The organism is Xanthomonas hawaiiensis (assembly GCF_031834635.1).
In the GTDB taxonomy this organism is placed as follows: Bacteria; Pseudomonadota; Gammaproteobacteria; order Xanthomonadales; family Xanthomonadaceae; genus Xanthomonas_A; species Xanthomonas_A sacchari.
Window position 1 is genome coordinate 1,346,511 of the sequence record NZ_CP115873.1, and the last position, 57,671, is coordinate 1,404,181.

Here is a 57,671-nt window from a genome sequence, read left to right on the forward strand (position 1 = left end):
TCGCTGAGCACGAGCGCGTGGATGCGGTCGGCGCGCTCGCGCCAGTACAGCACGCGGTCTTCCAGGCCCAGTCGCGCGGCGATCTTGGCCAGGCGGTCGCAGGCGGCCCAGCACATCGCGCTGGTGTAGGTGTGCACCTCGGCGCGGCCGCGGAATTCCCACAGTCCGGCGTCGGGCACGTCGTGCAGTTCGAACGCGCGCTCGCCCAGCGGTTCCAGGCGCAGGAAGGTGTGGGTGTCGCCGGGATCCTTCAGGCGCAGGTCGAAGAACAACTGGGTGGAGGCCAGCACCACGCTGCCGTACACGTCGTGCTGCTTCTGGATCCAGGCCAGGTTGCCGCGCCGCACCGGGCCCATGCCGCGGTAGCCGGCCAGCGACTCGACCTCGTGTTCCTCCAGCGCCGCCTCGAAGCCGATGCCGTACAGCGGCTGCAGACTGCCGTCGGTGGTGGCGATGTTGAAGATGTAGCCCAGGAACTGCTCCATGGTGCGGGTGGCGCCGAGCCGGTTCAGCGCGCGCACCACGAAGGCGGCGTCGCGCAGCCAGCAGTAGCGGTAGTCCCAGTTGCGCGGGGTGTCCGGCGCCTCCGGGATGGAGGTGGTCATCGCCGCGATGATCGCGCCGCTGTCCTCGTACTGGCACAGCTTCAGGGTGATCGCGCTGCGGATCACCGCCTCCTGCCAGTCCAGCGGCACCGACAGATAGCGCACCCACTCGCGCCAGTATTCCTCGGTGCGTTCCTGCGCTTCCTGGATGTAGCCGGTGAGCGAACGGGTCAGCGATTCGTCCACGCCCAGCATCAGGTTGACCGGGTGGTTGAGCACGAACGGCAACTCGTCGCGGATGAAGCGCACCGGCACGTCGGTGGTCAGGCGCAGGGTGAAATCCGGCAGCAGCCAGCGCACGTGGTTGCTGCCCCAGGTGCTTTCCGGCTGGCGCGCGCCCCAGTCGGCCAGCGGCCTGGCCAGCACGCGGATGCGCGGGTTGCCGGCCAGCGGCCGCACCTGGCGGATGATGCTCACCGGGCGATAGAAGCGGCCGTGGTTGCGCCAGCGCGGCGCGAAGTCGATCACCTCCACCGCGCCGCCATGGGCATCGCGCAGCACGGTGCGCAGGATCGCGGTGTTGGCCAGATAGTGCTGGTCGCTGTCGACGAAGTCTTCCAGCTCGATGCTGAAATCGCCGCCGGGATGCGCGCGCGGGGAGAGCAGGGCGCAGAACGCCGGATCGCCGTCGAAGGCCGGCAGGCAGCTCCACACCACGCTGGCCCGTTTGTCGATCAGCGCGCCGAAGCTGCCGTTGCCGATGACGCCGAGATCGAGATTGGGGGAACTCATGGAGCGGACGGGTCCTTGTGCGGAAGCAGTGGGGGAAGCGGCCACGGGGCGCGGACGGAGGAGCGTTGCGGCGGCCTCATCCGGCGTTATCGCGCAGCCAGGCGTGTACGCCGCGTGGATCGGGCAGCGCATAGGTGGCGACGCTGTCGGCGCGGGTGCCGACCAGCACGCTCCAGCCGCCGGCCTGGTTGGCCGCGGCGAAGCCGAATTCGTCGGTGAGATCGTCGCCGACGAACACCGGGCGGCGCCCGCGGAACGGCGGCTGCTGCAGCAGCGTGGTCAGCGCCACGCCCTTGTCGCTGCCTTCGGGCACGAACTCGACCACGTGGTCGCCGGGCTGCAGGCGGTAGCCGGGCAGGTCGGCGAGCTGTTCGCGCGCGAACGCCAGCACCGCCTCGGCCGCGCTCGGCGCCGCGCGCCAGTGCAGGGCCATGCTGGCGCCCTTGTCTTCGACCAACACGCCCGGATGCGCCTGGCGCAGGTGCGCGGCGCGCGCATGCAGCGCATGGAGAAAGTCGGAGGTCTCGGCGGGCATCGCCGCCTGCGCGTCGGCGTCGCTGCGCAGTTCGTGGCCGTGCAAGCCGGCGGCGGGCAGCCGTAGCGGCGCGAACAACGCGTCGAGCTGCGTCAGCGGACGTCCGCTGACCAGCGCCACCGCGCCACCGAGGCGCTGGTGCAGGCGGCCGATCGCCTCACGCACCTCGGGCAGCAACTGCACCTGGTCGGGGCGTTCGGCAAAGGCGATGAGGGTGCCGTCCACGTCCAGGAACAATGCGCAGGCATCGTCCAGACGCGGCGGCGGCGGTCGGAGGGGGAGCGCGTCTGCCATTCCGACATGATGAACGGGATGGCGTTAGCGTCAGGTGGATTGGGGGCGGGGAATGGGGAATGGGGAATGGGGAATGGGGAAACGGGAATGGGGAAACGGGAATGGGGAAACGGGAATGGGGAAACGGGAATGGGAAGAGCAAAAGCGGGGCCTGCGCGCGGCTGTCGCTTTTCCCATTTCCGATTCCCGTCTCCCCATTCCCAACACCTTCGTCAGAAGGTGTTTGGGGCCGGGAAATGGGAATGAGGAACGGGAATGGGAGGAGCAAAGGCGGGCCTGCGCGCGCGGCTGTCGCTTTTCCCCATTCCCGATTCCCGTCTCCCCATTCCCCACACCTTCGTCAGAAGGTGTACCTCACTCGCCCATAGTAGTAAGCGCCATTGCTGCCGATCGGCGAGAGCACGTCGTAGGGCAGGTTGCCGAAGTAGGCGATGTCGGGCTTGGAGCGGTCGGCGTAGGCGTCGGTGAGGTTCTGGCCGCCCACCGCCAGGCTCCACTGCGGAGTGAGGTGGTATTCGACCTCGGCGTCGAGTTGCCACTTGGCGCGGTAGGTCTGCTCCGGGGCGAAGCCGCCGCCGAAGTCGAACACGCGGGTGGCGCTGCCGTAGCGGGTGACACGGGTCTGCAACGACCAGCGCGCGTCGCTCCAGTTCGCCGCCAGTTGCGCGCGGGTGCGCGGGGTCGCCTCGGTCAGGGTGTTGCGCTCTTCCACGCCGAACAGCACGTAGTCCGGATTCAGCGCCAGCAGCTGCGCCGGCGTGGCCACCACGTTCTCCAGCTCGGTCTTGGCGTAGCTCCAGGTGCCGGTCAACTGCAGTTGGCCCTGGCCCAGCGCCTGCCGCCAGTTGCTGACCAGCTCCGCGCCGCGGGTGCGGGTGTCGGCGGCGTTGACGAAGAAGCTGGCGCTCTGCAGGCCGGTGATGCCGAAGCGCTGCGCGACGAAGTCGGTCAGGGCGTCGCCGTCGATGCTTTCCGACAGCGCGATGCGCTTGTCGATGTCGATCTGGAACAGATCCAGCGACAGGTCGAAGTGGCTGCCGACGCGGCTGGTGAAGCCCAGGCTGTAGTTGCGCGACTTTTCGGGCTGCAGCGAACGGGCGCCCAGCGCCTGCGCGATCGGGTTGTCGACCGAGAGCAGGCGGCCCTGCAGCAGCTGGCCGTTGGCGTTGTAGCCGGTGGAGCTGGCCTCGTAGCCGATCTGGCTCAGCGACGGCGCGCGGAAGTTGTTAGAGATCGCGCCGCGCAGGGCGAACGCCGGGACGAACTCGTAGCGCGCGGCCAGCTTGCCGGTCAGTTCGCCGCCGAAGTCCTGGTAATGCTCGTAGCGCGCGGCCAGGTCGGTGGAGAGCTTGTCGCCGAACTGGCTGGACATGCTGGCGTAGACGCTGGCGACGTTGCGCGACAGGTCGGCCGCATCCTGCGGGGTCAGGCCGCCGCCGGCCTGGGCGCCGGTGGGACGGTCGGTGTAGGGACCGGCGGCGTAGCTGGCCGGGTCGCCCGGACGGGTGCGGTAGTGCTCGCGGCGCAGTTCCACGCCGGTGCCCACGGTGTGGGTGGCGCCGGCGGCGTCGAAGCTGCGGCTCAGGTCGAGGTTGGCCACACCTTGCGCGAAGGCGTAGTCGCCGGTCTTGAAGCGGGTCGGGCTGCCCGGACCCAGCGAGGCGTTGAGCGAGTGCTTGAGCCGGTAGGTGAAGTCGTTGCGGCCGTAGTCGAGGCTGGCGTCGTAGGCCCATTCGCCCCACTGCCCGCGCGCGCCGAGCACGGCCTGCAGGTCGCGGTTCTCGCCCAGCGACACCGGGCGGTAGCCCTGCGGATACACCTGCGTCCAGTTGGCGGCGCCGTCGGGATAACGGAAGTAGTTGTCGCCCTGGGTGTCGCGCTGGTTGTAGGTGCCGAAGGCATAGACCTCGCTGCCCTGGCCGAACGGCAGCTTGCCGTTGATCCAGGCGTTGAGATCCTTGCTGGCGCCATCGCCCAGTGCGTAGTTGCGCTTGCCGGCCAGCGCCAGGTTGGCCGGGGTCTGCTCCTCGAACGGCGGAATCTGGTCGAAGCCGGCGCGGTTGGTGGCCTCGTGGTTCTTCAGTTCCAGGCCGACCTTGAAGAAGCCGCCGTCCTCGCCCAGGCGCGTGCCGACCTTGCCGCTGGCATAGCCGGTCTGGCCGTCGGTGAGGGTGCGGTGGATCGGCTTGACGTCGGTGTGGTTGGCGCCATAGCTGGCCTCCAGCGCGCCGCTGTCCGGGTCGTCGTCGAGGATCACATTGATCACCCCGGCCACCGCGTCGGAACCGTACTGCGCGCCGGCACCGTCGCGCAGCACTTCGATGCGCTTGATCGCGCTGATCGGGATGGCATTGAAGTCCACCGGCGTGGTGCCCTTGCCGATCTTGCTGTCGGTGTTGACCAGCGCCGAGGTGTGGCGGCGCTTGCCGTTGACCAGCACCAGCACCTGGTCGGGCGAGAGTCCGCGCAACTGTGCGGCGCGCACGTGGTCGGCGCCGCCGGAGTTGGACTGGCGCGGGAAGTTGAAGGAGGGCAGCAGCGCCTGCAGCGCGCTGCCCAGTTCGCCGTTGACCACGCCGGCCTTGCGGATGTCCTCGGCACTGAGCACGTCCACCGGCGCGGTGGACTCGAGCACGGTGCGGCCGCTGGCGCGGGTGCCGGTGACGATCACCGTGTCCAGATTGGTCGTGGTGGCCGGGGCGGCGTCCTGGGCGAAGGCGGGGGCCGCCAGGGCCAGGGCGATGGCCAGGCTCAACGGCCTGACGAACGGGGACGACATGGGGGCTCTCTCCTGAAACGATGACCATCAAGACCGGCCGCGCCGGCCATGGCGGCGACTGGGGTCGGCAAAGGTTGCTGCATCCATCCGGATGAAGCGATATATTAGCCCGACGTTAAGGCGATGTGCGAGCCGCGTGTTCGGTGCGTCGGGCATGAGCTCATGCCCGGCGGTTATCCGACCCGGTCCGCGCCTGGCCTACGATCGTGTGTTGCCTGCCTCTTCCGACCGAGACCTTGCCGATGCTGCTGCGTGCCCCGTTGATCGCCGTCCTCCTGGCCCTGAGCGCCTGCGCCAGCGTCGCCCCGTCCTCGCCCACCGCACCGAGCAAGGTCAGCGCGACCATGCAGGGCGATGCGGCGCGGCCGGCGCAGGCCAGCGGCTGGGTGCGCAGCGAGCTGTACTTCGGCGTGGGCGAGGAGAGCGGCCCGGCCGACCGCCCGCAGGCCGAGCCGATCAGCGAGGCGCGCTGGCGCGCGTTCCTGGACAAGGAGGTCACCCCGCGCTTCCCCGACGGGCTGACCGTGTTCGACGCCTACGGCCAGTGGCTGTTCCGCGGCGCCAAGGAGCCGAACCGGCTCAACACCAAGGTGCTGGTGATCCTGCACGAGGACACCCCGCAGCGTCGCGCCGACATCGAGGCGATCCGGTTGGCGTGGAAGCAGGCCACCGGGCACCAGTCGGTGCTGTGGGCGCGGCAGGCGGTGGACGTGTCGTTTTGACTGCCGGGATTCGGGAGTGGGGATGGCCAGCCGTTCGGCTGTGGAAAGCGCGGATTCGCAAAGGCGGAGCGCTGCGGTGACGGTGGGGGTGTTCGTGATCCGGCCGGGGGAGTTGGACGATCCGGCCGTGCGCGCGTTGCTGGAGTACCACCTGCAGCAGATGCACGCGCAATCGCCGCCGGGCAGCGTGTATGCGCTGGATCTGTCCGGTCTGCGGCGCGCCGACGTGCGCCTGTGGAGCGTGTGGCGCGACGATGCGCTGGCCGCGGTCGGTGCGCTGCGCGTGCTGGACGCCGGCGGCGGCGAACTGAAGTCGATGCGCACGCATCCGGCATTCCTGCGCCAGGGCGCGGCCGCGGCCCTGCTCGACCATCTGATCGCGGTCGCCCGCGCCGAAGGCCTGCCGCGCCTGAGCCTGGAAACCGGCATTGGCGAGGCGTTCGAGCCGGCGCTCGCGTTGTACCGCCGGCGAGGCTTCCGTAACGGGCCGGCGTTCGGCGGCTACGTGCCGAGTGCGTTCAACCAGTTCCTGCATCTGCCGCTGTAGCCGCCGCGGCGCGCCGTCGCCGGAAAACGGCATCCTGCGCGTGCAGCGTTCTGGCGGCACCGCTTGCCCTTACCATCCCTCGACCCCCAACGCCGCCACTGCCCGCATGTCCACTCCTTCTCCTGTCTCGCCGCATCCGCGTTGGTTCGTCGCCGGCGACCTCAACGGCTTCTTCGGCCTGGTGGTCGACAACCTGTCGATCCTCGGTTTCATCACCCTGGCGCTGGTCGGCCTGTTCCAGTTTCCCGCCGAGGTCATCTACACCCGGATGATTCCCGGCACCGCGTTCGGTGTGCTGGTCGGCAACTTGCTCTACACCTGGATGGCGCGGCGGCTGGCCGCGCGCAGCGGCCGCAGCGACGTCACCGCGATGCCGCTGGGCCTGGATGCGCCGACCAGCATCGGCATGGCCCTGCTGGTGCTCGGCCCGGCGTTCGTGCGCTACAAGCAGCAGGGCCTGGACCCGCAGGCCGCGGCGCTGGCCACCTGGCATCTGGGCATGGCGTCGCTGGTGGTGATGGGCGCGCTGAAGACGGTGTTGTCGTTCTTCGGCGATGCGGTCACCCGCGCCTTGCCGCGCGCCGCGCTGCTCGGCTCCATCGCCGGCATCGCGATCGTGCTGATGGGCTTTCTGCCGCTGCTGGAGACGCTGCGCACGCCGCTGGTCGGGCTGGTGGTGCTGGGCCTGCTGCTGTACGTGCTGATCGCCAAGGGCCGGCTGCCGTGGCGCCTGCCCGGGGTGCCGGTGGCGCTGGCGCTGGGCACCGGCCTGTACTACTGGGCCAATGCGGCCGGTTTCGGCATTCCCGGCCACCAGGCGCCGCAGTGGATCGCACCGCAGCTGGTGCTGCCGTGGCCGAGCCTGGGCTTCGTCGCCGGCCTGGCCGACACGGTGCCGCTGCTGCCGCTGCTGCTGCCGTTCGGCCTGCTGATGGTGGTGGGCGGCATCAACGTCAGCGAAAGCGCGCGCGCCGCCGGCGACGACTACCGCACCCGCGACATCCTGCTGGTCGAGGCCGGCGCGACCCTGATCGCCGGCGTCTGCGGCGGCGTCGCCCAGACCACGCCCTACATCGGCCAGCCGGCCTACAAGCACATGGGCGCGCGCAGCGGCTACACCCTGCTCACCGGGCTGTTCATCGGCCTGGGCGGCATGCTCGGGCTGGTCGCCGGCCTGGTGCAGTGGCTGCCGATGGCGGTGCTGGCGCCCATCATCGTCTACGTCGCCATCGACATCACCACCCAGGCGTTCCAGGCCACGCCCAAGCGCCACGCCGGGGCGATGGTGCTGGGCTTCCTGCCGTCGGTGGCCTACCTGCTGGCGATCAAGGCGCCGGGCTGGATCGCCCCGGAGCAACTGGCCAAACTCACCACCACCCTCGACGGCCACGGCCTGCCGGAACTGGCGGTGATCCTGACCCTGGGCAACGGCTTCATCATCACCGCGATGCTGTGGATCGCCGCGGTGGCGGCGATGGTGGACGGGCGCCTGCGTCGCGCCGCGGCGTTCCTGCTGGTGGCGGCCGGGCTGACCCTGTTCGGGCTGATCCATTCGGTGGACCCGCGCGGCGGGCTGTACCTGCCGTGGACGCTGAGCGGCGTGCCCAAGCTGATCGCCTGGCAGTTCGTCGGCGGCTACGTGGTGCTGGCCGCCTTGCTCGGCCTGCTGTCGTTGCAGAAGCCGCGCGCGGTGCTGGTGGAGTGAGCGGCGCGGCGATGCGCCCACCTTGGCGATAGAGCGTCGAGGCTGAACGCCGGCCGTCGCGCGCTGGAACCGGTGCGCATCGCGGCGGTCACACCTCCATTGTCCGATGGAGATGTGCCTCCCATGCAGCCGCGTCATTCGTTCTGGCCGTGGATCCTGGTCGCCGTGCTGGTGGCCGCCGCCGCGGCATGGTTGTTCCGCGACAACATCGCCGCGTTGTGGCCGGCCGCCGCGCCGGCGCCGGCCGCAGTCGCGCCGGCGCCCGCCGCGGCTCCGCCTGTGGCGCCGACCGCGCCGGCGGCAGTGGCAACGCCTCCGCCGATCCAGCACCCGATCGATGCCGCGGCCGCCGCCGATGCGGCGATTCCGGCGCTGGCCGCCAGCGACGACGCGGCCTGGTCGGCACTGAGCGCGCTGGCCGGCGGCGACGCACCGCTGGCGCTGCTGCTGCGCGATCACCTGATCCAGCGCCTGGTGACCATGGTCGACAACCTGACCCAGCGCCGCGTCAGCTCGCGTGCGCTGGCGCTCAAGCAGGTGCCCGGCGACCTGCAGGTGAGCGCCGATGCCAGCGGTGCCAGCGTCATCGCCGATGCCAATGCGCAGCGTTATGCGCCCTACGTGGAGGCGTTCACCCGCGCCGATCCGGGCACGGCGGTGGCGGCCTACCGGCGCTTCTATCCGCTGTTCCAGCAAGCCTACGTGGAGCTGGGCTATCCGCAGGGCTACTTCAACGATCGGCTGGTGCAGGTGATCGACCACCTGCTGCAGACCCCCACGCCGAGCGCGCCGCTCGCTGTGGAGATGGATCCGGTGCGCGGCAAGTACCGCTTCGTGGATCCGGCGCTGGAGTCGCTGTCGATCGGCCAGAAGGCGCTGCTGCGCATGGGCCCGACCCAGGCCGCGGCGGTCAAGGCGCAATTGCGTGCGGTGCGCGAGGCGTTGACGCGGACCTGAGCACGGGCGTGCCATGAAAGGCGCGTGCCGCGTAGTACGGCCGCGTCTGCGGAGTTTTGTTTTTGTAGGAGCGGCTTCAGCCGCGATGGGCATGACCGGTAACGCCTGTCGCGGCTGAAGCCGCTCCTACGAAAGGGTGCGCACCCACGCCTGAAGCGCCCTTGTGGGAGGGACTTCAGTCCCGACGCGCTACACCATCCCTGTCATGGCCAAGCGGGAGATCACCACGGCATGACGGCTGTTTTTCAACGGACGCGGCAGGCCGCTGCCGGACGCGCAGCCCCACTCAACCATCCAGCTCCGGGTAATGCCGGAAGATGCCGTTCTGGTTGAACGGCAGGCGCCGCGGCGAGGCCAGGTAGGCCGCGATGCCCGGGCGCTCGCAGACGCGTTGCTGCAGGGCGCGCAGCCGCGGCAGCTTCGGCGACAGTTTCTTCATCGCCTGCGGAAACGCATAGTCCAGCCCGCTCATCAACTGGAACAGCGACAGGTCCACATAGGAGTGTTCGCGCAGCACGTGGCGGCCGCCGCCCTGGTCCAATACCTGTTCGAAATAGCCAAGGAACTTCGGCAACCGCTGCTTGCGCAGGTCTTCGGCGCGCCGCAGCGCTTCCGCCTTCTGGTCCTCGTAGTACAGCCCACTGGCGATGGGATGGTGGCTGTCGTGGACCTCGGCGACCAGATCGGCGATGGTCAACTGCAATTGCAGCGCCTGCAGCCGCCGCGAGTCGCTGTCCGGCACCAGGCCCAGCGGCGGGCCGAGGTAGTGCAGGATGTTGGCGACCTGGGCGATCACCAGCCGGCCGGCCTTGAGGAACGGCGGTGCGAACGGCCGCGCCCCGGCATGGGCGCCGTCGAGGAAGGGCTGCATCGCCGCGTCGCCCTGCTCGCGGGCCACGTCGCGGTAGCCGGCGCCGGCATCCTCCAGCGCCAGCCGCACGAACTCGCCGCGGCCCTGGATGCCGGTCCAGTAGTACAGCTCGTAGTGCATGGCAGGTCCTGCGCGTGGGGACGGAAGTGCCGAGGGTAGCGGCGATTCCGGTAGCGGCGTGTGACCGCCAAGCGACGCAGCACACGGCGACCACCGGCTGCGCCGTATACAGGCAGCGCGGCCGGCCTTGAAACAGGGGCGGGCAGCCGCATTTTGCTGGCATGCCGGCACGGCCGGCCCTTTCTTTCAGAGGACTTCCCGATGCGGATGGACAAGCTCACCTCGCGCTTCCAGCAGGCCCTGGCCGACGCGCAGTCGCTGGCCGTGGGCCGCGACCACACCATCATCGAGCCGGTGCACGTGTTCGTGGCGCTGCTCGACCAGGCCGGCGGCAGCACCCGGCCGTTGCTGGCGCAGGCCGGCGTCAACGTGCCGGTGCTGCGCGAACGCCTGGGCGAGGCGCTGGACAAGCTGCCCAAGGTCAGCGGCCAGCCCGGCAACCTGTCGATGGGCAACGACCTCAGCCGCCTGCTCAACCAGACCGACAAGCTGGCGCAGCAGCACAACGACCAGTTCATCGCCAGCGAGTGGTTCGTGCTGGCCGCCGCCGACGATGCGGGTGCGCTGGGCCTGGCGCTGCGCGCGGCCGGCGCCGACAAGAAGAAGCTCGAGGCCGCCATCGACAAGCTGCGCGGCGGCGAGACCGTGCAGTCGGAGAACGCCGAGGAACAACGCCAGGCGCTGGAGAAGTACACCATCGACCTCACCGCGCGCGCCGAGAGCGGCAAGCTCGACCCGGTGATCGGCCGCGACGAGGAGATCCGCCGCACCGTGCAGGTGCTGCAGCGGCGCACCAAGAACAACCCGGTGCTGATCGGCGAGCCCGGCGTCGGCAAGACTGCGATCGTCGAAGGCCTGGCCCAGCGCATCGTCAATGGCGAAGTGCCGGAAGGCCTGCGCGGCAAGCGCGTGCTGTCGCTGGACATGGGCGCGCTGATCGCCGGCGCCAAGTTCCGCGGCGAGTTCGAGGAGCGGCTCAAGGGCGTGCTCAACGACCTGTCCAAGAACGAAGGCCAGATCATCCTGTTCATCGACGAACTGCACACCATGGTCGGTGCCGGCAAGGCCGATGGCGCCATGGACGCGGGCAACATGCTCAAGCCGGCGCTGGCGCGCGGCGAACTGCACTGCATCGGTGCCACCACCCTGGACGAGTACCGCAAGTACATCGAGAAGGACGCGGCGCTGGAGCGGCGCTTCCAGAAGGTGTTCGTCGGCGAACCGACGGTGGAGGACACCATCGCCATCCTGCGCGGGCTCAAGGAGCGCTACGCGGTGCACCACGGCGTGGAGATCACCGACCCGGCGATCGTCGCCGCGGCCACGCTGTCCAACCGCTACATCACCGACCGCCAGTTGCCGGACAAGGCCATCGACCTGATGGACGAGGCCGCCAGCCGCATCCGCATGGAGATCGACTCCAAGCCGGAGGAACTGGATCGCCTGGAGCGGCGCCTGATCCAGCTCAAGATCCAGCGCGAGATGCTGAAGAAGGAGAAGGACGAGGCCTCGCGGCAGCGCCTGGCCGATCTGGAAAGCGACATCGACAAGCTCGAGCGCGAGTTCTCCGATCTGGACGAGGTGTGGAAGTCGGAGAAGGCGGCGCTGCAGGGCGCGACCAAGATCAAGGAGCAGATCGAGCAGGCGCGCGTGGAACTGGAAGCGGCGCAGCGGCGCCAGGACTACGCCAAGATGAGCGAGATCCAGTATGGCCTGCTGCCGAACCTGGAGAAGCAGCTGGCCGCGGCCAACGAGGCCGAGCAGCACGACTTCAAATTGGTGCAGGACCGCGTCACCGCCGAGGAGATCGCCGAGGTGGTGTCGCGCTGGACCGGCATCCCGGTCAACAAGATGCTCGAGGGCGAGCGCGACAAGCTGCTGCGCATGGAGGACGAGCTGCATCAGCGCGTGGTCGGCCAGGAAGAGGCGATCAAGGTGGTGTCCGATGCGGTGCGCCGCTCGCGCGCCGGCCTGTCCGATCCGAACCGGCCGAGCGGCTCGTTCCTGTTCCTGGGCCCCACCGGCGTCGGCAAGACCGAGTTGTGCAAGGCGCTGGCCGAGTTCCTGTTCGACAGCAGCGACGCGATGATCCGCATCGACATGAGCGAGTTCATGGAGAAGCATTCGGTGGCGCGGCTGATCGGTGCGCCTCCGGGCTACGTGGGCTACGAAGAAGGCGGCTACCTCACCGAGGCGGTGCGGCGCCGGCCGTATTCGCTGATCCTGCTCGACGAGGTCGAGAAGGCGCACAGCGACGTGTTCAACATCCTGCTGCAGGTGCTCGACGACGGCCGCCTCACCGACGGCCAGGGCCGCACCGTGGACTTCCGCAACACCGTCATCGTGATGACCTCCAACCTGGGCTCGCACCAGATCCAGGAACTGAGCGGCGACGGCAGCGCCGAGGCCTACACGCAGATGAAGGCGGCGGTGATGGGCGTGGTGCAGGCGCACTTCCGCCCGGAGTTCATCAACCGCCTGGACGACATCGTGGTGTTCCATCCGCTGGACAAGGCGCAGATCAAGTCGATCGCGCGCATCCAGTTGCACGGCCTGGAGAAGCGCCTGGCCGAGCGCGGGTTGAAGATCGAACTGGGCGAGCGCGCGCTGGAACTGCTCGGCAACGTCGGCTTCGATCCGGTGTACGGGGCGCGGCCGCTCAAGCGCGCGATCCAGGCGCAACTGGAGAACCCGCTGGCGCAGCAGATCCTGTCCGGCCAGTTCGTCAGCGGCGACACCATCAAGGTCGAGGCCGAGGGCGGCAAGCTGGTGTTCGAGAAGGCCTGATGGCTCCTGTCGGGCAGGCGCCGCAGGCGCGCACCGCCGCGCCTGCGGCGCGCGCGCTGCTGATCGACATGGACGGCGTGCTGCGGCTGTGGCCCGTCGACGACGCGGAACTGGAACGCACGCACGGCGTGCCCGCGGGCAGTCTGCGCGCGGTGGCGTTCGCGCCGGCGCTGCTGGAGCCGGCGATTCGCGGTGCGACGCGCGATGCGCAATGGCGGGCCGAGGTGACCGCGCGCATCGCCGCGCTGGCACCCGAGGCGGACGCCAGCGCGTTGGTCGCGGCATGGTCCGCGCCGACGGCGGCGCGGCTCAACCAGCCGGTGCTGGCGCTGCTGCGGCAGGTGCGCCAGCGCATGCCGGTGGTGCTGCTGAGCAACGCCACCTCGCGCCTGTCGCACGACCTGCAGGCGCTCGGCATCGCCGATGCGTTCGATGCGGTGGTGAATTCGAGCGAAGTCGGCGCGATCAAGCCGGAGCCGGCGATCTTCCTGCATGCGCTGACGCAGCTGGGGATGGCCGCGGACGAGGTGTTGTTCGTGGACGACACGGCGGTCCATGTCGAGGCCGCGCGTGCCCTGGGCCTGCGCGCCGAGCGCTACGTGGACGCCGAGGCATTGCGCGCCTGGCTGCTCGCTCAGGGTGCGCTCGGCGAGGGCTAAGACCCGCATGCGGCCACGGTATCGGTCGCGGCGCTGACAACTCCGCGGCATGGCCTCATAACCGCAGGTTTGCATGTGCCGTCGCGCGCGGCGCTATCGTCTGCGCTCCCTCGTTGCCGAGACGCGCGCCATGTCCGACCCGAACTGGAAGCTGGAAACCATCGCCGTGCAAGGCGGCTATCGTCCCGACCCGACCACCCGCGCGGTGGCGGTGCCGATCTACCAGACCGTGGCCTACGCCTTCGACGACACCCAGCACGGTGCCGACCTGTTCGACCTGAAGGTGCAGGGCAACATCTACAGCCGCATCATGAACCCCACCACCGACGTGCTGGAGCAGCGCGTCGCCGCGCTGGAAGGCGGCATCGGCGCGCTGGCGGTGGCCTCCGGGCAGGCCGCGGTGACCTACGCCATCCAGACCATCGCCGAGGCCGGCGACAACATCGTCTCCTCCAGCGCGCTGTACGGCGGCACCTACAACCTGTTCGCGCATACGCTGCCGCTGTCCGGCATCCAGACCCGCTTCGCCGACTACCGCGATCCCGGCGCGTTCGCCGGGCTGATCGACGAGCGCACCAAGGCGGTCTTCGTCGAGTCGATCGGCAATCCGCGCGGCAATGTCACCGATCTGGAAGCGGTGGCCGCCATCGCCCACGCGCACGGCGTGCCGCTGATCGTCGACAACACCGTGCCCACGCCGTACCTGCTGCGGCCGTTCGACTTCGGCGCCGACATCGTGGTGCATTCGTTGACCAAGTACCTGGGCGGCCACGGCACCAGCCTGGGCGGGGCGATCGTCGATTCCGGGCGCTTCCCGTGGGCGGCGCACGCGCAGCGCTTCCGCCGCCTCAACGAGCCGGACGTGAGCTATCACGGTGTGGTCTACACCGAGGCGCTGGGCGAGGCCGCCTACATCGGCCGCGCGCGGGTGGTGCCGCTGCGCAACACCGGCGCGGCGCTGTCGCCGTTCAATGCCTTCCAGATTTTGCAGGGCATCGAGACGCTGCCGCTGCGCATGGACCGGATCAACCAGAACGCGCTGGCGCTGGCGCAGCACCTGCAGGGCGAAGCCAAGGTGGAATGGGTGAACTATGCCGGCCTGCCGGACCATCCCGAACACGCCCTGGCGCAGAAGTACCTGCGCGGCCACGGCTCCGGCGTGCTGACCTTCGGCCTGCGCGGCGGCCGCGCCGCCGGCGCGCGCTTCCTCGACGCGCTGCAGTTGTTCACCCGCCTGGTCAACATCGGCGACGCCAAGTCGCTGGCCACGCATCCGGCGTCCACCACGCATCGCCAGCTCTCGCCCGAGGAGTTGCAGCGCAGCGGGGTCAGCGAGGACACGGTGCGCCTGTCGGTCGGCATCGAACACATCGACGACCTGCTCGCCGATCTGCGGCAGGCGGTGGCGCAGGCCTGAGCGGTTCGCCGTCGGCGGCGTACCAGCGCCCCGGCACCGCGCAGTCGCGGCGCCGGGGCGGCCGCAGCGGGGTCAGACCTGCGCGAACCCGCCGTCCACGAACACTTCGCTGCCGGTCATGAAGCTGCTTTCGTCCGAGGCCAGGAACAGCGCCGTCGCCGCGACTTCGTCCGCATGCCCGATGCGGCCCAGCGGCACCTGCGCGGTCATGCCCGCGACGATCGCCTCCTGCTGGCCCGTGCCGGCCAGCACCGAGTCCAGCCCCGGCGTGGCGATCGGCCCGGGCGAGAGCACATTGACGCGGATGCCGGTGCCCTTCAGATCCAGCGCCCAACTGCGCGCGAAGTTGCGCAGCGCCGCCTTGGTGGCGCTGTAGACGCTGAACGCTGCGGTGCCCATGGTGCCGGTGGTGGAGCCGGTCAGGATCACCGAGCCGCCGGCGCACATCAGCGGCAGGGCCTTCTGCACGGTGAACAGCGTGCCTTTGACGTTGACGCCGAAGGTGCGGTCGAAGGACTCCTCGGTGATCGATCCCAGCGGCTGGAAATCGCCGAGTCCGGCATTGGCGAACAGCACATCGATGCGGCCCTTGCTGGCTTCGACCTGGGCGAAGACGCGGTCCAGATCGTCCAGCTTCGCAATGTCGCCCTGAATGGCGATGGCGTCGGCACCGATCAGGCGCAGCGCCTTGTCCAGTTCCTCCTGCCGACGCCCGACGATGACCACCTGTGCGCCTTCGGCGGCGAAGCGCATCGCGCTTGCCAGACCGATGCCGCTGTTGCCGCCGGTCACCACTGCAATCTTGCCGTCGAGCCTGCCCATGATGCGCTCCAGAGAATGAGGAGGCGCCACTGTAGAACTGCGCTATTTCTTTGAATAGTATTTACCTTCTGGTAAGTACCTCGGAGTGGCAGACCCTCATGGCACACAACGGCACGTTCGGTTGCGGGCTCGAAGCCGCGCTCGCTTTGGTCGGCGGCAAGTGGAAGCCGTTGGTGATCTACCACCTGGCCAAGGACGTGCACCGCTACGGCGCGTTGCGGCGCGCGATCGGCGGGGTCACCGACAAGGTGCTGATCCAGCAGCTGAAGGAACTGGAGCGCGACCAGGTCGTTGCGCGCCTCGACTTCCAGGAGATCCCGCCCAGGGTCGAATACTCGCTGACGCCGTTCGGGCAATCGCTGGCGGCGGCTTTGGCAGGGCTGTGCGAGTGGGGCACGCAACACATGCAGGCGGTCGAGCGCATCAGTGCGCGCCGCGCGGCGCCCGCCGCCAGTGCCAGCGCCGGGCGTCGTGCCAGCGAGGTCGGCCGCGGATAACGGGCACGCACCGCAGGCGCAAGACGGTCCGTGCCTGCCAGGCCGTACGCACGCCGGTACGCAGCGTCGCACGCATAGCGCGTGCGCCCCTGCGACACCTTCGTTGCTGCCGCGACCACGACCGCGAATGCGCGGCGGCACGTCGATCGCGGCGCCGCTAGCGAAAGAACTGGCTCGGCGGCTGTCCGAACTGGCGCTTGAACATGGCGGTGAACGCGCTGGGGCTGTCGTAGCCCAGCTCCACCGCCACGTCGATGATGCGGTCGCCGGCGGCCAGCCGTTCGAGCCCGCGCAGCAGGCGCAGTTGCTGTCGCCACTGGCCGAAGCGCATCCGCAACTCGCGCTGGCACAGGCGCTGGATGGTCTTGACGTCCACGCCAAGTTCCGTGGCCCAGGCGTGCAGGGTGGTGGGGTCGGCCGGGTCGGCGTCGAGTGCGGCGGCGATGCGCAGCAGGCGCGGATGGCGCGGTTGCGGCAGGTACAGCGGCAGCGCCGGCAGCGCGTGCAGTTCGTCCAGGATCAGCCGCATCAACCGCCCGTCGCGCGAGTCGGCGGCGTGGTCCCAGGCGATGTCCGCGGCGCTGCGGATCAGCGCTTCCAGCAGCGGCTCCACCGCCATCACTGCCGGCGTGTCGGGCATGCCGGCGATCGCGGCGGGGCGGATGTACAGGCTGCGCATGTGCAAGCTGCCGATCCAGCGCACGCTGTGTTCGGTGCCGGCGGGAATCCACAGCGCGCGCGTGCTCGGCACCACCCAGTGGCCCTGGCCCGAACGCACCACCATCAGGCCGGACACCGCGTAGATCAACTGATGACGCGCATGCCGGTGCGGGGCGATGGCGCTGTCGGGTGGGTAGTCGACGGCCTTGCACACCACGTCGGCGGGCGCGTCGTCCGCATTGCGGCCGGAGCGCGGCACCAGGGTGTCCTTTTTGCGATGGTTGCTGGGCATGTCGCGCAAGAAGGTCGGGACGGGGCAGCCTACCATGCACGCACCTCCGGCAATGCCCGTCCCGCCATGTCCACGCTGCGTCCTGCCGCCCCCGTCGTGTCTTCCCCCACCGGCACCGCCGCCCCGCGCAAGGTCGCCTCCGGCGTGCTCGCCGCGATCACCTCCTCGCACCTGATCAACGACATGATGCAGTCGCTGATCCTGGCGCTTTATCCGGTGCTCAAGGGCCAGTTCCAGCTCAGTTTCGCCCAGGTCGGCCTGATCACCCTCACGTACCAGATCACCGCCTCGCTGTTCCAGCCGCTGATCGGGCTGCGCACCGACCGGCGGCCGGCGCCGTACTCGCTGCCGCTGGGCATGAGTTCCACCTTGTGCGGACTGCTGCTGCTGGCCTATGCGCCAAGCTTCGGCATGGTGCTGCTGGCAGCGGCCCTGGTCGGGATCGGCTCGGCGATCTTCCATCCCGAATCCTCGCGCATCGCGCGGCTGGCCTCGGGCGGCCGCCATGGTCTGGCCCAGTCGGTGTTCCAGGTCGGCGGCAATACCGGCACCGCGCTGGGGCCGCTGATCGCCGCGGCGGTGATCGTGCCCAACGGCCGCCACAGCGTGGCCTGGTTCGGCGGCGCGGCGCTGCTCGGCATCGCCCTGCTGTCCTACGTCGGGCGCTGGTATGCGCTGCACCTGCAGGCCGCACGCGCGGCGCCACGGCCGGTCGCCGCGGTGCCGGCGCTGCCGCGCGCGATGGTGGTGCGGATCGTCGGCATCCTGCTGCTGCTGATCTTCTCCAAGTACTTCTACATCGCCGGGCTGAGCAGCTACTACACCTTCTACCTGATCCAGCGCTTCGGCATCTCGGTGCAGAGCGCGCAGTTGCACCTGTTCGCGTTCCTGCTGGCTTCGGCGCTGGGCACGCTGATCGGCGGCCCGGTCGGCGACCGCATCGGCCGCAAGCCGGTGATCTGGGTGTCGATCCTGGGCGTGGCGCCGTTCGCGCTGGCGCTGCCGCACGTGGGCCTGCATGCGGCCACTGCGTTGACCGTGCTGATCGGCTTCGTGCTGTCCTCGGCGTTCTCGGCGATCCTGGTGTATGCGCAGGAAATGATGCCCGGGCGCATCGGCACCATCTCCGGGCTGTTCTTCGGCTTCGCCTTCGGCATGGGCGGGCTGGGCGCGGCGGTGCTGGGCCTGCTCGCCGACCATCGCGGCATCGTCTTCGTGTACCAGGTGATGTCGTTCCTGCCGTTGCTGGGTATCGTCGCGGCGCTGCTGCCGAGCCGGCGGCCCGACGCCGTCGCGGCGCACTAGCGCCACCGCGCGCGGCCGGCATCGGCCGGCGCGGACAGCTTGGCGAAAGCCAGCGGCCGCATGCTGTCGCGCCGGCCGTCGCGCCCCCATCGCTGTGTTCGCATGCCTGTCATCGCCCTGGTATCGTCCGTTGCCCACGCCTGGTCCACGCTGGTCGACCTGGTCGCCAGCCACGCGGTGGCGCCGCTGCTGGCGGCGCTGCACCTGACCGGGCTCAGCGACGATCCGCACGACATCGCCGCCTCGCTGCTGGTGGCGGCCCTGCAGCTGTCCATCATCGGCGTGCTGTTCCGGCCGCTGGAGAGCCTGTGGCCGGCCGAGCGCTGGGAACACCGGCGGCTGGCACGCATCGACTTCCACTACACCTGGTTGATGCTGATCGGGGTGTTCCCGCTGTTCTCGTTCCTGATCCTGACGCCGGTGGTCAACGCGCTGGGCGGCGCCGACCCCAACGCCGCGGCGGCGCCGGAGACGGGCCTGCGCCATGTCTGGCCGTGGCTGGACCAGCATCCGCTGGTGCTGTTCGCGCTGTACTACCTGGCCTACGACTTCACCTACTACTGGATGCACCGGGTGCAGCACTGGATGCCGTGGTGGTGGGCGATGCACAGCATGCACCACAGCCAGCGCCAGCTCAGCTGCTGGGCCAACGACCGCAGCAACTACCTGGACGGCATGCTGCAGTCGTTCGTGCTGGCCGCGGTGGGCATCGCCTTCGGCATCGAGGCCGACGAGTTCGCCTGGCTGATGCTGCTCGGCGAGCTGGTGCAGAACCTGTCGCATGCCAACACGCGTTTCGGCTTCGGCCCGGTGCTCAACAAGCTCCTGGTCGACCCGCCGTTCCATCGCCTGCACCACATGCGCGTGGACCCGGAGCGGCCGGGACTGCACAACTGCAACTTCGGCCAGGTGTTCGCGTTCTGGGATGTGTTGTTCGGCACGGCGCTGTACGGCGAGCCGGTGCGGCCGACCGGGGTGGGCGATCCGATGGTGGATCGCGATAACGAACTGGGCCTGGTCGCGCTGCAGGTTGAAGGGCTCAAGCGCTTCTGGGGCGCGGTGCGGAGGCGCTCGGGATGGACGCCGGGCGAGGTCGCGTTCGGCGAGGACTATGCGCCGATCCCGGTGGATCATGCGGGTTTGCCGTTGAGCGGCGGGGATTCGGGAGTGGGGATGACCGTACCCTCACCCCAACCCCTCTCCCGGGGGGAGAGGGGCTAGCGCTTTTCCTTCTCCCATCGGGAGAAGGTGCCCCGGAGGGGCGGATGAGGGTACGGGCGCAGCCTCGTGCACCCAAACATCGCGAGACGCTTCGCGCCGAACCCTCACCCCAACCCCTCTCCCGGGAGGAGAGGGGCTAGTGTTTTTCCTTCTCCCATCGGGAGAAGGTGCCCCGCAGGGGCGGATGAGGGTACGGGCGCAGCCTCGTGCCCCCAAACATCGCGAGACGCTTCGCGCCGGACCCTCACCCCAACCCCTCTCCCGGGGGAGAGGGGTTAGTGCGCTCACTGCTTCTTCAGGCAACCGCTCATGAAGGTCTTGCGGGCGTCGCCCTGCAGTTTCTGCGTTGCGGCTTGCGCGTTGCAGTCCTTCATCCGTTGCTGGGAGGCGTTGCCCACCGCAGGCGCGGTGCCGCCGCTGAGGCAGGCCTTCTGCGCGCTCTTGTACTCATCTCCCTTCTTGCCTTTGTTCTGCGCCGAGCACTTGGCCATCAAGGTCTGTTGCGCGGTCTGCGGTTTGGTCGCGGCGGTGGCCAGCAGCGGGGCGGCGGTGAAGCTCAACAGCAGACAGGTGGCGGCGAAGCGAGCGGAACGGGTCATGGCGGCAGCTCCGGATGGTGTGCCGGCAGGGTGCGCCGGCACGGGTGACCGGATCATGACGCGGCGGTGGCCGGGTCGGCAATGCGGCGCTGCGGCATTGCGTCGGCGGCCTGCGCCGGGCCGTCGAGGAACAGCATCTGCGGTGGCGGATGCATCAGGAACTGCTGGTGCGAGATGTTCCAGGCGTAGGCGCCGGCCAGCGGAAACGCCAGGCAGTCGCCCGGCGCCAGCGCGGCCACCGGCTGGTCGCGGGCCAGCACGTCCTTGGGCGTGCACAGCTGCCCGACCAGGGTCACCCGCGCATCGCGCAGCACCGGAGGCTGCGGGCCGCGCAGCACCAGGAACGGATGATCGTGGCCCTGCGCGGCGGGCGTGCGGAAATGATGGGTGCCGCCGCGGCCGATGGCGAACTGCGCGCCATGGCTGCGCTTGATGTCCAGCACTTCCATCAGGTACCAGCCGCAGGCGGCGCTGACGTAGCGGCCCGGTTCCAGGCGCAGGCGCAGGCCTTCGCCGTGCGTGCGCAGCAGCGTCGGCAAGCCCGCGCAGAACGCGGCCCAGTCGAACGAAGCTGCCGGATCGGCGTAGTCCACGCCGAAGCCGCCACCGGCATTCACCGTCAGCGGCCCCAGCGCATAGGCCTGGCGCCAGCCCTGCACGGTCTGCAGGTAGTGCGCGATCAGGCGCAGTTGCAGCTGCGCATCGCGCTGGTGCGACAGCAGGTGGAAGTGGAAGCCGTCCAGCCGCAGCCCGCTCGCGCCGCGCAGCCCCTGCATGGCTGCGTCCAGATCGTCCGCGTCCAGGCCGAACGGCGAGGGCCGCCCGCCCATCACCAGGCGCGTGTCCTGCATGCCCGGCACCACGATGTTCAGGCGCAGGAACACCGACAGCGGGCGCGTGCGCGACGCGGCGATGCGGGCCAGCCGCTGCAATTCGCCCAGGCTTTCCACATGCACGCTGCAGTCGGGCAGGCTGGCGGCCAACTGCAGTTCGGTATCGAGCTTGCCGGGGCCGCCGAACAACAGGCGGCGTCCTGGCTGGTGCGTGTGCAGCCACTGCAGCTCGCCGCCGGAAGCTGCCTCGAAGCCGTCCACCCACGGCGCCAGCGTGCGCAGCACCGGCGGCTCGGCGTTGGCCTTGGCCGCGTAGAAAAGTTCGCACCCGGCCGGCAGCTGCGCGCGCAGCATCGCCGCGTGCGCCTGCAGCGCCGCCAGGTCGTAGACATAGGCGCAGACCGGGCCGTCGGCCTGTGCGCGCAGCCGCGCCAGCGCCACCTGCAGCGGGGTGGGATCGATGCGCAGGCTCATGCTGCTGCCTGCCGCAGCGCGGCGCTGCCGATCGGATTGGGCAGGAAGCTGTAGTCGGCATGGCGGTCGGCGCGTTGCAGCAGGCGCAGGCGCAGGTTGTTCTTGGCCGGCAGCGGCGCGCCGTCGAGCAGGGCCTGCAGTGCCGGTTGCGCGCCATGGCGCTGCTGCCATGTGCGCGCAATGTCGCCGACGATCTGCCACAGCTGGCGTTCGCGGCGGTCGTGGCCGTCGGCGAGGTGGAAGATCGCTTCGGCCAGATTGTTGACCAGCGCGCAGTAGGCGATGCGGTTCCAGCCGCGTTCGGCGCTGTAGTACAGCGACTGCCGCGCGGTCTCGGACATGCCGGGCAGGCGCGCGGCCGGCCAGCGCGACGGCAGCAGCTTGGTGCCTTCCAGATCGCGGATCCACACCTGCGTCGGCACACCGTCTTCGCAGCCGATCACGGTGTTCTGCAGGTGCGGTTCCAGCACGATGCCGTAGCCGAACCAGGCGCTCCACACGCCGTCCAGCAGCAACTGTGCGTAGGCGCGGAACCAGGCCGCGGTGGCCGCCTCCAGGCTGCTGCCGCTGCGTTGCGCCAGCGCCTGCAGCGCGGCGAAGCAGGCCGGCTGGCCGCGCGCGTCGTGGGTGAACAGCGCACCGGCCACCTGCGGGCGATAGCGCGCGCGCTGCGCGGCCGGGATCGCCTGCCGGTACAGCACGCCGAAGCTCTCGCCCAGTTCGCGGCAGGCCTGCGCATCGGCGTCCAGCGCGGAGAAGTCCAGGTCGGTCGCGGCCGGCTCCAGCAACACGTGGAAGCCGGGTACGCGCTGCGCCAGCGCCCGCCAGTCGGGCGCCAGCAGGCGGGTCAGCGCCACTGCGCTTTCCAGTTCGTACCAGGCGTTCTTGCGCACGCAGTTGGTCAGGCGCACGTGCACCGACAGCTTGAGGAAGTGATCGAGGTCCGCGTGGTAGAGCGTGCGCACCGACGAGGTCGGGCGCAGCGCCAGACCGCGTTCGCCCAGCGGTTCGATCCAGCCGCGCGCCTGCGCATGGCGCAGCAGCGGATGCGCCAGCACGCGTTCGGCCTCCCATGGATGGCACGGATACAGGTCGGCGCCGCCGCCGGCCTGCGCCAGCGTGGCGCGCACGTCGTCGCCCTGTGCGCGGTACAGGCGCGGATCGATGCGGAACCAGAACAGCGGAAAGGCGCTGCGCGCTTCCGGCGCGCACGCCAGCACCTGCGCCAGCGGCACGCCTTCGCGGCTCTTGGGCGTGGGATGGAAGGCGTGGCCCCACAGCATCGATTGTTCGGCATCGATCAGCGCCTCGCCGGTGGGCGGCGCGGTCTCGGCCTGGCGCAGCAACTGCGCGGTGATGGCGATGCTGTTGGCGCTTTGCGTGAGCAGTTCCAGGTTCGGCGCCTGTTCGCCGTCGCTCAGCTCCTGCAGCAGCAGGCGCACCAGCGCCTCTGCGTCCAGGCAGTGCCACGGACGGCCGTCGGCCTTGAGGTAGGGCGCCGAGGCGAAGCGGCAGCGGCCCAGGCGGTCGGCATGCGCCAGGCGCACGCACAGCGTGGCGCCGGAGGGCAGGCGCAGGCGCAGCCAGCGTTCGCCGGCGGCGGCCACACCGGGCCGGTCCAGGCCGCGGTAGTCGAAATCGGCCTGGCCGCGACCGAGCGCGACTTCGCGCAGGTAGCAGTTGAGCCAGCAGGTGATCGCCTGCGCTTGCGCCAGGCTGTCGTACCACGGGTCATGCATCGGCAACGGGGACATGGACGGTTCTCCGAACGGACGTGAGCATCAGGGCCGGCAGCAGCGCCAGCAGGGCGGCCGCGGCGGCGGCGAGGAACGGCACGGCCAGGCCATGGCCTTGCACCAGGGCACCGGCGAGGGCGCCGCCGGCGACGCCGGCGACCTTGCCGGCGGCATCGAAGCGGCCGAACAACTGGCCGGCGCCGCGCCCGCCGGCAACCTCGGCCAGGCTGCGGTTGAGGCCGCGCAGCGCCATCCACATGCCCAGGCCGAACAGCAGCCGCGCCGCGATCAGCCAGCCGGGCGCCGGCGGCGCCATCTGCAGCAGGCAGGCCAATGCGAACAGCGCCAGCCCCGCCGGCAGCGGCGACACGCGGTGGTCGCGACCACGCCAGCACGGCATCAACACCAAGTAGACCAGGTGCGGCAGGCCATACAGCAGGCCGGCGACCGCGCTGCTGCCGATGCCGTGCGCCTGCGCATACGGCAGGAAGTAGGGAAAGGTCACCACCATCGCGAAGCAGAACAGGAACTGCGTGGTCCACAGCGCCCAACGCTGGCGGCGCTGCGTGGCATCGGTGTGCGGCAGAGAGGGCGTGGACGCGGCGTGCGCCGGCGCGCGCGGCGGATCGTCCGGCAGGCGCCAGCTCAGCGCGAAGGCGAGCAGCGGCAGCAGCGCCAGATAGCGGTACAGCGATTGCGCCGGGCCCAGCGCGGTGGCCAGGCCGAGCAGGGCGGGGGCGGTGACCATCGCCAGCCGCGCCGAGAACTGGGTCCAGTCCAGCGCCCGTGCCAGCGAGCCGCGCTGCGCCTGGCTGCTGAGATAGGCGTTGGTCGCCGCCAGCGAGCCGCCGCAGGCGCCCTGCACGACCAGGCCGGCGACCAGCCAGCCCAGGTTCGGGGCGAAGCCGGCCATCAGGAACCCAAGCGCCAGCCCGAGCTGCGCGCGCAGCAGCGAGCGCTTGCGTCCGTAGCGATCCGCCAGCCGGCCCCAGGCGCTGGCGGTGAGCGCGGTGCACAGCGTCGGCAGCACGTACAGCACGCCGCTCCAGCCGATCGCCGCACCCGGCGCCAACTGCTGCAGCACCTGCGGCAGGAACAGCGGCATGCCCAGCGCGGTGAAGGCGGCCAGGTAGTGCGCGGCCAGCACCGGGCCGAGGATGCGCTTCATCGCCTCGCCCCGATCGCAAGCGCGCGCGCCGCCAGCGCATCCTCGCGCAGCAGGTTGGGCGCGCTGTCGCCGTAGAACTTGTTGATGTCCGCCGCGCCGGTGATCTGCTTGCCGAGCAGGCTGCCGGCGCTGAGCAGGTACTTCACCGGGAGCTTCGGTGCATCCAGCAGTGCCTGCGCCGGCGCAGTGTCGATGCCTTCTTCGCGCAGCGCGCGCAGGGTGCCGTGCAGGCGCGCGCGCAGCAGTGCGTACAGCGCCGCGCGCAGCCCCGGCTGCCATTCCGCCAGCCCCTCCAGCACCGCCTGCAGATCCAGTTGCAGGATGATGGTGCAGAACATCCGCGCCAGCGCGGCGTCGTCCTGCACGGGGATGCGCGTGTCGCGCGGCGTGCCCAGCGCGGCCAGCGCCGGCCGTTGCGCGTGCAGCCGCGGCAGCAGCACCCGCGCCGCGTCGTTGTCCTTGAGCAGCAGCCGCGGCGCACGGCCGGCGGCGTAGATCAGCACGCTGTTCTGCTGGTTGGCCTCCAGCGCGATGCCGTAGCGCAGCCACAGCCGCAGGTGCACCTCGCACATCAGCGCCAGGTAGCTGTCCCACCAGGCGGTGAGGTCGCCGCCGTGGAAGCGTTCGGCCAGATGCGTGGCCAGCGGCCGGCCATCGGGCAGCGTCGCGCACAGGCCGGCCACCGGCACCAGGGTCGCCTCTGGCAACGCCGGATAGCGGCGCAGCAGGTAGGACAGGTGCCGGGTCTCGCCGACATGGCCGGCATGCGCCTCGTCCACGTGCAGATAGCGTTCGCCCAGCGCCGGATCGTGCGCGGCGAGGTCGCGCAGCACGCGCTCGAACCAATGCCCGTCGTACAGCGTGGACGGCTTGATCAGGCGTAGGTTGAGCGCGCCGAGCGTGCGCATCGGCACCGGCAGCTTCAGGTGATGATCGGGAAACGCCAGCGGGATCACCGTGCGCAGCGACAGCGAGGGCCGCACCTGCAGCCACGGCTGCGGCGCGGCGATGGCGCCGTCCGGCAGGGCGAAGCCGTCCTCGCCCAGCCGCGCGAAGATCAGCGGGTGCAGCGGCCAGGCGATGTGGTCGGCGTCCAGCGCCGGGTCCAGGCCGAGCATGCTCGGGCGCGGCCAGAACGCCGGCGGCGGCGTGGTCCGGGTGACCTGCGCGGCCGGCAGCGCCAGCCAGCGCAGCGCGAAGCTGGGGCCGAACTCCGGTGCGTAGCGCGGCAGGTCGGTGTCGTCCAGGCCGAGCTTGGCGCGTGCGCTGGGATAGAACGGATGGTCGCGGTGGCTGGCCAGCTGTTCGCAGCGGTAGGCGCGTTCGTGCGCGTCGGCGGCGTCCAGCGCGGTGGCCAGCAGCGGCCGTTGCTGCGCGTAGGCCTGTCGCGCCAGCGCGCGCTGGCGCACCGCGCACTCGGCTTCCTCGACATAGGCGCGATGCAACGCCTGGGTTTCCGCGTCGAGTCCGGCGCCCAGCCGCGCCAGCCACTGCGCCGCGCCGGATTCGCAGGCGCTGCGCTGCCCGGTATGCAGCACCCAGCCGTCGCTGCAGGCGCTCACCGTCTGCAGGTAGCCGGCGCGGCGCAACGGCAGCCACAGTTCGCCGTCGGGCAGATGCGCGATGCGCCACCAGATGGCGTCCGCAGGCAGCGGCGCCTGCGCCCAGGCGGCGAGCACCGCCGGCGGCGGCGTGGCGGCGGCGCCGCGGCTGACGATGCCGCGCAGGTCTTCGCGCAGGCAGGCGTCGATGACGCGCAGGTCGATGTAGCGGCGGTCGGCGTCCTGGCTCATGCAGCCGCTCCGATGCTGCTGTCGATGCGCCAGTGCAGCGATGCCTCGGTGCGGGCCAGCGCCTGTTGCAGGTCGGCCTCGGTGTCGGCGAGCACGTCCAGCACGCCCAGGTAATCCTTGTTGGAATGGCTCAGGCGGATCGTGTCGCCGTGTTGCCGCAGGCGCCGGTAGCGCGCGTCCCAGTGCGTGTCGTTGCTGGCGTGGTCGGCACTGGCCACCGCCAGCGTGCCGTCGTGCTCGGCCACGTAGTAGCGGACCAGGGCGTGCGCGCGGCGCGCCTGCAGCGTGGGCAGCGGCCGACCCAGGTGCAGGCCGAGCACGCTGTCGAACCAGTGCCCGCCGAACAGGCGGTCGATCAGGAATTCGCGGCCATCGCCGATGCTGCGGTAATTGATCTCCACCAGCACCGGGCCGTCGGCGGTGAGGATGAATTCGCTGTGGCACACGCCGAAGCCGATGCCGAACGCCTGCAGTTGCGCCAGCGCCTGCTGCACGACCGCGGTATCGGTGGCACCGCGCCAGCGCGCCTCGCACTCGACGAAATGCGGCGGCGCCGACAGCTGCACGTCGAAGCCGCCGATCGGCTGCAGATGGCGCCCGTCGCCGAGCGTTTCCAGGGTGAACAGCGGACCCTCCAGCACGCTCTCCAGCAGCACGCTGCGCTGCGGGTGGCGCTGCCAGAAATCATCGAGGTAGGCCTGCAGCGCTGCCGCGTCGGCGCAGTGGCGCACGTCCAGGCTGGCCACGCCTTCGCGCGGTTTGGCGATCAACGGCCAGGGCGCCTGTGCCGGCGGCATCGCGCCCGGCGCCAGGCTGCAGAACCACGGCGCCGGCAGGCCGAGCGCGCGCAGCCGCTGGCGCATCGCCGCCTTGTTCTTGGCCTCGTAGCAGACCTGCCAGTCCTTGCCGGGCACGCCGAGCGCGGCGGCGACCACGGCGGCGCTGGTCTGCAGGTGATCGCTGTTGCTGAACACCGCGCGCGGCGGCTGCGGCAGGCTGCCGAGCAGGTCGAGCACGCCCAGCGGGTTGAACACGTCACACTCCAGCACCTGCACCGGTGCGGCCGGCGGATGGCGGCGGAAATGCTCGAGGTGCGCGTGGCGGTGGTCGGTCAGCAGCAGCACCGGCACGCCCAGGCGCTGCGCGGCGGGGAGGAAGCCATCGGTCACCGCCGGGTGGCAGACGTGGCTGAGGAGCAGCAGGGGAGCGTCGTGCGGGGTCATGTGCGGGTCTCGTCGGGCGCAGGCGCACGCACGCCGTCGGCGCGGCCGCGTGGAGGCGGACACGGAAGGCATGCGCCGCGGCTGCGGCGGGTCGCGTGGTTGCCTGGCGCATCGCATCGGGCGCGCGCTGGGTACGGGAAGGACGCGGCTGCGTCCGTTGCACTGGCCCGCGTCTCCCGCGGGCGGCGGCGCGCCGTGGTGGCGCGCGGTGGTGCGGGGCCGGCGGCGTCGTCCGCCGCCGGCGTGGATCAGAACGTGTACTCGAGGCCGACGGTGACGCTGCGGCCCGGTGCCGGCTGCCGGCCCCAGGGGCTGGTGTCGATGCCGCGGTACCAGTACTTGCGATCGAACAGGTTGTTGACCGCCAGCGACGCGCTGAGCTTGCCGCTGGCGCCTTCGCTGAGCACCTGGCTCAACTGCGCGTTCCACACCCAGTAGGCCGGCAGTTCGCCGACCGAGGCGATCGCGTTCTCCTGCACGGTGTTGGCCGCATCGCTGAAGGCGCGGCTGAAGTAATAGCTGGAAACCGCGACGGTGGTATGACCGGATTCGGGCCGGTAGGACGCACCGAGGGTGAGCTGGTTGAGCGAGGTGTAGGGCACGCGCAGGCCGTCGTACACGCCCGATTCCTGGCGTGCGTCCAGGTAGGCGTAACCGGCGTTGAGGGTCAGTGCGCGCAGGTGCGCCGGGCTCCACTGCACTTCCACTTCGCCGCCCTGGTGGCGGGTCTTGCCGAGGTTGCGATAGGTGCGCGTGGTGTTGTCGAGCTGGATCTGCTGGTCGAAGTCGATCAGGTAGCCGCCGAACTGGATCCGGGTGCGCTCGTTGGGCTGGTAGCGCGCGCCGGCCTCGTAGTTCCAGGCCAGTTCGGCGTCGAGGTTGTCGCCGTAGATGATCTGGGTGACCTGCGGCGCGCGCAGCGAGCGCTGGCCGTCGGCGTACAGGTACCACTGCGGAGTGGCCTGGACGCCCAGGGTCAGGCCGGGCAGCACGTCGTCGGTCTTGTTGCGCGTGCGCACGCCGCTGGCGAGGTTGTAGTAGCGCGAATCGACCTGCTCGTAGCGCAGGCCGGGGGTGACGGTGACGCGGCCGTCGGCGAAGGCGATCGCGTTGCTGACGTAGGCGGCCGCGCCGCGGTCCTTGAAGCGCCAGTCGCGCACCAGGGTGTACAGGCCATCGCTGAGGCGGGTGTTGCCGACCAGGAAGTCGATGTCTTCGTTGATCGCACGCGCGCCCAGCGTCCACTGCTGGGTCACCGTGCCGGACCCCATCTTCCAGCTCAACCGCGGCTCGCTGCCATAGACGCGGAAGTCGCGCGGCGCACTCTGCCGCAGTTGCGGCGGCAGGTCGGGGCGCCAGGTCTCGCTGGCGGCCGAGCGCATGCCGACGATGAAATTGCGGCTGCTGCGCGCGCTGAAATTGCTCCAGTCCAGGCGCAGGTCCTGGAACGGCCCCACATCACCGAAGTCCTGCTGGTAGACCAGCGAGGCGCGGGTGGTGCGGCCGGTGAATTCATCGAGCGGCCGCGTCGACTGGCGCGGATCGCGCAGGTAGTCGGCGACGGACAAGGCGCCGGCCATGTCCATGTCGGCGACGTAGCGCTGCACGCTCGCCTTGAGCAGCTTGTCCGGCGCCAGCCACCATTCCGCGCGCAGGCGCAGGTTCTTGATGTCGGTGGCGCTGTGTTCGCGCCAGTAGTCGCCCTTGGTCCAGTTGGCGTCCAGTTGCAGGCCGAACGTGTCGCTGGCGTAGCCGCCGGTGCTGATCGCGGTGTCGCCCAGGTAATGCCCGGCGCCGCCGGCGGTGACCTTCTGCCCCAGCGTGGTGGTCCAGGTGGTGGGGATGTCCGGGCTGATCAGGTTGATCACGCCGCCGACGTTGTTGGGGCCGTACTGCACCGCCGCGCCGCCGCGCACGATGTCGATGCGGTCGACCTGGTTCAGGCCGACCGGGAACAGCGACAGGCTGGTCTGCCCGTACGGCGCCAGCGCCAGCGGAATGCCGTCCTCCAGCACCTGCACGCGGCCGCTGCGGCTTTCGTACAAGCCGCGCAGCATGATCTGCGGCAGCGCGCCAGTGCCGGTCTCGTCGAACACCTTGATCCCCGGCACCTTCTGCAGGGCGTCGTCCAGCGAGCGGTTGGCGCCGGTGCGCAGTTGCGTGTTGTCGATCACCTGGCGGCTGCCGGCGTAGTGCTGCACGTCCTCGACGGTGGAGCGGCCGAGCAGGCTGCCCTGTACCTGCACCGCGTCGAGCTGGCGGATCCGCGCCTGCGCGTCGGCGTCGGGCGGGGTGTCCTCGGCACGCGCGCTGGAGGGGGCGAACAGGGCGGCGGCGAGCGCAATGGCCAGCAGCGAAGGGGAAAGCGAAGCGATCAAGACGACGACTCCAACAGGGACGAAACGGTCAGGGGCTGCGCAGGTCGGCCGCACGCTGGCGCAATGCGGCCTGCAGCAGTGCGCGGTCCTCGCCGGCGAACAGCCACTGCAGATCCGGCTGTGCCAGCCAGTGCGCACGCTGCGCGGCGTCGCGCGGATTGGGGCAGAAGGGAACGCCGGCGGCGCGGCAGGCCGCGTCGATCGCCAGCAACTGGTCCCAGACCTGCGGATGGGTGGGCTGCGGGCCGAGGCCCAGGTCCAGCGCCAGGTCCAGCGCGCCTTCCATCACCAGCGACACGCCGGGCACCTGCAGGATCTGCGGCAGCGCGCGCACGCCGGCGGCGCTCTCGATCATCGGGATCACGCGCAGGCGCTCGCGGCTGCGGGCGATGTAGTCGGCCAGGGCCACGCTGCCGAAGCCGGTGACGCGGCCACCGGTGATGCCGCGGCGGCCGTGCGGCGGGAAGTGTGCGGCGGCGACCGCGCGCTCGGCCTGCTCGGCGCTGTCCAGCCCGGCGAGCACGACGCCGCGGGCGCCCGCATCGAGCACCCGCCCGATCAGCTTGGCGTCGACTTCGGGCACCCGCACCCAGGCTTCGCAGCCGCCCAGCTCGCAGGCACGGATGGCGTGTTCCAGTTCGGCCGGCGAACGCAGCACATGTTCCAGGTCCAGCACCGCGAAGTCGTAGCCGACGTGCCCGAACATCTCGCACAGCAGGGCACTGGGCACGGAGTTGAGCAACCCGATCTTGCAGGCCATGGGGGAGGGCGCGCGGAACTGGGGAAGGGAGCGCAATCCTGCCGCAAACGAGAATGCTTATCAAGAAGATTCGCTGCGGGTCGTCACAGCCGCCGTAGACGCTTTCTGTGCGCTACCGCGCTTTCCGTCACGGGGACTCGCTCTCCGAGGAGGCGTCGCCTTTGCGAATCCCCAATCCCAAATCCCCAATCCCGCCGCCAGGCGCTCAGTGCGCCGCCCGCATCCCCCGGTACGGCGGCGTCGCCATCACCATTTCCGCCAGCGAATAGGCCAGCTCGCGCTCGGCCATCACCGTGCCGTCAGCGCCGTGGTCGAGCAGGTGCTTGACCTCGGCATCGCTGTGCGCACGCGCCAGCAGGGTCAGCGCCGGATTCAGCGCGCGCAGCTTGGCCAGGGCCTCGCCGGCCTCCAGCGGCTGCGGGATCGCCAGGATCGCGATCTTGGCCTTCTCCGGATGCGCCTCGGCCAGCACCCTGTCGGCCGCGGCACTGCCGCGGATGCCGGGGATGCCGTCGGCGTGGGCGCGTTCGACATGGTCGCGGTTGTCGTCGATCACCAGCACCGGCACGCCGCGCTCGCGCAGTACGGCCGCCAGCGCGCTGCCGACCCGGCCGTAGCCGATCACGATGGCGTGGTCGGCCAGGTCCAGTGACGGGCCCGGCGGCAGCTCCGGTTCCACCGTCACCGGCGCCTCCACCGCCTGTCGTGCCTGCCAACGGTCCAGCCAGCTGAACAGCAACGGGTTGGCGATGATCGACAGCAGCGCGCCGGCCAGGATCAGGTCGCGGCCGGTCTCGGGCAGGATCGCCAGGCTCACGCCCAGGCCGGCGAGGATGAAGGAGAACTCGCCGATCTGCGCCAGGCTGGTGGAGATGGTCAGGGCGATGCCGGTGGGGTGGCCGAACGCCCGCACGATCACGAACGCGGCCAGCGACTTGCCGACGGTGATGGTCAGGAAGGTGGCCAGCACCTGCCAGGGATGCTCGACCAGGATGTGCGGGTCGAACAGCATGCCCACCGAGACGAAGAACAGCACCGCGAAGGCGTCGCGCAGCGGCAGCGAATCGTTGGCGGCCTTGTGGCTGAGCTCCGATTCCTTCAGCAGCATGCCGGCGAAGAACGCGCCGAGGGCGAACGACACGCCGAACAGGGTGGCCGAGCCGAACGCCACGCCCAGCGCGATCGCCAGCACCGACAGGGTGAACAGTTCGCGCGAGCCGGTCGCGGCGACCTTCTCCAGCGCCCACGGGATGGCGCGGCGGCCGACCACCAGCATCACCGCCACGAACGCGGCCATCTTCAGCAGGGTGACGCCGAGCGCGCCGAGGATCGCCCCGGTGTCGGCGCCCTTGCCGCCGAGCGCGTCGGCCAGCGCCGGCAGCAGCACCAGCGCCAGCACCATCACCAGGTCCTCCACGATCAGCCAGCCGACCGCGATGCGACCGCGCTGGGTTTCCAGCAGGCGCCGTTCCTCCATCGCCCGCAGCAGCACCACGGTGCTGGCCACCGACAGCGCCAGGCCGAACACCAGGCCGTGCAGGGTCGGCCAGCCCATGCTCCAGGCCAGCCCCCAGCCGAGCAGGGTGGCGACCGCGATCTGCGCCAGCGCGCCGGGGATCGCGATCCACTTCACTTCCATCAGGTCTTCGAGCGAGAAGTGCAGCCCCACCCCGAACATCAGCAGCATCACCCCCAGTTCCGACAACTGGTTGGCCAGGGCCTGGTCGGCGACGAAGCCCGGCGTGAACGGACCCACGCAGATGCCCGCCACCAGATAGCCGACCAGCGGCGACAGTTTGAGGCGATGCGCGAGCGTGCCGAGGAGGAAGGCGAGCGCGAGCCCGACCGCGATGATGTCGATGAGACTGGTGTCGTGATGCATTCAGGATCGCAGAACAAGGAAGCCTGGAGTGTCGCCGATCGGGGCTTTTGTCGGCAAATCGGTGTGGCGGGGCGCAGCGGGGACACGGCGCTCGGCTCGGCGCTGCCAGGATCCACCCAGGCGCGTCTGGGGGGGCGGAGGAACCCGGCCGTGCCGGCCTGGGGGACCGGCGTGGCGGGCGACGATCATCGCGCAATCGGCTGCGCCGGCAGTGCCGCAACACGGTTCGGAATGTCCCTGCCCGACAGCACGAATGGGATGGAGGTCGCAGCGAACCGGTCCCGCACGCAACTCCCTGTCAGGAAAGACATTACACCGCATGTTGGACGTTATCTGTCTACTGTTCCGGCCCATTCCGTGGTGTATGTTTGCCGCCATTGGTGTCCTGCCAGGACAGGGGCATGGCTAGACTGAAGACTTTCGCTAGAGGAATCCTCCTGAGCGCCTTGTACTGCGCGGCTTATCTGGCCGTGTGGCACTGCTCTCTGGATCAGTGGTTCCTGCCGATCGGACTGCGCACGGCAGCACTGCTGTTTCTCCCGTATCGGCTCTGGCCCTACGTGTTCCTGGGAGATGCGGCGGCGCTGTTGAGCATGCGCGTGCCGATGATCGATGCCGACGGCGCAAATCCGGTCTGGGTGTACGGCAGTTCGTTCCTGCTGCTGCCCGCCTTCGCGCTGCTGCCCTGGATGGTCCGGCGCAATCTTCCGGATTTCCGGGTCGAGCAGAGCTGGCTGCCGCTGATCTGCCTGTGCGCGGCGTTGTGGGCGGTGCTCGTCAACAAGGGCGTCAACTGGCTGCTGGGTGGACCGGCGGCCTACATCAATCTGGAAAACACGCTGAAGTTCTGGATCGGTTTCTATCTGGGTATCGTCATGTTCGTCTTCCCCGCGCTGCTGTGGGTCAGGCGAGCAGAGGGGGATGCGGCTGCGCGAAGGACGGTTCTGCACAGCGCAGGCGTCGCCGCGCTGCTGATGGGCGTCCTGTTCGGTGTCGCGATGCAAGTGGAGGGCGTCCTGCGCCAGTTCCTCCTGGTTCTGATGATTGCGCCGGCCGTCTGGCTGACCTTCAAGCATGCCTGGCGAGGCGCCGCGATCGGCGTGGTGATGGCCAACTTCGCGGTGGCCATGTCCATGCCGAAGACCAATTATGCCGGTGCCTACGATGCGGACTCATTGCAGGTGCAGTTGTTGGTCGCCTTTGCGGTGACCGCGCTCGCTTCCCTCGGTGCCAAGCTGTCTGTCGCCTTCGATCAAGTGCAACGCTTCGGCTTTGCCGAAAGGGAGGCGCTGCAGGTCGCCCAAGCCAGCTACATGTCGGCCGAACGCACCCTGCGCAACCGGGTGATCGAGTACACCGACATCCATGTGCATATCAACAAGCTGCGCCGCGACATCGCCACCACGCTGAAGGAGCACGGTCACTACGCCGCGGCGATGGAAATGAACCGTACCGGGGTGATCCAGGCGCAATTGCTGGACGATTACGTTGCCGCACTGTATCCGCTGGATATCGAAACCCACGGCCTGTACGGCGCGCTGAACTCCATCGCCTTCGCCAATGCCTGCGAGACCGAGGTCGAGGCACGCCTGCACGGCGATACGCGGCGGTTGTCGATGGGGCTGCAACTGGCGGCGTACCGGTGCGTGCTCAATGCCATGGAAATCCTGCCCGATGCGGGCCGGCACACGATCACGGCACGGGTCTGGTCGGCGCGCGGCAAGCGCGGCGTGGTGGTGACGCTGGAAGCCGATACGACCATGCCGGGCAGCGGCCGCAAGCAGCACAGCGCCGACGAGATGGACTGGGAGCTGGCGAGCCGGTTGAAGGCTCATGACGGCACCTGCCGGCGCCGTCATGAGCGAAAGATCAGTTTCCTGATCTCAGAGCCCCTGCAAAAGCCGGTTACTTCTTGATGGTCACGGTCCAGACGTCGCCGTTGGCGCTGCTGGCCAACTGCACGGTGAAGTAGCGCGCATCGTAGACCACGGTGCCGCGGCTGCTGTCGAAGGTGTCGACGGTGCTCACCCGATCCACGTCCTGACCCATCGGCGTCACCCAGGCGGTGTCGCCGACACGGCCGATCGCGCCGCGCACCTGGCCGGTGGCGTCGTTGATCTGCAGGTAGGTCACGCCATTACGCTCGAACTGGTAGATGCGCGCGGACGCATTGGTGGACAGGTTGGTCGCCGCCGGGGCGCTTTCACCCAGGCCGCGGATGCCGATCGGCGTGCCCACACCACCGCCCGGACAGCAACTCTGCGCAGAGGCATTGAACGCCAGCGCAGAGCAAAGCGCGATGCCCGAAAGCGTCGCGAATTTGGAAGTTTTCCACATAATCAGATCCTTCCCCATAAGGGATTTTTTGCCTGCCGTTCAGGCGATTCCACATTACGCGAATCGCAACAGGCCACTGTTGACAAATAATCAATCGATTCATACTTGTGATGCGGCTCACGCTTATCTATGCGGAATGATTTCCACAAAATGCGCCGCATCGACTTGCTCAGGTATGGCCCCAGGTCACGCAGCATCGCGTCGACCCTCCGGCGGCGCCGGGACGTCGGGCGTGGACTGCATTGCAGTTTCCATGCCATTTATTGCAGGCACACCATCGCGGCAAGTGGCAGCGTTTTTCACTGCGCGCCGTTGCGCCGATGGTGCGCAGATGTGGGGTATCGAATGTCGCTGTCTATCGGGCGCAAGTTGCGGCGCGAGTAAATCTATTGCGTCGTCGCCAGGCGGTTCTTGAATGCGCCGAGGAGCGCGCCGTATCGGCATGGGGTCATTCCGTTACCGCGCGCGGTACGGCGACTGCAATGCGGCAGCCGATGCGCTCCGATCGCGCGACGACTGCTTGACGCATGTGTCGCTGCCGGTGGCGCCTGGATGGAGCCTCGCGGCGGCCGTGGGCGTCGAGCGGGTGACTGCCGCAGTGCGATGCGTTGCCCCGCGCCGTCGGCAAGGCCGGCACACGCGGGCCTTGTCGACATTCCGCCGCCGCTGCGCGGGTACGTATCCGATTCCTGCAGCGTGGTGATGTCGCACGTCAGCGATGCGGACGTGGCGGGGTGCGGTATCGAGACTGTCGGTAGAACGCGGCGGCGGTGCCCCTGGACACCGCCGGCGCACACGCATCACCAGCTGTAGTTGACGTTGGCGTAGGCGAACGCGCCATTGAAGCCGAACGGCGAGGACGTGCTGTACGGCAGATAGGTGCGGGTGCCGGCGCCGGCGCGCGAGCGGTCGGGATACTCGTCGAGCACGTTGTCGCCGCCGACGGTGACGCGCCAGCGGCCCAGCGTGTAGGCCGCCGACAGGTCCAGCGTCCACTTGGCCGCATAGGTCTGATCGGCGGCCGGCGTGGTGCCGAAGTCGGTGAATTCGCCCCAGCGCGTGGCGGTGGCGGTGAAGGCCCAGGCGCCGGGCGACCACACGCTGCTCAGGAAGAACTTGTCGCGCGGCGAGCCGCGGGTGATGCGACCGATCTCGGCGCGGCCGATGCGCACCGCGGTCGGGTCGATCGCTTCCAGCACCGCCGGGTTGCCGGCGATCTTCTCGATGTCGGTCTTGTTGTAGTTGTAGCCGGCGGTGAGGTCGAGGCTGCTGGCGGGCAGCGCGAGCTTGTAGGTGCCGATCGCGTCCACGCCCTGGGTCTTGGTGTCGATGGCGTTGGTGAAGTAGCGGCCGCCGCCGATGCCGGCGTAGCCGTTGCCCTGCAGGTAGTTGCGCACGGCCGTGGAGGTGAGATTCTCCGAGAGCACGATGCGGTCGTCGATGTCGATGCGGTAGGCGTCGAGGGTGATGTACAGCGCGTCCACCGGCTGCAGCACCAGGCCCAGGCCGTAGTTCCTGGACTTCTCGGCCTTCAGCGGTTCGGCGCCGAGCGCGATCGCCGCCGGGTTGTCGGTGCGGAAGGTGCCGATCTCGAACGGCGTGGCGGCGATGCTGCCGTCGGGCTGGGCGACGTTGATGAAGTTGGTGGCGACCGACTGGAAATACTGCTGCTGCAGCGAGGGCGCGCGGAAGCCGGTGGAGACGGTGGCGCGCAATGCGACCTTGGGGCTGAAGGCGTAGCGCAGCGACAGCTTGCCGGTGGCGGTGTCGCCGAAGTCGCTGTAGTTCTCGTAACGCCCGGCCAGGCCGGCCGAGAACTTGTCGGTGATGTCGCCCTCCAGGTCGAGATAGGCCGAGTAGCTGTTGCGGTCGTAGTGGCCGGAGTCGCTGGGCTTGAAGCCGGCGAACACCTGCGCGCCCGGCAGCAGGGTACCGTTGGCCGAGGGAATGCCGCCGTTGACGTAGGACGCCGGCTCGCCCGGCGATTCGTTGAACTTCTCGCCGCGCCACTCGGCGCCGAAGGCCAGGGTGAGCGGGTAGGCCAGGCCGACCTCCAGCGATTTGCTGAAATCGGCGTTGAGCACGTTCTGGGTGACCTGCAGCGCGCCGGCGTAGAACTCGGTGGGACTGGCCAGGCCCAGGCTGTTGTTGAGGCTGTGGCGCACGTCGAAGCTCAGATCGTTGCGGCCGTAGTTGTAGCTGAGGTCGATGGCCAGGCCGCCGGCGGTGCTGGACTTGACCCCGCCGACCCAGGACACGTCCTTGCTGACGTTGTAGATCTGCGGCAGGAAGCCGTCCGGGTAGATTTCCGGGCGGTTGCGGTTGTCGCCGGACCAGCGGAAGTAGCCGTTGGACAGCACTTCGCGGCGGCTGAGCATCGCGTAGGAATAGAAGGTGATGTAGTCGGCCGGGCTGTACTGGCCGTTGTAGGAGAACGCGCCCTGGTCGACGTCCGGGTCGCCGTAGCGCTGTTGCACCTGGCCCTGGTAGGGCGTGGCGCGGTCGGTCTGGTCCTGGTGGCCGGCCTGCGCGGCGAAGTGCACGCTGCCGGTCTCGGCGAAGGTAAGGCCGGCATCGCCGGAGAGCTGGTACTGCTCGCCGTCGCCGGCGCTGTACTTGCCGTAGCGCCCGGCCAGGCTGCCGCCGGTGCCGCTGCCCTTGAGCACGATGTTGATGACGCCGGCGATGGCGTCGGAGCCGTATTGCGCCGATGCGCCGTCGCGCAGCACTTCGATGCGTTCGACCGCGGCGATCGGAATGGTGTTGAGATCGGCCGGCGACGAGCCGCGGCCCTGTGCGCCGTTGAGGTTGACCAGCGCGGTGGTGTGGTAGCGCTTGCCGTTGACCAGCACCAGTACCTGGTCCGGCGAAAGCCCGCGCAACTGCGCCGGGCGCACCGCGTCGGAACCGTCGGTGATCGCCGGGCGCGGAAAGTTCAGCGAGGGCACCGCGCGCGACAGCGCGGTGGCCAGTTCGGTGGTGCCGGTGGACTGCAAGGTTTCCGGCGAGATGATGTCGATCGGCGACGCCGATTCGGCCACGGTGCGGTCGGCCACGCGCGTGCCGGTGACGATGACGGTGTCCAGCGTTTGCGCGTTGCCGCTGTTCTGCGCGTGGACGGAAACGGCGGATGTCGCCAGGCACAGGGCGACGGCGTGGGCGAGCGGAGTGAGCGTGCGCGTCATGAGGGAGGCGGCTCCAGTAGTGGGGGAAGGCGTCGCTGCATGCGCGCTCCCCTGTCCCCTGGCGGATGCGGCGACGCCCGCTAGGGATTACCGGTTGATGTCAGTGGAGTCAATATTCCGTTAAGCGCTGCACCGAGGTTGCAATTGCAACCACCGCTGCAGGCGTTGCGGCAGCGCGAATCCCCGGATTTTCCGGCCTCGTAGACAAAATGCCGGCGATGCACACGGACGCAGTGCCCCGCAGCCGTGCCTGCGCGGCCGCGGCTGCGTTTTCGCAGCTCGATGTGCAGGGATGCTGCCTGCGCGGCACGGGAGCAGAGCACGGTGTCGGCCACGCCGCAGGTGCACGAGCGCAGCATCCCGCGAGCAATGTGTATGGCGCCCGTGGGAGCGGCTTCGGCCGCGACGAGTGAAGCCCAACGCCACCTGCCAACTTCCTGCGTCGGGACTGAAGTCCCTCCCACAAGGACGCCCGATCCATGCGCCTTAGGAGCGGCTTCAACCGCGCCCCATGGACAGCATCGGGTCGCGGCTGAAGCCGCCGCTGCAAAAAAGTTCAGGTCGGCGAAAACGTCGCAGGCTGGTGAATCCCCAATCCCCAATCCCCAATCCCCAATCCCCAATCCCCAATCCCGAATCCCCAATCCCCAATCCCCAATCCCCAATCCCCAATCCCCAATCCCGAATCCCGCCTAAAAAACAACGGCCCGGAAACCCGGGCCGTCGTCGTGCCGCTCGGCGCAGGCGCAATCAGCGCGCCTGGTCTCGCGATCACCAGCGGTAATTGATCCGCCCGTACACGTAGGCGCCGTTGAAGCCGTACGGCGAATAGTTGCTGTAGGGCAGCATGCCGTAGGTCGAATTGATCAGGTTGGCGGTCTTGTCCGGGTACTGGTCGAACACGTTGTCCGCGCCCAGCGTCAGCGTCCAGTTCGTGCTCGGCTTGAAGCTGGCCGAGGCGTCGACCACCCAGTCCGCGCCGTAGGTCTGGTCGCGGGCGGCGGTGGCCGAATTGCGCACGGTGAACTCGCCGTAGCGGGTCGCGGCCAGGCTCAGGTCCCACTTCGGCAGCTTCCAGGTGCCGCTGAGGATCAGCTTGTCCTTGGGGTAGCTGTCCTCCAGGCGGCCGATCTCGTCGCGGCCCAGCGTGGTCTGGGTCGAGCCGATGGCGGCCAGCGCCTGCGGCTGGGTGACGGCATGGGTGATGTCGGTCTTGCTGTAGCCGTAGCTGGCGGTGAGGTCCAGCGTGCTGGCCGCCAACGGGATGCTATAGGTGCCGACCACGTCGACGCCGCGGGTGCGGGTGTCGGCGGCGTTGCTGAAATAGCGCACGCTGGTGACGTTGCTGTAGCCGAGCTGGCGCAGCTTGGCCAGCACCGCCGCGTCGTTGAGGTTGGACGACAGCAGGATGCGGTCGTCGATCTCGATCTGGTACGCGTCCACGGTCAGGTACAGGCGCTCGACCGGCTGCAGCACCAGGCCCAGGCTGTAGGACAGCGAGGTCTCGGCCTTCAGCGGCGCCGCGCCCAGCGCCTGGGCCACGGCGCTGTTCACCGGGAAGGTGCCGGATTCGAAGAAGCTGCCGTTGATGTAGCTGCTGGTCACCGCCTGGTACTGCTGCTGCGCCAGCGACGGCGCGCGGAAGCCGCTGGCGACGGTGCCGCGCAGCGCCACCTTGTCGGTGAACGCGTAGCGCGCCGACAGCTTGCCGGAGGTCTTGCTGCCGAAATCCGAATAGTCCTCGTAGCGGCCGGTGAGGCCGGCGGAGAACTTGTCGGTGAGGTCGGCTTCCAGGCCCGCGTACACCGCGTAGTTGTGGCGGTCCGAATGCACCGCGTTGAGCGGCGCGAAGCCGGCGAAGCCCTGCGCGCCGCCGGTGGTGCCGCTGTAGGAGGCCGGCTCGCCCGGCGACTGGTTCCACTTCTCCTGGCGGTACTCGGCACCGAAGGACAGCGTCACCGGGTAGGCCAGGCCCCACTCCAGCGGCTGGGTGAAGTCGGCGTTGACCGCGTTCTGGGTGTACTCCAGCGCGCCGTCGTAGAAGCGACGCGGGCTGTCGACGCCGAGGCTGTAGTTGATGCTGTTGGCGGTGTGGAAGTCGACCTTGTTGTAGCCGTAGTTGTAGCTGACGTCCCAGGCGAAGCCGCCGGTGGTGCTGCCCTTCAGGCCGGCGACCAGCGAGCGGTCCTTGGAGTACTGCTCGATCTGCGGCACGTAGCCGTCGGGATAGACCTGCGCCAGCAGTGCGGTCTGGCCGTTGTGGTTGGGCGAGCGGTAGAACGCGAACGAGGTGATGTCGCGGTTGCTGGCGATCGCGGTGGCGTAGCCGGTCAGGTGGTCGTTGAAGCGGAACTCGCCGTTGGCCGAGACCGCGGTGGCGTCGACCTTGGGGTCGCCGTAGACGAAGGTGGTCTCACCGATGCCGGGATAGTTGCCGGTGTTCGGCGTGGTGCCCTGGTAGGGGCCGGCGCGGTTGGTGGCGTCCTGCTGGCTGATCTGCCCGGCCACGTGCAGGCTTCCGCGGCCGTCGCCGAAGCCGACGCCGGTGTCGCCGGAGAGTTGCGACTTGGCGCCGTCGCCGGCCGAGTACTGGCCGTGCTCCACCGCCAGGCTGCCGCCTTCGCTGGCGCCCTTGAGCACGATGTTGACCACGCCGGCGATGGCGTCGGAGCCGTACTGCGCCGAGGCGCCGTCGCGCAGCACTTCCACCCGCTCGATCGCGGCGATCGGGATCGCGTTGAGATCCACCGCCGAGGAACCGCGGCCGATGGTGCCGTTGACGTTGATCATCGCCGAGGTGTGGCGGCGCTTGCCGTTGACCAGCACCAGCACCTGGTCGGGCGAGAGCCCGCGCAGCTGCGCCGGGCGGATGCCGCTGGTGCCGTCGGTCAGCGCCGGGCGCGGGAAGTTCAGCGAAGGCAGCGCACGCGACAGCGCGGTGGCCAGTTCCGAGGTGCCGGTGGCCTGCAGCGCCTCCGGGGTGATGATGTCGATCGGCGATTGCGACTCGGCGACGGTGCGGTCGCTGACCCGGGTGCCGGTGACGATCACCGTGTCCAGCGTGCTGGGCGCGGCGGACGCGTCGGGCGCGGTCTGGGCGAAGACGGAGGGAGTGGCGAGGGCGGCGAGCACGGCGCTCGCCAGCAGCGACAACGGACGGTTCATGAAAACTCCAGCAGGTGCCGAAACGGCAGACGGGGCGCGGCGGCTGGCATGGCCAGGCAGGCCGCGTCCCAAGGGGCGTCTTATTATTTTTTAACATGCGTGCTGCGTCGCAGGATGCAAGCGCATGTTCTTATTCTTTTACGTTCTAAGTCGCTCGCTCCGGCGCGTGGCCGCGCCCCTGCGGCCACGCCACGGTTCCTGGTTTCCTCAGAAGCGGTAGCTCACCCGCCCGTACCAGTAGCGCCCGTTGAAGCCGAACGGCGACAGCGGCGAGTACTGCAAGCCGTTGGGGCGGTCGTCGTAGATGTTGTTGAGCGCGGTCCGGGTCGGATACTGGTTGGTGACGTTGTCGGCGCCGACGGTGAAGGTGAGGTCGCGCCAGGCGTAGCTGGTGGACAGGTTGAGCAGCCAGCGCGCCGCGAACGCCTGGTCCTGGCTGCCGTCGGCGTCGTCGCCGCGGCGGGTGATGGCGCCGTAGCGGGTGGCGTCGCCGTGCAGGGTCCAGCCGGCCAGGCTCCAGTCGCCGCTGAGCACGTACTTGGTACGCGGCGTGGCGTCGGTCAGCAGGCCCTGGCTGGCGCGGCCGAAGTTCGGATCGGAGATCTCCAGGATCTCGATCTTGTTGTAGTTGGCGCTGAAGCTGAGGTTGAGCGTGCCGGCGCGATCGAGGTCGAGCAGGTAGTTGCTCACCCAGTCCACGCCGCGGGTGCGGGTGGTGGCACCGTTGACGAAGAACTGCGCGGCGCTGACCTGGCCGATTGGCACGGCCAGCGAGATCTGGTCCGAATACAGGATCTGGTCCCAGATGCGGATCTGGTACAGGTCCAGGGTGGAATTGAAGCCGCCGCCGGGCTGCCAGACCGCGCCGATGCTGTAGTTGGTGGATTTCTCCGGCGACAGCGGCTTGGCGCCGAGCGCGATCGCCACCGGGTCGGACGTGCGGTAGGTGCCGATCTGGCTGAGCACGCCGTCCACCGGCAGGGTCACCACCGAGGCGTAGTTCTGTTGCGCCAGCGAGGGCGCGCGGAAGCCGTTGGAGATGGTGCCGCGCACGGCGAAGGCGTCGTTGAGCTGGTAACGCGCCGACAGCTTGCCCGAGCGGGTGGTGCCGGCATCGCTGTAGTCCTCGTAGCGTGCGGCCACGCCGCCGGACAGGCGCTCGCTCAGGTCTGCTTCCAGGTCCGCGTACACCGCCTTGCTGTGGCGCTGGAACTGCCCGGCCACCGAGGGCGCCAGGCCGGGGAACACCTGCGAGCCGCCGGGGTAGGGCGCGCCGGTCTCGGGGTTGATGGCGTTCGGATCGAAGTAGATCGAGGTGGGCGAGCCGGCCACCACGGCGTACTTGTCCTGCCGGTACTCGGCGCCGAAGGCGAGGTTGACCGGGTAGGCCAAGCCCCAGTCCATGGATTTGCTGAAGTCGGCGTTGAGCGCGTTCTGCTCGTTGCGGAAGCCGCCGGCGTTGAAGCGGGTCGGCGAGGCGCCGGTGCTCCAGTACAGGTTGGTGTTGATGGTGTTGCGCAGGTCGAAGGTGACGTCGTTCTTGCCGTAGTCGGCGGAGACGTCCCAGGTCCAGCCGTTGTCGGTGCTGCCCTTGACGCCGAGCACCGCGGCGCGGTCGTTGGACGGGTTGTAGATCTGCGGCAGGAAGCCGTTGGGGTAGACCGCCTGCACGTTGCGGTCGCTGTTGTCCCAGGCCCGGTAGTAGCCGTTGGACAGCACCTCGCGACGGCTGAAGTTGGCGTAGCCGTACAGGTCGACGTGCGGGGTGAGCGCGTAGCCGAAATTGACCAGCCCCTGATAGGTCTTGAGCGCCGGGTCGCCGTAGCGCTCGTAGGGAACGCCGCTGGGATTGGCGGCCCCGGCCAGGGTGGTGGCCTTGTCGGTATTCTCGGCGCGGTTGGTGTTCATCGCGTTGAGGTAGTTCCACGACACCCGCACCCAGCCCGGCGCCTCGCCGCCCGGCGCACCGCCGAAGGCCAGCCCATAGGAGCCGTCGATGCCGTTCTGCGCACCGTCGCCCTTGTCCATGATGCCGCCGCTGACGGACACGCTGTTGCTGCCGGCCTTGGCGCCGTGCTTGAGCACGATGTTGATGACCCCGGCGATGGCGTCGGAGCCGTATTGCGCCGACGCGCCGTCGCGCAGCACCTCGATGCGGGCGATCGCCGACATCGGGATCGAGTTGAGGTCGGCCGGCGCCGAGCCGCGCCCGACCGAGGGGTTGTAGTTGACCAGCGAGGTGGTGTGGTAGCGCTTGCCGTCCAGCAGCACCAGCACCGCATCCGGCGACAGGCCGCGCAGGGTCGCCGGGCGCAGCGCGTCGTTGCCGTCGTTGATCGCCGGGCGCGGGAAGTTCAGCGACGGCAACAGCTTGCCGAGGGCGCTGGCCAGGTCGCTGGCGCCGGTGGCCTGCAGCGCCTCGGGCGCGATGATGTCGATCGGCGATTGCGATTCGGCCACCGTGCGGTCGGCGATGCGGGTGCCGGTGACGATGATGTTGTCCAGCGTGGTCGGCGCCTGCTGGGACTGGGCGAGGCTGTTGGCGGAGGCGAGCGCGAGCAGGACGGCACTGACGAGGGGGAGGCGGCGTTGCGTCATCGGGCGGAGACTCCAGTGGCTGGTGGGATTGGCGTGGGTCTGGCGATTTCCGTTGGGGCGGGCGAATGCTGCAGTGCAGCGGCTGCCATCGGATTGAAATCCGTTTTTCACGCGGGCGCGTATACAAAAACGGACCTGGGTCGGGTTTTTGCGGTGCCCAGGGGGCGGCCCCGGACCGCGCCGCGTCGCCGCCCCGGGTGGGCCGGGGCGGGCGAAGCGGCTACACTTCCGCCTCGCTAGCCGAGTGCCCTGCCTTGATTTCCCTACGTAATTTCGCCTTGCGCCGCGGCGAGCGGCTGTTGCTGTCCAATGTCGACCTCACCCTGCATGCCGGTTACCGGGTGGGCGTGGTCGGCCGCAACGGGGCCGGCAAGTCCAGCCTGTTCGCGGCGGTGAAGGGCGAACTGGAGGCGGACAAGGGCGACGTCGACCTGCCCGGCAAGGTGCGCATCGCCAGCGTCGCCCAGGAAACCCCGTCGCTGCCGGATCCGGCGCTGAGCTTCGTGCTCGGCGGCGACACCGCGGTGGCCGCGGTGCTGGCCGAAGAGGCCGAGGCGACCGCGCGCGAGGACTGGGAGGCGGTCGCCGCCGCCCACACCAAGATGGCCGAGATGGGCGCCTACGACGCCGATGCGCGTGCCGGCAAGCTGCTGCACGGCCTCGGCTTCCCCGCCGAGACCCATCACCGCGCGGTGTCCTCGTTCTCCGGCGGCTGGCGCGTGCGCCTTAATCTGGCGCGCGCGCTGATGATGCCCAGCGACCTGCTGCTGCTCGACGAACCGACCAACCACCTCGACCTGGACGCGGTGTACTGGCTGGAGCAGTGGCTGCTGAAGTACCCGGGCACGCTGCTGCTGATCTCGCACGACCGCGAGTTCCTCGACAACGTCGCCACCCACACCCTGCATCTGCACAACGGCGGCGCCAAGCTGTACACCGGCGGCTACACCGATTTCGAGCGCCAGCGCGCCGAGCAGTTGCGCCAGCAGCAGATCGCGCACGAGAAGGAACAGGCCGAGCGCGCCCACCTGCAGAGCTTCATCGACCGCTTCAAGGCCAAGGCCTCCAAGGCGGCGCAGGCGCAGAGCCGGATGAAGCGCCTGGAGAAGCTGGCCGGTACCGAGGCGGTGCGCGCCGAGCGCGAGTTCCGCATCGAGCTGGCGCCGCCGGCCAAGCTGCCGTTCTCGCTGATCCGCCTCAACCACGCCGAGGCCGGTTACGGCGCGGACGCGGTGATCCTGCACAACGTCGGCTTCGGCCTGGAGGCCGGCCAGCGCATCGGTCTGCTCGGCCCCAACGGCGCCGGCAAGACCACCCTGGTCAAGACCCTGGTCGGCGAACTGCCGCCGATCGCCGGCGAGCGCATGGCGCATCCGGACCTGCGCATCGGCTACTTCGCCCAGCACACGGTGGAGTCGCTGCACGAGGGCCAGTCGCCGATGGACCACATGCGCGAGATCGACAAGGAGGCCAGCAACCAGGCGTTCCGCGATTTCCTCGGCAAGTGGAATTTCCCCGGCGACCGCGCGTTCGAGCCGGTCGACGGCTTCTCCGGCGGCGAGCGCGCGCGTCTGGCGCTGGCGCTGATCGCCTGGCAGCAGCCCAACGTGCTGCTGCTCGACGAACCGACCAACCACCTCGATCTGGAAATGCGCGAGGCGCTGGCCGAAGCGCTGAGCGACTTCGAGGGCGCGATCGTGATGGTTTCGCACGACCGCCACCTGATCGGCCTGGTCTGCGACACCTTCTGGCGCGTGGCCGACGGCGTGGTGGAGCCGTTCGACGGCGACCTGGACGCCTACGCCGCCTGGTTGCGCACCCGCCCGGCCGCGCAGGGCACCAAGCAGAAACTGGCCGAGGCCGCGCCGACCCCGCCGCCGCCGGTCAAGCCGCTGCCGGCGAAGAAGCCGCCGAACCCGCACAAGCTGGCCGCCGCCGAGAAGCGCGTGGGCGAACTGGAAGCGGCGGTGGCCGAGCTCGACCGCCAACTCGCCGATCCCAAGCACTACGCCGATGCGGAAAAGATGGCGGTGCTGGGCCGCGAGCGCGAGGCCGCCGCACGCGACCTGGCCCAGGCCGAGCAGGCGTGGATGGAGTTGATCGACGGCTGAGGCGCGTCGTGGGCCTGCCTTGCTGGCAGGTGGACCAACGTCGCGGAAGGCCGCGCAGTGTGCCTGCCGGCGGCTTTGCGCCGGTCATGCCGCGCGTGGCACGCTTTCGGTCTGACCGGTGGAGGCCAGCGGGAGGAGGAGCATGACGATCAGCGGCAACATCACGCTGCAGGACTATCTGATCGCCCAGCGCCTGCATCAACGGCGCGCAGTGCGGCGCGTGCTGCTGGCGATGGCGGCGTTGCTGCTGGGCGGATTGACGCTGTTCGCCTTCGCCCGGCATGGCTCCGGCATGGCCATGCTCGGCGTCGTGCTGGCCGCCGCCGGTGGCGGTGGCGTGATCGGCCAGACTATCCAGTCGGCATGGACGATGCCGCGCAAGGTCCGCCGTCTGTATGCGCAACAGGCGGCGTTGCGGCATCGCATCACCTGCCGCTGGGACGCGGCCGGCCTGGAGATCACCTGGACGGACGGGCGGGTGCAGCGCCCCTGGCGCGACTACGTGCGCTATCGCGAGAATCCGCAGGTGCTGATGCTGTACCAGAACGACATCCTGTTCGACCTGGTGCCGACGTCCTGGTTCGCCGATGCCGCGCAGCGCGACGCGTTCCGGCAACTGGTGGCGGCGCAGATGGGCACCGACGGCGGCAAGCGCGCCGTGTAGCAGGCGCCGCGGCCAAGGCGGGCGCTGGAGAGACGGGAGAGGTGGGTGTCCGGGCCGGGTCTGTTTCCGCGGATGCGGCGCGGCGATGGTGTTGGTGCCAGGCACGGATGATTCCCGCCGAGCCAGCGGTTCCTTCTCTCTGCGGGAGAAGGTGCCCCGAAGGGGCGGATGCGGGTGCGGGCGCAGCCTCGCCGCAACACACCACGCGTGCGCTTCGCGCGCCGCACCCTCACCCCAACCCCTCTCCCGGTGGGAGAGGGGCTTCAACCACGTCTTGACGCCGCGCCAAGCGAGGCCGGCGCGCGAGCCGTCTCACCCGGTGCGGGAGAGGCTTCAGCCCCAACGCCTCGGCGCTTCAGCCAACGGAAATCCCCACCCGCAGCGCAGGCGCCGTCGCCCAGGGGCGCGGCGGCGCGTGGCCCGCGATGACGTGTCTGGCGGCAGGGGCGCGACACGCCCAGCGCGCGATTGGTCGCGCCGGACGTGCGGGGCAGGTCAGGACGATCGAATTGGCCAGCGCACTGCGCCGGCGCATGCCGCTCAGGCCGCAGCGCTGGCCACGACCAGCAGGCCGCCGGCGATCGCCGCCCAGTCCAGCGGCGTGCGCGAGCGCAGGCTCTGCAGCGAGGGGCGGGCGGTCGGCGTCGGCCGCAGGCCGGCCTTCAGCGCCATCAGCGCCAGGCCCGCAGCGCTGAGCGCCCAATGCCATTCGCTGGCGCCGCCACGCAGGAAGTAGGCCAGATGCAGCACACACAGGCAGCCCAGGACGGCTGCCAGCACGACGTCACGCGAGACCAGGCCCGGACGGGCGGTCAGGACAGCACGGTTCATCAGCATGTTTCCCCCAAAACGGTGAGCGCCATCCCCGGCGCATATTGCGACTGCGACGAGGATCATATTTCGGGTCCGCCCGGCCGCCAAGCGGCAGTGCACAAATTCTTCACATTGCTGTCAGACCCTGCTGGTCAGCAAGGCAAGTCGCGTGCCGCGCTTGCGGCAAAGTCCTATCGGCGCCCAGCGGCGCCGCCGTGCCGCTCAGTCCGCCAGGGCGGCCTGCTCGGCCAGCAGCCACGCGCGCAAGCGCCGTGCGGCGTCGTTTTCCGCGCGCGAGCGCAGCCGGGTCAGCCAGTAGCGGCCCAGGTCGATGCGGGTGGAGAACGGACAGACCAATCGCCCGGCACCCAGGTCCTGGGCGAACAGCCGCAGCGGCAGCAGGGCCACGCCGTGGCCGGCTGCGGCGATGCTGGCCAGGGTCAGCGAGGCATCGCAGATCGGGCCGCCCGCCTGCACCTCGGGCGCACCGGCGGCCTGCAGCCAGCGCGGCCATTCGTCCAGCCGGTAGGAGCGCAGCAGGGTGGTCCTGGCGAGGTCGGCGGGCGTCCGCAGCAGCGGCGCCAGCGCCGGCGCGCACACCGGCGCGAACGGCGCATCCAGGATCGGCGTGGCGTGCTGCCCCTGCCAGTCGCCATCGCCGAAACGGATCGCCAGGTCCAGGCCTTCGCCGGCCAGGTCGACCCGGTTGTTGTGGGTGTACACGCGCAGTTCGATGTCCGGATGCGCGGCGTGGAAGGCGTCCAGCCGCGGCAGCAGCCAGCCCGCCGCGAAGGTGCCGACCACGCCCACGCTCAGCGTCTCGCGGTAGCGGCCGCCAGCGAAGCGCTGCAGCGTCCCGGCGATGCGGTCGAAGGCCTCGGTCAGCACCGGATGCAGGCGCAGGCCCTCGTCGGTCAGGGCGACACCGCGCGGCAGGCGCTGGAACAGCACCACGCCCAGGCGCGATTCCAGTTGCTTGATCTGGTGGCTGAGCGCGGCCTGGGTCACGCACAGCTCGGCGGCGGCACGGGTCAGGTTCTGGTGCCGCGCCGCGGCCTCGAAGGCGCGCAGGGCATTCAGCGGCAGGTGCGGACGGATCATCGCCAGGTATCAATTCGGCTCATGGGTGCGATTGAATAACCTCGCTGGTGGGGGTGGGTCAATGCGGCCATCATCCTGGCTCCCGACGGAGGTGGACGATGCTGACGAGACGACGGTTCCTGCAGGGCGTGGGCATGGGCGCGAGCCTGCTGGCGGTGGCTGGAATACAGGCAAAAACCGTGCGAGATCCTGCGCCGACGCTGCAACAGCGCCTGGCCGGAATCGAGCGGCGCAGCGGCGGCCGGCTCGGCGTGAGCCTGCTCGACGGCGGCGGCGCGACGCTCGGCGGACAGCGCCAGGACGAGCGCTTTCCGCTGTGCAGTACCTTCAAATTTCTATTGGCGGGGGCGGTGCTGCAGCGGGTCGACCGCGGCGAACTGGACCTGCGGACGCAGGTGCCGATCCTGGCGGCGGACATGGTGGTGTCGCATGCGCCGGCGACCCGGCCGCACGTCGGTGGCGCGCTCGGCCTGGCCGAGCTGTGTCGGGCCGCGATGATTTTCAGTGACGGGGTGGCGGCCAATCTGCTGTTGCGACAGGTCGACGGTCCCGCGGGGCTGACCCGTTTCCTGCGGACGATCGGCGACACGCAAACCCGCTCCGACCGCTACGAGCCGGAGATGAACGGCTTCGCCCTGGACGACCCGCGCGATACCACGACGCCGTCGGCGATGGCCGCGAGCATGCGGACGCTGTTGCTCGGCGAGGTGCTGGCGCCGGCCTCGCGGCAGCGGATGATCGGCTGGATGCGCGACAACCGCACTGGCGACGACTGCCTGCGCGCAGGCTTCCCGCGCAGTTGGAAGGTCGGCGACAAGACTGGCAACAACGGCATCGACACCCGCAACGACATCGCCATCGTGTGGCCGCCGGGTCGCGGCAAGCCGTTGCTGCTGACCGCCTACCTCAATGGCGCCAAGGTCGACAGCGACGCGCGCGATGCGGCGCTGAAGGCAGTGGCGCAGGCGGTGGTGGCCACGCTGCCGGCGCAGGCGTCGCGCACCGCGTAGCGTGCTTTGTGTTTGTGCTGCGCGCGATCGCGTCGCGCGGGCTGAAGGCACGCACGCGGCTGCCTTGCCGCGTGCCGGCATCGAAGTGCATCGCCTGTGTTTTCCGTTCCACTCCCAATCCTGTTCGGAGCGTCCCATGCGTCGATTCGTGTGCTGTTCGTTGGCCATCGCCCTCGGTCTGTCTGCCCACGCCGCGCAGGCGCGGGTCTGGGAACCCTCGCCCGGACACGTGCAGGTGCCGATCTGGCCCGGCGCGGTGCCGGATGCGCTGCCGCATCCGAAGCCGGAAACGGCTGGGCCCGGAGCCAGGATCGACAATGTCAGCCGGCCGACCATGACCGTGTACCCGGCGCAGGGCCACAACACCGGCGCCGCGGTGGTGGTGTTTCCCGGCGGCGGCTACCAGATGCTGGCGATGGATCTGGAGGGCACGGAGATCTGCGACTGGCTGGTCTCGCGCGGCATCACCTGCGTGTTGCTGAAGTACCGCGTGCCGAACTCCGGGCCGACCTGGGTCAACGACCGGCGTTACTACCCCAAGGTGCAGACCGCGCTGCAGGACGCGCAGCGCACGCTGGGACTGGTGCGCCAGCAGGCCGCCACCTGGGGCGTGGACCCGCACAAGATCGGGGTGATGGGCTTTTCTGCCGGCGGCCACCTGGTCGCCGCGACCAGTACCCATTTCGCCCAGCGCACCTATCCGCTGGTGGATGCCGCCGATCGCGTGAGCTGCCGCCCGGATTTCGCCATCGCCGTGTATCCCGGCCATCTGTGGGTGCACGAGGACGAGGACGCCGACACCCGCAATCCCACCGATCTGGCGTTGCGTCCGGACATCCGCGTCGTCGCCGACACCCCGCCGACCTTCCTGCTGCAGGCGCAGGACGACTACGTGGACGGCATCTCCCAGGTGCTGGCGTACTACGTCGCACTCAACCATGCCGACGTGCCGACGGAAATGCATATCTACGCCCAGGGCGGCCATGCCTTCGGCCTGCGCGCCAAGCACCTGCCGATCGCACAGTGGCCGCAGTTGGTGGAGACCTGGCTGCGGACGATCGGGGTGCTTGAGAGCCGGGATTAGGGATTGGGGATTCGGGATTGGCAAAAGCGTGTCAGCGCGTGGATTGCGTTTTCACGAATCCCCAATCCCGACTCCCGAATCCCGCCCGCCTCCGGCGGGCTCCTGATACAGCCGCGCCGGCCCGCCCATCGCCGGATCGCTGATGCCGGGCTTGCCGGTTTCCACGCGGCCGGCCAGGCGCTGGCGGGCGTTGTCCTGGACCAGCCACAGGTCGTACCAGCCGCCGCTCGGCTTGGCATTCCAGCGCATGCGTTGCTCGGCGCCAGGCGCCAGCGTCACCCGTTGGTGGGGTTGCGCTTGTGCGTAAGCGGCCGGTTCCAGGGACACGCCGAGCGGCGCGGTCCCCGGATTGCGCAGGATCAGGCACAGCGCCTGCGCATCGTCCGCGGCCTGGACGATCTCGGCCTGCAGCAGCGGGGCGCTGATGTCGCCGCGGTAGTGGCGGTGGAAGCCGTTGGGACCGAGCAGCCACAGGTCGTAGCTGCCGTCGTAAGTGGTCCAGGTGCCGTCCAGGGGCGCGCCGGCGCCGACCGTGTAACGGCGCGGGAGTGCAGCCAGGTCGTAGCGGTCGTAGACGTGCAGCACCGCCGCCGCGCCGGTATTGGCCATGCGCAGTTGCACCTCGCCGCGCGCCTGCACGAATTGCAACTGCACCGTCGGCCGATACGGCAGGGCGCGCGAACGGCGCACGCCGAAGGCTTGCCGGGGCGCCTGCAGTTGCGCCGGCAGCGGCGGCAGCGCGTGGTCGCGCAATGCGGCGGCGCGCGCGGCCGCCTCGCGCACGTCGGGCAGGTCGGCGACGAACGGGCGGGTATCGGCCTGGCAGAAATCGAAGGCGTCGACCAGGTCGCCGCAGACTGCGCGGCGCCAGGCGCTCACGCCGCTGGCGGCGACGCCGAAGCGGCGTTCCAGCAGACGCAGTACCGAGGTGTGGTCGTAGACCTGCGAGTCCACCCAGCCGCCGCGGCTCCATGGCGAGATCACGTACAGCGGCACGCGCGGACCGAGGCCGTACGGACGGCCGCGCAGTTCCGGTGGGTCGGCCTTGGCATCGCCCGGTGCCGGATGCAGGTGATATTCGCCGTCGGTGTCGACGCTGGAGGCGCCGGCCCAGCCGCCGGCCGCGGACGGGTCGGGCGAGGGCGGCGCCGGCGGCGGCACGTGGTCGAAGAAGCCGTCGTTCTCGTCGAACATCAGCAGCAGCGCGGTGCGCGCCCACACCTTGGGATCGGCGGTCAGCGCGTCGAGCACGCGCGCGGTGTAGGCCGCGCCCTGCGCTGGGCTGGACGGGTCCGGATGCTCGCTGCCGGCGGCGTCGGCGATGATGAAGCTCACCGACGGCAGCTGCGCGGCCAGCACGTCCTCGCGCAACTGCGCCAGGCTGCGGCTGCTCACGCCGCGTGCGCGCAGTTGCGGATCGTGTCCGGGCGCGCCGCGCCAGGCCGCGCGGAACGGCGCGAAGCCGGCCAGCGGGTTGTCGGTGAAGTTGTCGGCCATGTCCTGGTAGATCTGCCAGGACACGCCGGCCTGCTGCAGCGCCTCGACGTAGCTGGGCCAGCGGTAGTCGTCCGGGTCGCCGCCCAGTTCCGGGAAGTTGTCGTGCGAGTTGGCGATCGCCGGGCCGCCGGCGCGCGCATGCGGGTCGTTCTGCCCGGTCCACAGGAAGATGCGGTTGGGATTGGTGCCGGCCTGGATCGCGCAGTGGTAGGCGTCGCAGAGGGTGAAGGCGTCGGCCAGGGCGAACTGGAACGGCAGGTCGTCGCGTTCGTAGTAGGCCAGTGCGTGGTCGCGCTTGGCCGCCGGCCACTGGCCCATGCGGCCGTGGTCCCAGGCCTGCTGCGCGTTCGGCCAGGTGTGCGGGGTGCCCTGCACGCGCATGGTGGCGAAGTCGCGCGCGGTGCGCAGCGGGAACGGCGCGAGCTGGCGGCTGCCGTCGGCGCTGGGCTGCAGCCACACCGTGCGCGGCGCGGTATCGGGCAGCGGCGGTGCGGGGATCGGGAAGCGGTCGCCGAAGCCGCGCACGCCGGGCAGGCTGCCGAAGTAATGGTCGAAGGCGCGGTTCTCCTGCATCAGGATCACCACGTGCTGCAGGTCGTCGAGCGTGCCGCTGCGCACGTCCGGGGCGATCGCCGCGGCGCGGGCGATGCTCGGCGGCAACAGGGCGGCGGTGCCGGCGGTGAGGCCGGCGCGCAGCAGCCGGCGGCGGGTCTGGTCGGTCATGGTGGTCCCGGGAAACGCAAAGCGGCGGCGGCCGGGATCGACCGCCGCCGCGAGACTGCCACGGCGCCGGTTACAGGTCGACCATGAAGGTCAGGCCGACGGTGCGCGGCGGCGCGATGAAGGCGCTGTCGCTGCCGTCCACGCCGTTGAGGTAGCGCTTGTCGGTGAGGTTGCTGATCACCAGGTCCAGCCTGGCCTGTTGCAGCTGCGGCGACAGCCCGCCCAGGGCGATACCGAGGTTGGCGTCGAAGGTGGTCACCGCATCCAGCGCCGCGCTGTTGGCCGCGTCCAGGTAGCGCCGGCCCAGGTAGCGGCCGGACAGGCCGCCGTGCCAGCGCTGGCCCTGCCAGTCGGCCGACAGCACCAGGGTCTGCCGCGGCTGGCCGATCACCTGCGAGCCCGGCGCGATCTCCAGCGCCTGGTCGCGCGCGGCGTTGCCGCTGCCCAGGTAGGTCGCCTTGTTGTAGGTGTAGGCGCCGTTGAGCCGCCAGCCGTTGTCCCAGGCGTAGCCCATCGCCAGCTCCACGCCGCGCGCGTGCACGCCGCCGAAGTTCTCGTAGACGCCGTCGGTCTCGCCCAGGTAGTCGATGCCGGTGACGAAGTTGGCCGGCACGTAGACGATGCGGTTGTCGAAGCGGATGTCGTACAGGGTGATGCTGCCGGTCAGCGGCCAGCGGCTCATGCGCAGGCCGATTTCGACGTTGTCGGCGGTTTCCGGCTTGACCTTGCTCAGCACCAGCGGATCGGTCTCGCCGAGCACGCCGGAGGGGATCGCAGCGAAGTTCTGCGAAACGCCGGCGAAGGCTTCCACGCCCTTGATCGGCGTGGTCCAGGTCAGGCCGGCGGAGAACAGCGGATCGGAGTGCGAATCCGATTCGATGTGCGCGGCGTCGCCGATGCGGCGGTCGCGGGTCTGGTCGACGAAGAACTGCTTGACGCCCACGCGCCAGGCGAAGTCGCCGTAGCGCATCACGTCCTCGACGTAGTACATCTGCTCGTCGGTGCGGTAGTCGTCCTTGAACTGCACCCAGTACGGCACGTGGTCGAAGGCGATGTTGGTGCCGACGTTGAGCAGGCGGTGCCAGTCGCGGGTGACGCTGCGGTCGTAGCGCTCCAGCCACAGGCCGCCGCGCACGGTGTTGTGCAGTCCGCCGAAATCCTGCGCCCATTCCACGTCGGCGGTGACGCCGCCGCGCTGGTTGTCGTAGTGGCTGTGGCGGTAGGACTGCACCGGCAGCGAGCCGGCCGGGTAGCAGGCCGGGTTGGACTCGGCCGGCAGCGTCGCGGTGTCGGCGCAGCCGGGCAGCATGCTCGCCGCCGCGCCGCTTGGGGTGACGAAGTAGAGCTTGCCCAGGGCGCTGCCGCCGTACACGGTGTGGCCGCCAGTGTATTCGGATTCCGGACGCCCGGCGCCGTCGTTGGTGACGTCGACCAGGTACGGCGGAATCCAGTCGCCGCGGCCCTGCATGCGGTGCGCATAGCCGGTCAGCGTGGCCTTGAAACCGTTGCCGCCGTCGAACAGGCCGCGCAGGTAGCCGAAGGTGTTCTTGCGCAGCGCGCGCGAGCCGGAGCGGTAGTTCTGGTCGTAGTAGGGGATGCCGGTGAGCGTGCCGGTGAGCAGGTCGTGGTCCGGATCGGTGGCGAACTGCGCCGGGGTGACGCTGCTGTACTCCGACTCGTTGGCATCGTCGTAGGACAGGTAGCCGCTGAGCGTCCACGCGCCGAGGTCGCTGACGAACTTGCCGGCCAGGTGGTCGCGGGTGGTGTGGCCGCTGCCGTCGATCCAGTCGTCGTTGCTGGCGTGCGAACCGCTGACCCAGGCGCGGGTGCCGCCGAGGTCGCCGCTGTCGTAGCGCGCGTAGTACTTGCGCGCCTGGTTGTCGCCGATGCCGAAGGCCATGCGCACGCGCTGCTGGTCCAGCGGCTCGCTGGTGAGGAAGTTGAGGGTGCCGCCCAGCGCCTCGTTGGAGCGTGAGGCGATGTCGGCGGTGCCCTGGCTGACCTCCACCGTCTCCAGGTCCAGGGTGTCGATGAAGCGGTTGGCCTTGGAGCCGCCGCCGTAAGCCGAGCCGCCGTTGGGCACACCGTCGATGGTGGTGCCGATCTGCTGGTCGTCGCGGTTGGTGACGAAGCCGCGCATGCTGATCTGCGTGCCCCAGTCGGAGGAGCCGAACGCATCGGCCTCGGTGGCGATCACGCCGGGCAGCTCGTTGAGCGCGTCGTTGACGCTGCTCATCGCGAACTGGCGGTCCAGCGCCTCCTTGCTGACGTTGATCTTGGCGTAGGTGGTGGCCTGGCCGAGCACCTGCACCTGGTCGAGGGTGGAGACCTGGTCGCCGCTGTCGGCCGGGGCGCTGCCGTCGGAGCCGTCGCTCGCCTCGGCGGCGTGAGCGCAGGCGATGCTGGCGGCCAGCGCCAGGGCCAGCAGGGTGGGAGAAGGGGTGCGGAAATGCGCCGAAACGGTCATCGGTTGCGTGGCTGGTATGAGGGGTGCTCATGGTCGGATCGAGCGGTTTCGCGCGTGTGACCGGGATCTTGCTGATCCGTGCACTATGCGCAAATCGGCATGAATCGCGTGCGCTGCGATGCCTGGCGCCATGCGTGGCGGCAACGGGTGGCCGGCGGTTGCGGCGGAGCCGGTACCTGTGCGCGGCTGTCCGCCACGGCGTTGGAGTGCGCTGCGTGCACGCCGTTGATGATGCGTGTCGGTCATGGATGCTTGCACGCGAGGCGGATTCGCCGCAGCGAGGAAGTGTCCTCGCGTGGCGCGCAGACGCCACGCGGGCGCGCGACCGCAGCCGGCGCTCCGCCGTGATGGCGCAGCACACGGCGGACCCGGCATCATCGCCGCTGCCGCCGCTGGCGGGTCCCCACCGGAAGCTCCTGCCCGATGAGCCACGAACTGATCTACCTGCTGCTGATCTTCGCCCTGCTGGTGATCCCGCGCGCGCTGCAGCGGTTCAAGATGCCGGCGCCGCTGACCTGCCTGCTGTTCGGCATCATCGCGATGCTGGCGATGGGGCCGCGTGCGCACGACCCGGTGGTGACCCTGCTGGCCACGCTCGGCATCTCCTCGCTGTTCCTGTTCGCCGGCCTCGAAGTGGACCCGAAGGCACTGCGTCGCGGCCTGTGGCCGCTGCTGCTGCACCTGGTGGTGCGCGGCGCCACCTTGTTCGGCGTCGGCTGGCTGGCCTGGCGCTACGCCGCGCTGCCGTGGCAGGCGGCCGGACTGCTGGCGCTGGCTCTGCTGACCCCGTCCACCGGCTTCATCATCGAGTCGCTGGGGCGGCTGGGGCTGGACGAGGAAGAACGCTTCTGGGTCACCAGCAAGGCGATCGCCGGCGAGTTGCTGGCGCTGGCGGCGCTGTTCGTGATCCTGCAGGCCGGCGATCCCTGGCAGATGGGCCTGTCCAGCCTGGCGTTGGTGGCGATGCTGGTCGGCCTGCCGCTGCTGTTCGTGGCCCTGGGGCGTTGGGTGGCGCCGCAGGCGCCGGGGTCGGAGTTCTCGCTGCTGGTGATGGTCGGGCTGATCGCCGCCTACATCACCTATTCGTTGGGGGTGTATTACCTGGTCGGTGCGTTCATCGCCGGGCTGGTGGCGCGGCTGCTGCGCCAGCGCATGCCGCTGCTGGCCTCCGACGAGAACCTGCAGGCGGTGCGCCTGTTCGCCTCGTTCTTCGTGCCGTTCTACTTCTTCAATGCCGGCACCAAGGTGCCGAGCGGGGCGCTCAGCCTGCAGGCGCTGGGCCTGGGCCTGGCCCTGACCGCCTGCGTGCTGCCGCTGCGCATCGGCATTCTGTGGCTGCAGCGGCGGGTGCTGTTCGGTGAGGGCGCGCGCAGCAGCCTGCGGGTGTCGCTGGCGCTGTCGCCGACGCTGATCTTCACCCTGGTCCTGGCCGGCATCCTGCGCGACCGCTTCGCCATCGCCGACGCGCTGTTCGGCGCGCTGCTGCTGTACGCGGCGCTGACCACGCTGCTGCCGGCGCTGCTGCTGCGCATGCCGTTCGACGTCAGCCCGTTGGAGGCGGCACCGGCCGCGCCGGTCGATCCCGCGTCGGCGCAGGTGCCGACGGCGCCGGATGAGCCGCCAGCCGAGGCACCTGTGGCGCCCGCACCGACCTCGCCGGTGGAGGCGCCGGAGACCGCGCCGCGGCCCCAGCTCGGGCCGGCGTGAGCGGGAACGCTTGAAAGCCGGCGTGCGGCCCCCATACTGGCCGCCTCCGTTGCTCTCGCGTTTTTGCCGCCATGCCGATCTACGCTTTCCAATGTGCCGCATGCGGTCACAGCTTCGACCGCCTGCAGAAACTGTCCGATCCCGATCCGGAGACCTGTCCGGCCTGTTCCGCCCCGGCGGTCAAGCGTCAGCTCACCGCGCCGGCGTTCCGCCTGTCCGGCAGCGGCTGGTACGAGACCGACTTCAAGAAGGACGGCGACAAGAAGCGCAACCTCGCCGAGTCGGGTAGCACGGGTGGCAGCGGGGACAGCAAGCCCGCCGCCGCGCCAACGGCCGACGCACCGGCCAAGCCGGCCGCTGCCGCCACGCCGGCACCGGCGCCTGCAGCCGCCAAGCCTGCGGCGACCTGAGCGCCGCGCAGCTCCCACGTAGGAGCGGCTTCAGCCGCGACCGGGCATTCTCGATAACGCCAGGTCGCGGCTGAAGCCGCTCCTACGCAGGCATCCATACTAGAAACCTGGAAGGCCAGGCCCCGCGGCCCGGCCTTCGCCCTGCCTCAGCGCGCGCCGAAGCGCGCCCGGCAGCCGCCGTTGACCCACACCGTATTGCCTTCATAGCCCCAACTGCGGCCTTCGGCGCAGGTGGTACCGGACAGCTGTTCGATCAGCACCGGGCGGCCCTGGCGGCGGTCCCAGGCGCAGGTACGCAGGCGCTTGTCGTCGCTGCTGCAGGTCACCGTGTAGCCGTTGTCCAGCGGCGGTCGGCCCGGTCCCCAGCCACCGCCGCCGCGGCCCTCGGCGAACTCGCCGCGGCAACCGTCGTCGACCCACACCGCG

General features: G+C 69.8%; 41 protein-coding genes (2 of these 41 cut by a window edge). 17 read left to right on the forward strand and 24 right to left on the reverse strand.

Going from position 1 to position 57,671, the window contains the following annotated elements:
* From PG878_RS05995 to PG878_RS06005, 3 genes are all read right to left on the reverse strand, one after another.
* On the reverse strand, window positions 1–1,337 hold the 5' portion of the coding sequence (locus tag PG878_RS05995) for a glycoside hydrolase family 15 protein (protein ID WP_209029544.1). The gene continues 445 nt to the left of window position 1, outside the view; 1,337 of the gene's 1,782 nt are visible here — the first part of the coding sequence; its start codon is at window positions 1,335–1,337; the stop codon falls past the left edge of the window.
* Between the two features lie 76 nt (window positions 1,338–1,413).
* A complete protein-coding gene (gene otsB, locus PG878_RS06000; RefSeq protein WP_209029545.1) occupies window positions 1,414–2,166 on the reverse strand; it encodes a trehalose-phosphatase in 753 nt (250 codons plus the stop codon).
* Between the two features lie 340 nt (window positions 2,167–2,506).
* Window positions 2,507–4,945: a TonB-dependent receptor plug domain-containing protein gene (locus PG878_RS06005; RefSeq protein ID WP_209029546.1), complete on the reverse strand. Its 2,439-nt coding sequence runs from the start codon at window positions 4,943–4,945 to the stop codon at window positions 2,507–2,509.
* A 242-nt stretch (window positions 4,946–5,187) separates the two neighbouring features.
* Between PG878_RS06005 and PG878_RS06010 the strand changes: the two genes are divergently transcribed.
* The 4 genes from PG878_RS06010 to PG878_RS06025 all read left to right on the forward strand — a co-directional run bounded on the left by PG878_RS06010 (window position 5,188) and on the right by PG878_RS06025 (window position 8,876).
* Window positions 5,188–5,667 carry a DUF3574 domain-containing protein gene (locus tag PG878_RS06010; RefSeq protein ID WP_209029547.1) on the forward strand — a complete coding sequence of 160 codons (480 nt, stop codon included), beginning with the start codon at window positions 5,188–5,190 and terminating at the stop codon, window positions 5,665–5,667.
* Window positions 5,668–5,743: 76 nt separating this feature from the next.
* The gene (locus PG878_RS06015) at window positions 5,744–6,214 is read left to right on the forward strand and encodes a GNAT family N-acetyltransferase (protein WP_311186025.1); all 471 of its coding nucleotides are present in this window, start codon (window positions 5,744–5,746) and stop codon (window positions 6,212–6,214) included.
* Between the two features lie 106 nt (window positions 6,215–6,320).
* On the forward strand, window positions 6,321–7,919 hold the full coding sequence (locus tag PG878_RS06020) for a hypothetical protein (protein ID WP_209029549.1): 1,599 nt from the start codon (window positions 6,321–6,323) through the stop codon (window positions 7,917–7,919).
* A gap of 123 nt (window positions 7,920–8,042) precedes the next feature.
* Window positions 8,043–8,876 (forward strand): DUF3014 domain-containing protein, encoded by an 834-nt coding sequence (locus tag PG878_RS06025; RefSeq protein WP_209029550.1) that lies wholly within the window; start codon window positions 8,043–8,045, stop codon window positions 8,874–8,876.
* A 286-nt stretch (window positions 8,877–9,162) separates the two neighbouring features.
* Here the strand turns inward: PG878_RS06025 and PG878_RS06030 are convergent, their stop codons facing one another.
* Window positions 9,163–9,867 carry a glutathione S-transferase gene (locus PG878_RS06030; RefSeq protein WP_209029551.1) on the reverse strand — a complete coding sequence of 235 codons (705 nt, stop codon included), beginning with the start codon at window positions 9,865–9,867 and terminating at the stop codon, window positions 9,163–9,165.
* A 201-nt stretch (window positions 9,868–10,068) separates the two neighbouring features.
* On the opposite strand from PG878_RS06030, the gene clpB reads away from it, so the two are divergent.
* From clpB to PG878_RS06045, 3 genes are all read left to right on the forward strand, one after another.
* On the forward strand, window positions 10,069–12,654 hold the full coding sequence (gene clpB / locus PG878_RS06035) for an ATP-dependent chaperone ClpB (protein WP_209029552.1): 2,586 nt from the start codon (window positions 10,069–10,071) through the stop codon (window positions 12,652–12,654).
* Entirely contained in the window at window positions 12,654–13,313 is a 660-nt protein-coding gene (locus PG878_RS06040) for an HAD-IA family hydrolase (protein WP_209029553.1), read from the forward strand. Before clpB ends, PG878_RS06040 begins: the two co-directional genes overlap by 1 nt.
* A gap of 130 nt (window positions 13,314–13,443) precedes the next feature.
* On the forward strand, window positions 13,444–14,730 hold the full coding sequence (locus PG878_RS06045) for an O-acetylhomoserine aminocarboxypropyltransferase/cysteine synthase family protein (protein ID WP_209029554.1): 1,287 nt from the start codon (window positions 13,444–13,446) through the stop codon (window positions 14,728–14,730).
* A gap of 72 nt (window positions 14,731–14,802) precedes the next feature.
* Here PG878_RS06045 and PG878_RS06050 read toward each other — a convergent pair whose 3' ends face one another.
* Entirely contained in the window at window positions 14,803–15,552 is a 750-nt protein-coding gene (locus PG878_RS06050) for an SDR family NAD(P)-dependent oxidoreductase (RefSeq protein WP_209029555.1), read from the reverse strand.
* A 98-nt stretch (window positions 15,553–15,650) separates the two neighbouring features.
* Here PG878_RS06050 and PG878_RS06055 point away from each other — a divergent pair, with 98 nt between their 5' ends.
* A complete protein-coding gene (locus tag PG878_RS06055) occupies window positions 15,651–16,049 on the forward strand; it encodes a winged helix-turn-helix transcriptional regulator (protein WP_209029556.1) in 399 nt (132 codons plus the stop codon).
* 157 nt (window positions 16,050–16,206) lie between these two features.
* Here the strand turns inward: PG878_RS06055 and PG878_RS06060 are convergent, their stop codons facing one another.
* The gene (locus PG878_RS06060) at window positions 16,207–17,037 is read right to left on the reverse strand and encodes an AraC family transcriptional regulator (RefSeq protein ID WP_244663470.1); all 831 of its coding nucleotides are present in this window, start codon (window positions 17,035–17,037) and stop codon (window positions 16,207–16,209) included.
* Window positions 17,038–17,067: 30 nt separating this feature from the next.
* On the opposite strand from PG878_RS06060, the gene PG878_RS06065 reads away from it, so the two are divergent.
* The gene (locus PG878_RS06065; RefSeq protein WP_209029557.1) at window positions 17,068–18,306 is read left to right on the forward strand and encodes an MFS transporter; all 1,239 of its coding nucleotides are present in this window, start codon (window positions 17,068–17,070) and stop codon (window positions 18,304–18,306) included.
* Window positions 18,307–18,408: 102 nt separating this feature from the next.
* Window positions 18,409–19,527 carry a sterol desaturase family protein gene (locus tag PG878_RS06070; protein ID WP_209029558.1) on the forward strand — a complete coding sequence of 373 codons (1,119 nt, stop codon included), beginning with the start codon at window positions 18,409–18,411 and terminating at the stop codon, window positions 19,525–19,527.
* Between the two features lie 284 nt (window positions 19,528–19,811).
* Here the strand turns inward: PG878_RS06070 and PG878_RS06075 are convergent, their stop codons facing one another.
* From PG878_RS06075 to ybaL, 9 genes are all read right to left on the reverse strand, one after another.
* A complete protein-coding gene (locus PG878_RS06075; protein ID WP_209029559.1) occupies window positions 19,812–20,126 on the reverse strand; it encodes a PsiF family protein in 315 nt (104 codons plus the stop codon).
* A 53-nt stretch (window positions 20,127–20,179) separates the two neighbouring features.
* Window positions 20,180–21,433 carry a type III PLP-dependent enzyme gene (locus PG878_RS06080; protein WP_209029560.1) on the reverse strand — a complete coding sequence of 418 codons (1,254 nt, stop codon included), beginning with the start codon at window positions 21,431–21,433 and terminating at the stop codon, window positions 20,180–20,182.
* Window positions 21,430–23,187, reverse strand: a complete 1,758-nt coding sequence (locus PG878_RS06085; RefSeq protein ID WP_209029561.1) for an IucA/IucC family protein — start codon at window positions 23,185–23,187, stop codon at window positions 21,430–21,432. Before PG878_RS06085 ends, PG878_RS06080 begins: the two co-directional genes overlap by 4 nt.
* Complete coding sequence (locus PG878_RS06090; protein ID WP_209029562.1) at window positions 23,165–24,337, reverse strand: MFS transporter; 1,173 nt, start codon at window positions 24,335–24,337, stop codon at window positions 23,165–23,167. The genes PG878_RS06085 and PG878_RS06090 overlap by 23 nt, the downstream gene beginning before the upstream one ends.
* Window positions 24,334–26,130, reverse strand: a complete 1,797-nt coding sequence (locus PG878_RS06095; RefSeq protein WP_209029563.1) for an IucA/IucC family protein — start codon at window positions 26,128–26,130, stop codon at window positions 24,334–24,336. Before PG878_RS06095 ends, PG878_RS06090 begins: the two co-directional genes overlap by 4 nt.
* Window positions 26,127–27,353 carry an ATP-grasp domain-containing protein gene (locus tag PG878_RS06100; RefSeq protein ID WP_209029564.1) on the reverse strand — a complete coding sequence of 409 codons (1,227 nt, stop codon included), beginning with the start codon at window positions 27,351–27,353 and terminating at the stop codon, window positions 26,127–26,129. The genes PG878_RS06095 and PG878_RS06100 overlap by 4 nt, the downstream gene beginning before the upstream one ends.
* 248 nt (window positions 27,354–27,601) lie before the next feature.
* On the reverse strand, window positions 27,602–29,731 hold the full coding sequence (locus PG878_RS06105; RefSeq protein WP_209029565.1) for a TonB-dependent receptor family protein: 2,130 nt from the start codon (window positions 29,729–29,731) through the stop codon (window positions 27,602–27,604).
* A gap of 28 nt (window positions 29,732–29,759) precedes the next feature.
* Complete coding sequence (locus tag PG878_RS06110) at window positions 29,760–30,491, reverse strand: HpcH/HpaI aldolase family protein (protein ID WP_209029566.1); 732 nt, start codon at window positions 30,489–30,491, stop codon at window positions 29,760–29,762.
* Between the two features lie 205 nt (window positions 30,492–30,696).
* Window positions 30,697–32,373, reverse strand: a complete 1,677-nt coding sequence (gene ybaL / locus PG878_RS06115; protein WP_209029567.1) for a YbaL family putative K(+) efflux transporter — start codon at window positions 32,371–32,373, stop codon at window positions 30,697–30,699.
* 401 nt (window positions 32,374–32,774) lie between these two features.
* On the opposite strand from ybaL, the gene PG878_RS06120 reads away from it, so the two are divergent.
* On the forward strand, window positions 32,775–34,289 hold the full coding sequence (locus tag PG878_RS06120; RefSeq protein WP_209029568.1) for an MASE1 domain-containing protein: 1,515 nt from the start codon (window positions 32,775–32,777) through the stop codon (window positions 34,287–34,289).
* Here the strand turns inward: PG878_RS06120 and PG878_RS06125 are convergent.
* The 4 genes from PG878_RS06125 to PG878_RS06140 form a co-directional block, all read right to left on the reverse strand.
* Window positions 34,279–34,710, reverse strand: a complete 432-nt coding sequence (locus tag PG878_RS06125) for a hypothetical protein (protein ID WP_209029569.1) — start codon at window positions 34,708–34,710, stop codon at window positions 34,279–34,281. The two genes, PG878_RS06120 and PG878_RS06125, sit on opposite strands and share 11 nt — an antisense overlap.
* Window positions 34,711–35,510: 800 nt before the next feature.
* Window positions 35,511–37,895 carry a TonB-dependent receptor plug domain-containing protein gene (locus PG878_RS06130; protein ID WP_209029570.1) on the reverse strand — a complete coding sequence of 795 codons (2,385 nt, stop codon included), beginning with the start codon at window positions 37,893–37,895 and terminating at the stop codon, window positions 35,511–35,513.
* A 771-nt stretch (window positions 37,896–38,666) separates the two neighbouring features.
* Window positions 38,667–41,060 carry a TonB-dependent receptor plug domain-containing protein gene (locus PG878_RS06135; RefSeq protein WP_209029571.1) on the reverse strand — a complete coding sequence of 798 codons (2,394 nt, stop codon included), beginning with the start codon at window positions 41,058–41,060 and terminating at the stop codon, window positions 38,667–38,669.
* Window positions 41,061–41,267: 207 nt separating this feature from the next.
* Entirely contained in the window at window positions 41,268–43,658 is a 2,391-nt protein-coding gene (locus PG878_RS06140; RefSeq protein WP_209029572.1) for a TonB-dependent receptor plug domain-containing protein, read from the reverse strand.
* 254 nt (window positions 43,659–43,912) lie between these two features.
* On the opposite strand from PG878_RS06140, the gene PG878_RS06145 reads away from it, so the two are divergent.
* Together PG878_RS06145 and PG878_RS06150 are read left to right on the forward strand one after the other, a co-directional pair.
* Complete coding sequence (locus PG878_RS06145; RefSeq protein WP_209029573.1) at window positions 43,913–45,769, forward strand: ABC-F family ATP-binding cassette domain-containing protein; 1,857 nt, start codon at window positions 43,913–43,915, stop codon at window positions 45,767–45,769.
* Between the two features lie 142 nt (window positions 45,770–45,911).
* A complete protein-coding gene (locus PG878_RS06150) occupies window positions 45,912–46,433 on the forward strand; it encodes a YcxB family protein (protein WP_209029574.1) in 522 nt (173 codons plus the stop codon).
* Window positions 46,434–46,973: 540 nt separating this feature from the next.
* Here PG878_RS06150 and PG878_RS06155 read toward each other — a convergent pair.
* Both PG878_RS06155 and ampR read right to left on the reverse strand, forming a co-directional pair.
* On the reverse strand, window positions 46,974–47,264 hold the full coding sequence (locus tag PG878_RS06155) for a hypothetical protein (protein ID WP_043085650.1): 291 nt from the start codon (window positions 47,262–47,264) through the stop codon (window positions 46,974–46,976).
* Window positions 47,265–47,468: 204 nt separating this feature from the next.
* Complete coding sequence (ampR, locus tag PG878_RS06160; RefSeq protein ID WP_209029575.1) at window positions 47,469–48,347, reverse strand: LysR family transcriptional regulator AmpR; 879 nt, start codon at window positions 48,345–48,347, stop codon at window positions 47,469–47,471.
* Between the two features lie 98 nt (window positions 48,348–48,445).
* On the opposite strand from ampR, the gene bla reads away from it, so the two are divergent.
* Complete coding sequence (gene bla / locus PG878_RS06165; protein WP_209029576.1) at window positions 48,446–49,357, forward strand: class A beta-lactamase; 912 nt, start codon at window positions 48,446–48,448, stop codon at window positions 49,355–49,357.
* A 160-nt stretch (window positions 49,358–49,517) separates the two neighbouring features.
* Complete coding sequence (locus tag PG878_RS06170) at window positions 49,518–50,441, forward strand: alpha/beta hydrolase (RefSeq protein WP_209029852.1); 924 nt, start codon at window positions 49,518–49,520, stop codon at window positions 50,439–50,441.
* Between the two features lie 51 nt (window positions 50,442–50,492).
* On the opposite strand, the gene PG878_RS06175 is transcribed toward PG878_RS06170, so the two are convergent.
* Both PG878_RS06175 and PG878_RS06180 read right to left on the reverse strand, forming a co-directional pair.
* On the reverse strand, window positions 50,493–52,661 hold the full coding sequence (locus tag PG878_RS06175; protein WP_209029577.1) for a phosphocholine-specific phospholipase C: 2,169 nt from the start codon (window positions 52,659–52,661) through the stop codon (window positions 50,493–50,495).
* A gap of 70 nt (window positions 52,662–52,731) precedes the next feature.
* Complete coding sequence (locus PG878_RS06180; protein ID WP_209029578.1) at window positions 52,732–55,128, reverse strand: TonB-dependent receptor domain-containing protein; 2,397 nt, start codon at window positions 55,126–55,128, stop codon at window positions 52,732–52,734.
* A gap of 423 nt (window positions 55,129–55,551) precedes the next feature.
* Between PG878_RS06180 and PG878_RS06185 the strand changes: the two genes are divergently transcribed.
* The gene (locus tag PG878_RS06185) at window positions 55,552–56,835 is read left to right on the forward strand and encodes a cation:proton antiporter (RefSeq protein ID WP_209029579.1); all 1,284 of its coding nucleotides are present in this window, start codon (window positions 55,552–55,554) and stop codon (window positions 56,833–56,835) included.
* A gap of 71 nt (window positions 56,836–56,906) precedes the next feature.
* Window positions 56,907–57,245: an FmdB family zinc ribbon protein gene (locus PG878_RS06190; protein WP_209029580.1), complete on the forward strand. Its 339-nt coding sequence runs from the start codon at window positions 56,907–56,909 to the stop codon at window positions 57,243–57,245.
* A 146-nt stretch (window positions 57,246–57,391) separates the two neighbouring features.
* Here the strand turns inward: PG878_RS06190 and PG878_RS06195 are convergent, their stop codons facing one another.
* Window positions 57,392–57,671, reverse strand: the 3' end of a protein-coding gene (locus PG878_RS06195; RefSeq protein WP_209029581.1) for a DUF3011 domain-containing protein. The gene runs 671 nt beyond the window's last position; 280 of the gene's 951 nt are visible here — the last part of the coding sequence; its start codon lies beyond the right edge, outside the window; the stop codon is at window positions 57,392–57,394.

Coding starts and splice junctions, on each gene's coding strand:
- otsB (WP_209029545.1), bottom strand. CDS start 2,166: ATGGCAGACGCGCTCCCCCTCCGACCGCCGCCGCCGCGTCTGGACGAT.
- PG878_RS06005 (WP_209029546.1), bottom strand. CDS start 4,945: ATGTCGTCCCCGTTCGTCAGGCCGTTGAGCCTGGCCATCGCCCTGGCC.
- PG878_RS06010 (WP_209029547.1), top strand. CDS start 5,188: ATGCTGCTGCGTGCCCCGTTGATCGCCGTCCTCCTGGCCCTGAGCGCC.
- PG878_RS06020 (WP_209029549.1), top strand. CDS start 6,321: ATGTCCACTCCTTCTCCTGTCTCGCCGCATCCGCGTTGGTTCGTCGCC.
- PG878_RS06025 (WP_209029550.1), top strand. CDS start 8,043: ATGCAGCCGCGTCATTCGTTCTGGCCGTGGATCCTGGTCGCCGTGCTG.
- PG878_RS06030 (WP_209029551.1), bottom strand. CDS start 9,867: ATGCACTACGAGCTGTACTACTGGACCGGCATCCAGGGCCGCGGCGAG.
- clpB (WP_209029552.1), top strand. CDS start 10,069: ATGCGGATGGACAAGCTCACCTCGCGCTTCCAGCAGGCCCTGGCCGAC.
- PG878_RS06040 (WP_209029553.1), top strand. CDS start 12,654: ATGGCTCCTGTCGGGCAGGCGCCGCAGGCGCGCACCGCCGCGCCTGCG.
- PG878_RS06045 (WP_209029554.1), top strand. CDS start 13,444: ATGTCCGACCCGAACTGGAAGCTGGAAACCATCGCCGTGCAAGGCGGC.
- PG878_RS06050 (WP_209029555.1), bottom strand. CDS start 15,552: ATGGGCAGGCTCGACGGCAAGATTGCAGTGGTGACCGGCGGCAACAGC.
- PG878_RS06055 (WP_209029556.1), top strand. CDS start 15,651: ATGGCACACAACGGCACGTTCGGTTGCGGGCTCGAAGCCGCGCTCGCT.
- PG878_RS06060 (WP_244663470.1), bottom strand. CDS start 17,037: ATGGTAGGCTGCCCCGTCCCGACCTTCTTGCGCGACATGCCCAGCAAC.
- PG878_RS06065 (WP_209029557.1), top strand. CDS start 17,068: ATGTCCACGCTGCGTCCTGCCGCCCCCGTCGTGTCTTCCCCCACCGGC.
- PG878_RS06070 (WP_209029558.1), top strand. CDS start 18,409: ATGCCTGTCATCGCCCTGGTATCGTCCGTTGCCCACGCCTGGTCCACG.
- PG878_RS06075 (WP_209029559.1), bottom strand. CDS start 20,126: ATGACCCGTTCCGCTCGCTTCGCCGCCACCTGTCTGCTGTTGAGCTTC.
- PG878_RS06080 (WP_209029560.1), bottom strand. CDS start 21,433: ATGAGCCTGCGCATCGATCCCACCCCGCTGCAGGTGGCGCTGGCGCGG.
- PG878_RS06085 (WP_209029561.1), bottom strand. CDS start 23,187: ATGTCCCCGTTGCCGATGCATGACCCGTGGTACGACAGCCTGGCGCAA.
- PG878_RS06090 (WP_209029562.1), bottom strand. CDS start 24,337: ATGAAGCGCATCCTCGGCCCGGTGCTGGCCGCGCACTACCTGGCCGCC.
- PG878_RS06095 (WP_209029563.1), bottom strand. CDS start 26,130: ATGAGCCAGGACGCCGACCGCCGCTACATCGACCTGCGCGTCATCGAC.
- PG878_RS06100 (WP_209029564.1), bottom strand. CDS start 27,353: ATGACCCCGCACGACGCTCCCCTGCTGCTCCTCAGCCACGTCTGCCAC.
- PG878_RS06110 (WP_209029566.1), bottom strand. CDS start 30,491: ATGGCCTGCAAGATCGGGTTGCTCAACTCCGTGCCCAGTGCCCTGCTG.
- ybaL (WP_209029567.1), bottom strand. CDS start 32,373: ATGCATCACGACACCAGTCTCATCGACATCATCGCGGTCGGGCTCGCG.
- PG878_RS06120 (WP_209029568.1), top strand. CDS start 32,775: ATGGCTAGACTGAAGACTTTCGCTAGAGGAATCCTCCTGAGCGCCTTG.
- PG878_RS06125 (WP_209029569.1), bottom strand. CDS start 34,710: ATGTGGAAAACTTCCAAATTCGCGACGCTTTCGGGCATCGCGCTTTGC.
- PG878_RS06130 (WP_209029570.1), bottom strand. CDS start 37,895: ATGACGCGCACGCTCACTCCGCTCGCCCACGCCGTCGCCCTGTGCCTG.
- PG878_RS06135 (WP_209029571.1), bottom strand. CDS start 41,060: ATGAACCGTCCGTTGTCGCTGCTGGCGAGCGCCGTGCTCGCCGCCCTC.
- PG878_RS06140 (WP_209029572.1), bottom strand. CDS start 43,658: ATGACGCAACGCCGCCTCCCCCTCGTCAGTGCCGTCCTGCTCGCGCTC.
- PG878_RS06150 (WP_209029574.1), top strand. CDS start 45,912: ATGACGATCAGCGGCAACATCACGCTGCAGGACTATCTGATCGCCCAG.
- PG878_RS06155 (WP_043085650.1), bottom strand. CDS start 47,264: ATGAACCGTGCTGTCCTGACCGCCCGTCCGGGCCTGGTCTCGCGTGAC.
- ampR (WP_209029575.1), bottom strand. CDS start 48,347: ATGATCCGTCCGCACCTGCCGCTGAATGCCCTGCGCGCCTTCGAGGCC.
- bla (WP_209029576.1), top strand. CDS start 48,446: ATGCTGACGAGACGACGGTTCCTGCAGGGCGTGGGCATGGGCGCGAGC.
- PG878_RS06175 (WP_209029577.1), bottom strand. CDS start 52,661: ATGACCGACCAGACCCGCCGCCGGCTGCTGCGCGCCGGCCTCACCGCC.
- PG878_RS06180 (WP_209029578.1), bottom strand. CDS start 55,128: ATGACCGTTTCGGCGCATTTCCGCACCCCTTCTCCCACCCTGCTGGCC.
- PG878_RS06185 (WP_209029579.1), top strand. CDS start 55,552: ATGAGCCACGAACTGATCTACCTGCTGCTGATCTTCGCCCTGCTGGTG.
- PG878_RS06190 (WP_209029580.1), top strand. CDS start 56,907: ATGCCGATCTACGCTTTCCAATGTGCCGCATGCGGTCACAGCTTCGAC.